Source organism: Prevotella phocaeensis (genome assembly GCF_900065875.1).
Taxonomy (GTDB): Bacteria; Bacteroidota; Bacteroidia; order Bacteroidales; family Bacteroidaceae; genus Prevotella; species Prevotella phocaeensis.
In genome coordinates this window covers 403,700-461,370 of sequence record NZ_LT160626.1, presented here as the reverse complement: position 1 = coordinate 461,370, position 57,671 = coordinate 403,700, and the positions used below count along the sequence as shown (strand labels likewise).

42 protein-coding genes (2 of these 42 running past the window's edge) are annotated in these 57,671 nt (G+C 45.1%); 21 read left to right on the top strand and 21 right to left on the bottom strand.

Translation table 11 applies throughout. The features are described from left to right. Together BN3912_RS10005 and BN3912_RS10000 are read right to left on the bottom strand one after the other, a co-directional pair. On the bottom strand, window positions 1-1,565 hold the 5' portion of the coding sequence (locus BN3912_RS10005) for a thiamine pyrophosphate-dependent enzyme (protein WP_023983390.1). 34 nt of this gene lie to the left of the window's left edge; the window shows 1,565 of its 1,599 coding nt (coding positions 1-1,565); the start codon lies at window positions 1,563-1,565; its stop codon lies off the left edge, out of view. Between the two features lie 17 nt (window positions 1,566-1,582). Continuing rightward, entirely contained in the window at window positions 1,583-3,787 is a 2,205-nt protein-coding gene (locus tag BN3912_RS10000) for a S9 family peptidase (protein WP_036858972.1), read from the bottom strand. A gap of 65 nt (window positions 3,788-3,852) precedes the next feature. Between BN3912_RS10000 and BN3912_RS09995 the strand changes: the two genes are divergently transcribed. After that, entirely contained in the window at window positions 3,853-4,785 is a 933-nt protein-coding gene (locus BN3912_RS09995) for a tRNA modification radical SAM protein MnmL/YtqA (RefSeq protein WP_023983392.1), read from the top strand. A 166-nt stretch (window positions 4,786-4,951) separates the two neighbouring features. Here the strand turns inward: BN3912_RS09995 and BN3912_RS09990 are convergent, their stop codons facing one another. From BN3912_RS09990 to mtaB, 3 genes are all read right to left on the bottom strand, one after another. Then, window positions 4,952-5,758, bottom strand: a complete 807-nt coding sequence (locus BN3912_RS09990) for a gliding motility protein GldB-related protein (protein WP_445468264.1) — start codon at window positions 5,756-5,758, stop codon at window positions 4,952-4,954. Between the two features lie 151 nt (window positions 5,759-5,909). Continuing rightward, window positions 5,910-6,926, bottom strand: coding sequence for a glycosyltransferase family 2 protein (locus BN3912_RS09985; RefSeq protein WP_023983394.1), 1,017 nt, complete (start codon window positions 6,924-6,926; stop codon window positions 5,910-5,912). Further along, window positions 6,923-8,281 carry a tRNA (N(6)-L-threonylcarbamoyladenosine(37)-C(2))-methylthiotransferase MtaB gene (mtaB, locus tag BN3912_RS09980; RefSeq protein WP_023983395.1) on the bottom strand — a complete coding sequence of 453 codons (1,359 nt, stop codon included), beginning with the start codon at window positions 8,279-8,281 and terminating at the stop codon, window positions 6,923-6,925. Before mtaB ends, BN3912_RS09985 begins: the two co-directional genes overlap by 4 nt. Window positions 8,282-8,634: 353 nt before the next feature. Here mtaB and BN3912_RS12340 point away from each other — a divergent pair, with 353 nt between their 5' ends. Both BN3912_RS12340 and BN3912_RS09975 read left to right on the top strand, forming a co-directional pair. Next, the gene (locus BN3912_RS12340) at window positions 8,635-8,799 is read left to right on the top strand and encodes a hypothetical protein (protein WP_023983396.1); all 165 of its coding nucleotides are present in this window, start codon (window positions 8,635-8,637) and stop codon (window positions 8,797-8,799) included. A gap of 170 nt (window positions 8,800-8,969) precedes the next feature. After that, window positions 8,970-9,263: a hypothetical protein gene (locus tag BN3912_RS09975; protein WP_064972313.1), complete on the top strand. Its 294-nt coding sequence runs from the start codon at window positions 8,970-8,972 to the stop codon at window positions 9,261-9,263. 234 nt (window positions 9,264-9,497) lie between these two features. Here BN3912_RS09975 and BN3912_RS09970 read toward each other — a convergent pair whose 3' ends face one another. Further along, on the bottom strand, window positions 9,498-11,660 hold the full coding sequence (locus BN3912_RS09970; RefSeq protein ID WP_016665182.1) for an elongation factor G: 2,163 nt from the start codon (window positions 11,658-11,660) through the stop codon (window positions 9,498-9,500). A 151-nt stretch (window positions 11,661-11,811) separates the two neighbouring features. Here BN3912_RS09970 and hemW point away from each other — a divergent pair, with 151 nt between their 5' ends. Then, the gene (gene hemW / locus BN3912_RS09965) at window positions 11,812-12,927 is read left to right on the top strand and encodes a radical SAM family heme chaperone HemW (protein ID WP_023983397.1); all 1,116 of its coding nucleotides are present in this window, start codon (window positions 11,812-11,814) and stop codon (window positions 12,925-12,927) included. Here the strand turns inward: hemW and BN3912_RS09960 are convergent. Together BN3912_RS09960 and BN3912_RS09955 are read right to left on the bottom strand one after the other, a co-directional pair. Beyond that, window positions 12,924-13,271 carry a hypothetical protein gene (locus tag BN3912_RS09960; RefSeq protein WP_023983398.1) on the bottom strand — a complete coding sequence of 116 codons (348 nt, stop codon included), beginning with the start codon at window positions 13,269-13,271 and terminating at the stop codon, window positions 12,924-12,926. The genes hemW and BN3912_RS09960 overlap by 4 nt on opposite strands. Then, a complete protein-coding gene (locus BN3912_RS09955) occupies window positions 13,261-14,469 on the bottom strand; it encodes a uracil-xanthine permease family protein (protein WP_023983399.1) in 1,209 nt (402 codons plus the stop codon). Before BN3912_RS09955 ends, BN3912_RS09960 begins: the two co-directional genes overlap by 11 nt. A 262-nt stretch (window positions 14,470-14,731) precedes the next feature. On the opposite strand from BN3912_RS09955, the gene BN3912_RS09950 reads away from it, so the two are divergent. Continuing rightward, entirely contained in the window at window positions 14,732-15,835 is a 1,104-nt protein-coding gene (locus tag BN3912_RS09950; protein ID WP_023983400.1) for a lactonase family protein, read from the top strand. 67 nt (window positions 15,836-15,902) lie between these two features. Here BN3912_RS09950 and BN3912_RS09945 read toward each other — a convergent pair whose 3' ends face one another. Continuing rightward, window positions 15,903-16,820, bottom strand: a complete 918-nt coding sequence (locus tag BN3912_RS09945) for a glucosaminidase domain-containing protein (protein WP_023983401.1) — start codon at window positions 16,818-16,820, stop codon at window positions 15,903-15,905. 89 nt (window positions 16,821-16,909) lie between these two features. On the opposite strand from BN3912_RS09945, the gene BN3912_RS09940 reads away from it, so the two are divergent. From BN3912_RS09940 to BN3912_RS09925, 4 genes are all read left to right on the top strand, one after another. Then, window positions 16,910-17,287 carry a 2-amino-4-hydroxy-6-hydroxymethyldihydropteridine diphosphokinase gene (locus BN3912_RS09940; RefSeq protein WP_004370157.1) on the top strand — a complete coding sequence of 126 codons (378 nt, stop codon included), beginning with the start codon at window positions 16,910-16,912 and terminating at the stop codon, window positions 17,285-17,287. After that, entirely contained in the window at window positions 17,284-18,558 is a 1,275-nt protein-coding gene (locus BN3912_RS09935; RefSeq protein ID WP_023983402.1) for a M64 family metallopeptidase, read from the top strand. Before BN3912_RS09940 ends, BN3912_RS09935 begins: the two co-directional genes overlap by 4 nt. Before the next feature lie 23 nt (window positions 18,559-18,581). After that, window positions 18,582-19,214, top strand: coding sequence for a tetratricopeptide repeat protein (locus tag BN3912_RS09930; RefSeq protein WP_023983403.1), 633 nt, complete (start codon window positions 18,582-18,584; stop codon window positions 19,212-19,214). Between the two features lie 141 nt (window positions 19,215-19,355). Next, window positions 19,356-21,881: an ATP-dependent Clp protease ATP-binding subunit gene (locus BN3912_RS09925; RefSeq protein ID WP_023983404.1), complete on the top strand. Its 2,526-nt coding sequence runs from the start codon at window positions 19,356-19,358 to the stop codon at window positions 21,879-21,881. Window positions 21,882-22,644: 763 nt separating this feature from the next. On the opposite strand, the gene BN3912_RS09920 is transcribed toward BN3912_RS09925, so the two are convergent. Together BN3912_RS09920 and galE are read right to left on the bottom strand one after the other, a co-directional pair. Further along, window positions 22,645-23,274, bottom strand: a complete 630-nt coding sequence (locus tag BN3912_RS09920) for a 30S ribosomal protein S16 (RefSeq protein ID WP_023983405.1) — start codon at window positions 23,272-23,274, stop codon at window positions 22,645-22,647. Window positions 23,275-23,438: 164 nt separating this feature from the next. Next, window positions 23,439-24,476, bottom strand: a complete 1,038-nt coding sequence (galE, locus tag BN3912_RS09915) for a UDP-glucose 4-epimerase GalE (RefSeq protein ID WP_023983406.1) — start codon at window positions 24,474-24,476, stop codon at window positions 23,439-23,441. A gap of 215 nt (window positions 24,477-24,691) precedes the next feature. Here galE and BN3912_RS09910 point away from each other — a divergent pair, with 215 nt between their 5' ends. After that, a complete protein-coding gene (locus tag BN3912_RS09910) occupies window positions 24,692-24,952 on the top strand; it encodes a SemiSWEET family transporter (RefSeq protein ID WP_016665184.1) in 261 nt (86 codons plus the stop codon). A gap of 177 nt (window positions 24,953-25,129) precedes the next feature. Beyond that, window positions 25,130-25,570, top strand: coding sequence for a hypothetical protein (locus BN3912_RS09905; RefSeq protein ID WP_016665186.1), 441 nt, complete (start codon window positions 25,130-25,132; stop codon window positions 25,568-25,570). Window positions 25,571-25,813: 243 nt separating this feature from the next. Here the strand turns inward: BN3912_RS09905 and nqrF are convergent, their stop codons facing one another. The 7 genes from nqrF to BN3912_RS09870 form a co-directional block, all read right to left on the bottom strand. Next, window positions 25,814-27,082 (bottom strand): NADH:ubiquinone reductase (Na(+)-transporting) subunit F, encoded by a 1,269-nt coding sequence (gene nqrF, locus BN3912_RS09900; protein WP_023983407.1) that lies wholly within the window; start codon window positions 27,080-27,082, stop codon window positions 25,814-25,816. Window positions 27,083-27,095: 13 nt separating this feature from the next. Further along, window positions 27,096-27,722 (bottom strand): NADH:ubiquinone reductase (Na(+)-transporting) subunit E, encoded by a 627-nt coding sequence (gene nqrE / locus BN3912_RS09895; RefSeq protein ID WP_016665187.1) that lies wholly within the window; start codon window positions 27,720-27,722, stop codon window positions 27,096-27,098. Between the two features lie 2 nt (window positions 27,723-27,724). Further along, window positions 27,725-28,348 (bottom strand): NADH:ubiquinone reductase (Na(+)-transporting) subunit D, encoded by a 624-nt coding sequence (locus BN3912_RS09890; protein WP_023983408.1) that lies wholly within the window; start codon window positions 28,346-28,348, stop codon window positions 27,725-27,727. A gap of 2 nt (window positions 28,349-28,350) precedes the next feature. Further along, window positions 28,351-29,076 (bottom strand): NADH:ubiquinone reductase (Na(+)-transporting) subunit C, encoded by a 726-nt coding sequence (gene nqrC, locus BN3912_RS09885; protein ID WP_064972312.1) that lies wholly within the window; start codon window positions 29,074-29,076, stop codon window positions 28,351-28,353. A gap of 5 nt (window positions 29,077-29,081) precedes the next feature. Continuing rightward, window positions 29,082-30,245, bottom strand: coding sequence for an NADH:ubiquinone reductase (Na(+)-transporting) subunit B (locus BN3912_RS09880; protein WP_064972311.1), 1,164 nt, complete (start codon window positions 30,243-30,245; stop codon window positions 29,082-29,084). 4 nt (window positions 30,246-30,249) lie between these two features. Continuing rightward, entirely contained in the window at window positions 30,250-31,605 is a 1,356-nt protein-coding gene (locus BN3912_RS09875) for a Na(+)-translocating NADH-quinone reductase subunit A (RefSeq protein WP_064972310.1), read from the bottom strand. Window positions 31,606-31,875: 270 nt separating this feature from the next. Continuing rightward, window positions 31,876-32,895: a DUF6261 family protein gene (locus tag BN3912_RS09870; protein WP_064972309.1), complete on the bottom strand. Its 1,020-nt coding sequence runs from the start codon at window positions 32,893-32,895 to the stop codon at window positions 31,876-31,878. Between the two features lie 386 nt (window positions 32,896-33,281). Here BN3912_RS09870 and BN3912_RS09865 point away from each other — a divergent pair, with 386 nt between their 5' ends. The 6 genes from BN3912_RS09865 (at window position 33,282) to BN3912_RS09840 (ending at window position 48,933) form a co-directional block, all read left to right on the top strand. Continuing rightward, window positions 33,282-37,685 (top strand): translocation/assembly module TamB domain-containing protein, encoded by a 4,404-nt coding sequence (locus tag BN3912_RS09865; RefSeq protein WP_064972330.1) that lies wholly within the window; start codon window positions 33,282-33,284, stop codon window positions 37,683-37,685. Window positions 37,686-37,982: 297 nt separating this feature from the next. Beyond that, window positions 37,983-40,703: a pyruvate, phosphate dikinase gene (gene ppdK, locus BN3912_RS09860; RefSeq protein WP_036859167.1), complete on the top strand. Its 2,721-nt coding sequence runs from the start codon at window positions 37,983-37,985 to the stop codon at window positions 40,701-40,703. 298 nt (window positions 40,704-41,001) lie between these two features. Next, entirely contained in the window at window positions 41,002-42,774 is a 1,773-nt protein-coding gene (gene rpsA, locus BN3912_RS09855) for a 30S ribosomal protein S1 (protein ID WP_023983413.1), read from the top strand. A gap of 473 nt (window positions 42,775-43,247) precedes the next feature. Next, window positions 43,248-45,218: a transcription termination factor Rho gene (gene rho / locus BN3912_RS09850; protein WP_023983414.1), complete on the top strand. Its 1,971-nt coding sequence runs from the start codon at window positions 43,248-43,250 to the stop codon at window positions 45,216-45,218. Between the two features lie 2 nt (window positions 45,219-45,220). Further along, entirely contained in the window at window positions 45,221-48,043 is a 2,823-nt protein-coding gene (gene uvrA / locus BN3912_RS09845) for an excinuclease ABC subunit UvrA (RefSeq protein ID WP_023983415.1), read from the top strand. After that, window positions 48,043-48,933: a glycosyltransferase family 2 protein gene (locus BN3912_RS09840; protein WP_064972308.1), complete on the top strand. Its 891-nt coding sequence runs from the start codon at window positions 48,043-48,045 to the stop codon at window positions 48,931-48,933. Before uvrA ends, BN3912_RS09840 begins: the two co-directional genes overlap by 1 nt. On the opposite strand, the gene BN3912_RS09835 is transcribed toward BN3912_RS09840, so the two are convergent. Further along, entirely contained in the window at window positions 48,918-49,721 is an 804-nt protein-coding gene (locus tag BN3912_RS09835) for an MBL fold metallo-hydrolase (RefSeq protein WP_023983417.1), read from the bottom strand. The genes BN3912_RS09840 and BN3912_RS09835 overlap by 16 nt on opposite strands. Window positions 49,722-49,876: 155 nt before the next feature. Between BN3912_RS09835 and BN3912_RS09830 the strand changes: the two genes are divergently transcribed. Next, window positions 49,877-50,326 (top strand): hypothetical protein, encoded by a 450-nt coding sequence (locus BN3912_RS09830; RefSeq protein ID WP_023983418.1) that lies wholly within the window; start codon window positions 49,877-49,879, stop codon window positions 50,324-50,326. On the opposite strand, the gene tamL is transcribed toward BN3912_RS09830, so the two are convergent. Continuing rightward, window positions 50,292-52,508, bottom strand: a complete 2,217-nt coding sequence (tamL, locus tag BN3912_RS09825) for a translocation and assembly module lipoprotein TamL (protein WP_051403418.1) — start codon at window positions 52,506-52,508, stop codon at window positions 50,292-50,294. The genes BN3912_RS09830 and tamL overlap by 35 nt on opposite strands. A 166-nt stretch (window positions 52,509-52,674) precedes the next feature. Here tamL and BN3912_RS09820 point away from each other — a divergent pair, with 166 nt between their 5' ends. The 3 genes from BN3912_RS09820 (at window position 52,675) to BN3912_RS09810 (ending at window position 56,540) form a co-directional block, all read left to right on the top strand. After that, window positions 52,675-54,390, top strand: coding sequence for a glutamine--tRNA ligase/YqeY domain fusion protein (locus BN3912_RS09820; protein ID WP_036859169.1), 1,716 nt, complete (start codon window positions 52,675-52,677; stop codon window positions 54,388-54,390). A 75-nt stretch (window positions 54,391-54,465) separates the two neighbouring features. Then, window positions 54,466-55,887, top strand: a complete 1,422-nt coding sequence (locus tag BN3912_RS09815) for a tetratricopeptide repeat protein (protein ID WP_023983421.1) — start codon at window positions 54,466-54,468, stop codon at window positions 55,885-55,887. Window positions 55,888-55,901: 14 nt separating this feature from the next. Further along, window positions 55,902-56,540: a DedA family protein gene (locus BN3912_RS09810; protein ID WP_023983422.1), complete on the top strand. Its 639-nt coding sequence runs from the start codon at window positions 55,902-55,904 to the stop codon at window positions 56,538-56,540. Window positions 56,541-56,615: 75 nt separating this feature from the next. Here the strand turns inward: BN3912_RS09810 and BN3912_RS09805 are convergent, their stop codons facing one another. Next, a protein-coding gene (locus tag BN3912_RS09805; RefSeq protein WP_023983423.1) for a GDP-L-fucose synthase family protein crosses the window boundary here: on the bottom strand, window positions 56,616-57,671 show its 3' portion. 114 nt of this gene lie beyond the right edge of the window; only the last 1,056 of its 1,170 coding nucleotides appear in the window; the start codon falls outside the window, past its right edge — the gene reads right to left on this strand; it ends in the stop codon at window positions 56,616-56,618.

Sequence of the window (57,671 nt, the reverse complement as noted above, 5' to 3'; positions counted from 1 at the left end):
AGCGTTTGCACGCATTCTCTCCTCGGAATGATAACGCTCACCCCTTTATATTCTATTTCCTCACGGAGCATCTGTTTGATCTCCGGCATATTCTTGGCGAGGGGAATCACCACTTTCAAATGGGCTTCTTCTATGCCCAAACCGCGACAGATCGCCTCGAATTTAGAGGTACCAGCACTGTCTTGCCCGCCCGTCATCGCTGTTGTCAGATTGTCGCTGATGATAACTGTGATGTTAGAGTTTTCGTTTATCGCATCAAGAAGGCCCGCTATACCGCTATGAGTGAAAGTAGAATCGCCGATAATGGCAATGGCCGGCCACTGTCCAGCCTCTGATGCACCCTTCGCCATGCCAATGCTGGCACCCATATCCACACAAGCATGGATCGCTTTATAGGGCGGAAGAAAGCCCAAGGTGTAACATCCGATGTCGCCAAATACCCTTGCGTTGTCGTATTCCGATAAGACTTCATTCAATACACCGTACACATCGCGGTGACCGCAACCCTTACAAAGAGCGGGAGGTCGCGATATAACGTCTTCGCACGGTGCATATCCTTGCGTTGTTTCAATTCCGAAAGCTTTCTTCACTATATCCGGAGTGAGCTCACCGGTACGGGGCAGATCGCCCGTAAACTTGCCCTTAATAACAGCATTGCCCGGCATAACGCCTCTAACCATATCCTCTATGAACGGCTGACCTTCTTCTATCACCAATACTTCATCGCATTCGGCAGTCAATCTGTTAACAAGTCTCTTGGGCAACGGGTATTGTGAGATCTTCAGAACAGGGAACGGACAGCCCTGCGGATAACATTCGTTCAGGTAATTGAATGCAATTCCGCTTGCTATCACGCCGCGGGAACGATCGGGAGCATCAATATAAGCGTTATAAGACGAGCCTGCCGAGTCTTCTTCAAGCGCAGCCTGTTGAGCCGTTACCATATCATTGCGCTTTCTGGCAAAGGCAGGAAGCAGCACCCAATCGCTCGCCTTGGCATCATAGTTCATATCGTTTTCAGGGCGAGATGTTTCCGCTATCTCTACAACGGCACGCGAATGCGCCAGACGGGTTGTCACTCTAACGAGCACAGGCAGATGTATTCTCTCGCTATAATCGAAAGCTGTCGCCATCATATCATATGCATTCTGCTGATTGAAAGGCTCAAAACAGGGAATCATTGCAAATTTAGCATAGAAACGACTGTCTTGTTCGTCCTGCGAAGAATGCATAGAAGGATCGTCGGCCACCAGAACGACAAGGCCGCCATTGGTACCTGTAATCGCCGAATTGACAAAAGGATCGGCACAGACATTCAGTCCGACATGCTTCATGCACACAAGTGCACGCTTTCCCATATACGACATGCCCAGCGCTTGCTCCATTGCAGTCTTCTCATTCGTAGCCCATTTGCTGTGAATACCACGTTCCTTGGCTACCGGTGAGCATTGTATATACTCGGTAATCTCCGTAGATGGAGTTCCCGGATAGGCATACACACCACTCAATCCGGCATCTATGGCCCCTTGAGCAATGGCTTCATCGCCTAATAAAAGTTTCTTCATAATGTATTTGCGATTGGTTATTTCAGTTCTTTGATAAAGAAGTTGGCGATCTGTCTCATCAAATGATTACGGGTATTGCCGCCGGATATGCCGTGATTTCGGTTGGTATAATAGTTTTCTTTGAAGTCTTTATCTGCCTGAACAAGCGCTTCGGCGTACTCAAAAGTATTCTGCGGCTGCACATTATCGTCGGCCGAACCGTGACAGATAAGCAATGCACCCTGCAACTTATCGGCACGTTCGATCGGATTAAGGGCATAACCGTCGGGATTTTCCTTAGGTGTACGCATGTAACGTTCGGTATATACCGTGTCGTAATACTTCCAATTCGTTGGAGGAGCCACGGCAACACCGGCCTTAAACACTGCACGCCCTTCGCTCATGCTCATCAAAGTGTTGAAACCTCCGAAACTCCAGCCCCAAATACCGATACGGTTTTTATCCACAAAAGACTGCTTACCCAGCCACAAAGCCGCCTCTACCTGATCCTTAGACTCGAGGTCTCCGAGCCGCAGATAGGTACACTTCTCGAATTCGGAGCCGCGCCCACCGGTGCCACGCCCATCTACACAGACCACTATAAAGCCCTGCTGTGCCAAATAATAGTCGAAAGCGCCGCCCTGCCCCATAGAGCCGACGCGCCAAGAGTTTACAACCTGCTGGCTCGCAGGCCCACTGTATTGGTACATAATGACGGGATATTTCTTCGCAGCATTGAAATCTGTCGGCTTTATCATCCATCCGTCGAGCTTCACTCCCTCTGAAGTAGTAAAGGTAAACGTTTCTTTTTTCGTCCATCCAAAGCCGGATATCTTGCTTTTCAGTTCGTTGTTGTCCAATTGGATGGAAAGTATTTTACCCTTATTATCACGTATCGTATATAAATAAGGTGTATTGTAATCGCTCCAAGTGTTGATCAGATAGCGATAATCGCCAGAAATCACGGCCGTATTCCATCCTTCTTGATCAGACAGACGGTCGGTCTTTCCGTTCTTATGAGCCACAAACACCTGACGGTCGTGCGCATTGATGGAAGCAGCCTGATAATACACATCTCCGTTTTCTTCATCATATCCGTAAACGGCAGTAATATCGAAAGTGCCGTTTCCTATCTGTCGCATCAGCTGGCCGTTCATGTTGTAGAGATAGATATTCATATATCCGCTGCGATCACTGGGCAATAAGAAACTGTTCTTGCCGATGATGATGCCTTCCACTGCCTCTTCTTTCACATATTTTGCATTCTTTTCCTGAACTAAGAGCTGCGCAACGGTGCTACGGGGGTTCACGCTGTAAAGATTAAGTTCGCTCTGATGGCGGTTCATCGTGTACACAATAATCTTCTCCGCATTGGCAGTGGGCTTGATGCGCGGCATGTATCCGTCTTCTGCCAGCGGCACTTGCAGCCGGTTGGCCTTATGGCTTTTAATATCATAACTCCATGCGGTAACCACAGAGTTGTCGGTTCCTGCTTTCGGATACTTGTAAGAATAAAGTCCCGGATACTCCGCAAACTCCTTTCTCGCGGGCTTTTCACCTTTGAAGAGCTGCAGGGAATAGGTTTTCACCTTACTCTCGTCGTAGCGAAGCCAGCAAATCATCGTGCCATCAGCATTGAAACACAACGCTTTGTTGAACCCGAATTCCTCTTCATTTACCCAGTCCGGCACGCCGTTAATCACCTCGTTCTTCCGTCCATCCTTGGTTACTTGGCTCTCGGCATTATCGTAGAGCAGCTTTACAAGATAGATATTGTTGTCTCGAACGAAAGCTATTTGGTTGCCATCCGGCGACCAAACAGGCACTTGTTGCGGACCTCCATCGGATAGGCGCTGCAACTTACGCGACGAGATGGTATAAATATAGAACACAGCCCGAAAAGAACGACGGTAAATCGGTTTGGTTTCCGTCTGTATAAGCATCTTCTTGCCATCGGGCGACATCGTATAACCATCGAAAGAAGTTATCTTCTCGCCCATCGTATTATCTACATCAAAGAGCACACCGGTCTGCTTGCCTGTCTTAAACGAATATTCCACAATCTGTTTCCCATCGCTACTGATGCGTGCATAGCGGTCTGTACCTTCGATAGGAGTTATTCCTGTAATGGTTTTCGCGGCAAATTCACCCTTTGCAATTGCCTTCAAATCCATTCTCTCTGCCGCTTGCAAGTCTGAATATACCATAAATAACGCTGCTAAAAATACAATTATCTTTCTCATCCGCATAAGATATTTCGTTATAACCTATTGCAAAGATAGACATTTTTACTTACTTTTGCAAGCAAATGAAACAATATTACAACGATTTTGGTACATGGCTCCGCCAACGTTTTCCCTATAAAGTGCAGAAGATTTCCATAGATGCCGGCTTCACATGCCCCAACCGCGATGGGTTAACAGGTCGAGGAGGCTGCACATATTGCGATAACAGAACCTTTAACCCTGCGTATTGTAACCGCAAAAAGTCTATAACCGAACAGCTCGAAGACGGCAAACGTTTCTTCTCGAAGAAATATCCGGCCATGAAATACCTTGCCTATTTCCAAGCCTATACCAACACCTATTCGCCGCTGGAGTCGCTCCGTCGCATGTACGAGGAGGCACTGAACACAGAAGGTGTGGTTGGCATCGTTATCGGAACGCGCCCCGACTGCATGCCGGAGGCCCTTCTCGACTATTTGGAAGAACTGAACAGACAGACTTTCCTGTTGGTGGAATACGGCATTGAGACCGCTAACGACCGCACACTATTACGCATCAACCGCGGACACGACTTCGCCTGTTCGCGCTCCGCCGTAGAACGAACCCATGCAAGGGGCATACTTACGGGCGCACACATCATACTCGGACTGCCCGGAGAAGACCGTGAAGAAAGTCTGCGCCAAGCACCTGTCATCTCCGCACTGCCCATCGACATCCTCAAGATACACCAAATGCAGATCATACACGGCACGCAACTGGCCGAAGAATATGCCAAGCATCCGTTCCACCTGTACACACCGCAAGAATATATAGAACTGATTGTCGGTTACATACAACTGTTACGTAAAGATTTGGTACTCGATAGATTTGTGAGTCAGGCACCATCCGATCTGCTCGTAGCCCCCAAATGGGGACTGAAGAACTATGAATTCGCCAACCTGCTGATGCAACACCTTCGGCATACCGAAGCATTCCAAGGACAATATGCCCGCCACTCTTCCGGCCTGTTGTTATAAAGAAAGGCTACTATCACTACCGCTATAGTTTCCCAAACAGTATATGTAACCCCATTAGATAATAGATATAAGCCCTTTAAAAGGCTGATATAAGTTTCTTAGAAGATAGACATTGCTTCCGTAAAAATTAAAAAAAGGTAAAAAAGCCTACCGGCCTAAGGCTGTTTTATCCGGTCTCTTGAATAAGTTGATAGTTGTCCGAAAGAAGCATTTCCTTTATGCTAACCTTCTTATTTTTCTTCATATACCCGTCTACCATGTCCACATACTTGGTGTTGAAGAAATGGGTATCCATGATTTTATTTACAACCCACATCACTTTACCCATATGCAGGTCTTTTTCCATCTGCGATCTATTGGAATAATTCTTCAATGGGAACAGACTTAGCAGATAAAAATTCAGACAATCGGGCACAATGAAATCGCGCGTCATCGTACTGCGTTGCTGCTGCGAATAGAACTTCTTATAAGGCAGATAGTCCTTTCCAAGATACTTATCCAATGAAATTCCAATCGATTTATCGCCGATAACCACGCTCTGATCCAACGCTCCGATTTGGGCATACACCGTGGGCAGTTCCAATTTAGGCAATATCTTCTCTAACCTTTCGAAAGCTTTATCCAAACTACGATTAATGTCCTCCATACTTGCATACTGCGTTTCGGCATCGGCAATGATGGTTTGAAGAAGCGTATCTTGATAGAATTTCAGAAATTTACTATTGATTTCGGGATCGTTTACCTCACCTAATTGCAGCACATCTTCTATCAATGTGCGCGTTTCCATGGGATAACCGGTGTTCATTTGTTGCAATGCAGAGAAGTCACCTGTAGTAAGATAGCGGCTTTCCAACCGGTCATAACGCTGAATTTCGATACGAAAATCCTGCTCATCATCGTTTGGTTTCAGCTTATATTCGCATGCCGAACAAAGCAACATCGCTATCATGAATATGAAATAAACCTTCCTCACCGTAACAATATTATCCGAATTATTGCGACAAAAGTACTAAAAAATATTTTAAAATCAAACATTTAAGCTAAAAATATTAAATTAACACGTTAAATAACCGCTTAAACTTTAAATTGTTAAAATTAAGAATACGCATATTGTATAGCACTTTCTATACTATTTTAGAATATTGCCTGATACCTTTTATATAATAAAGACGAAGGATAGAGAATCTTTCTCTTTCATCTGCAGTGTTGTCTTTCCGCATATTCTGAATACGTTTACGGTCTTCGTAAAAGTCGGGAAGCCATCGTCGAAAAGCCCTTCTTGCCTTGAAGATTGCCGTAAAATCTCTCCAATTACGGTTAATGATGAGCGTTTCAAAGGCCGCTACGTAATCGAGCACACGCCTCACACGCATGACATGTATAAAGTCTTTTTCGGGTAGATTTTTGTAAAGCATGGTCAAGTTGTTACGAAAATTAAGGAAAGTTTTCATGGGATTGCCTTTCGGAAGTGTGCCTCCTCCCACATGATACACATAACTTTCGGGAATACAATATAGTTTTCGCCCCATAATACGCAGGCGCCAACAGAGGTCGATCTCCTCATTGTGGGCGAAGAAACGCCCGTCAAGCCCGCCGGCAGCCCAATAATCTTTGCTTCTAACCATCATGCAAGCCCCCGAGGCCCACAATATTTCCTGTAAATAGTCATATTGTCCGTAGTCTTTTTCTACGGTTTCGAAAATACGCCCTCTACAAAAAGGATAACCATACCTATCTAAAAAGCCTCCGCAAGCACCGGCATATTCAAAGGAGTCCTTATCTTTTTCCGACAAAAGTTTAGGCTGACAAGCCGCTACTTCAGGGTGATTATCCATAAATTCGATAAGAGGAGTAAGCCAATGATGGGTAACTTCGATGTCTGAATTGAGAAGTAGATAGTATTCAGCATCTATCTGTTTCAACGATCGGTTATATCCATCGGCAAAACCCCAATTCTTTTCGAGCGATATAGTCTTGCACTCTCGGCAATGTTTCTCGATCCAGCGCAACGAATCATCGGTCGAAGCGTTGTCAGATACAAAGACTGTCGCCTCGTCACGCGAGTAATCGAGCACTTTGGGCAAGTATTTTTCAAGCATAGCCCGCCCATTCCAGTTCAATATAACAATTGCCAATTTCATAATATCGCCTTTAATGATGATTTATCATGGTTAAAATTACCGAGCTCGACGGTAATCAATTGGTTGTCGTATTCCTCACGTGCCAGCGATGCGGGCAGCTCCACACGGATATAGTTTTCGGTGAAACCGTGCATAGCCCTACCCACCGTGGCCTTTTCGAACAACACCTCGGCCGTCGTCCCTATATATTTGGCATAGAAAGCCTGCGTTTTTTCGTCGGAAAGCTGCAGCAAACGTTTGGAACGGAGTTTCTTTTCTTTTTCGGCAACTACATAAGGTATCGACAGTGCAACGGTACCCGGTCGTTCACTATAAGGGAAAACATGAAGCTGAGTTATATCCAGTGATCGAAGAAAATCGTAACAATCTTCGAAATACTCGGGGCGTTCACCGCGAGAACCCACCATCACATCCACGCCTATAAAGGCATCCGGCATCTTTTCTTTTATCAACTGTATTTTATGAGCGAACAGTGTACGATCGTAACGTCGGTGCATCAGCTTGAGTACATCATCGGAACCACTCTGCAAGGGAATATGAAAATGTGGCATAAAAGCACGCGAACGGGCACAATATTCTATCAGTTCGTCGTCTAAAAGATCGGGTTCCAAGCTGCTTATGCGGTATCTTTTAACGCCTTCGACCTTATCTAAAGCCTTCACTAAATCTATAAAACGCTCATTTGTAGTTACCCCGAAATCGCCGATGTTCACGCCGGTAAGCACAATTTCCTTACCGCCTTCGGCCACTGCCTGCCGGGCCTGTTCAACCAAGGAGGCAATAGTAGGATTACGAGAGAAGCCCCTCGCATAGGGTATTGTGCAATAAGTACAGAAGTAATTGCAACCATCTTGCACTTTTAAGAAATATCTTGTACGGTTTCCCCTCGAGCAAGAAGGAGCGAAAGTTTTTATGTCTTTCGTCTTTACCGAGTGAAAAGCGTGCAGATGTTCGTTGAAACCGCTGGCACTGCTGATAGTACTTTTCTCTAACCAAGCATCGTTCAACCGCTGTACCAAATTAGCTTTTTCATTGCTACCCAGTACCAAATCCACTCCTTCTATCTTGCTCACGGTCTCCGATTCCAGCTGTGCATAGCAACCGGTTACCACGACAAACGCTCCCGGATTATCCCTCACCATACGATGAATGGCCTGCCTGCATTTATGGTCTGCCACCTCTGTTACCGAACAAGTATTGATTAAACAGATATCTGCCCGCTCTCCATCGGCAGCATTCGTTACACCATATTCTTGTAACAGCTTGCCGAATGTCGACGTTTCCGAGAAGTTAAGCTTGCAACCAAGTGTATAATAGACGGCTTTTTTCCCCTGAAAAGCGCTCGAATCAATCATATTACCTTACCCAAATTATACATCAAACAGAGAAAAAACATCCTCCGGTCTACCTTATATATTATATACGTAATGCAAAGTTACGGTTTTTTCATCAAATTCTACTGCAAGGCAATCACTTTTTAGCCCCCAGACATCCCAAAAACATGGCAAATAACACGAAAATACTCCTGCCGAAAAACTTTAACATTCGTTACCAGTTTGCAAATTACTGATATACAATAGATTAGAAAGAAGTTACAAATACATCGAAAAAAAGTCACAAAAAAAATGACAACATATTAAAAAAATACTTACCTTTGCAACGTTTTAATAAACAAATGATTGTTTTACAGATTTAAAAAGCAAAGAAAATGAAGAAATTAGTTTTAATGTTCGTAGCTATCGTAGCTATCTCTTTTGCTTCTTCTTGTAAGAAGACAGCAGCTCCTGCTAACACAAACGACAGTGACACAGTAGCAGTTGATACTGTTGATACAGCAGCAGTTGACACAGCAGCAGCAGATTCTGCTATGTAATTATAGCTCGAACTGAAAAATGAGAGAAACGAACCGTTGGGCATAGCTCAACGGTTTTTTTGTGCTATTTCTCCATCTGCCACTAACAGAAATATCTATATGCATCGCTGTTTTATGTACAAGTGGGGGCAACAACTCCCCTATAAAATTTAAACATACAACATCTACACATGGCTTTAAAGAGAATTTACAGATGCAATAAATGTGGATATGAAGCCGAAATCTACGAAGGAAAGGGATTGTTCGGACAACATATCACGCCCATCTTATGTCCGGAGTGCAAAGCCATACGGAATATTGTGGTCGGAGGAGTGATAGGCGACGTGGCTCCATCGTTCAATTCGGAGACAGGAAGACTATGTCCACGATGCGGAAACGATAAAATTACACGATGGAACGGGCACACATGCCCCAAATGCGGAGGCATCATGACACCAACAGAAAGCAGAGACTTTTGGACTTAATCTATCACCTGCTCCGATTGGGCTCTCGGTTCAAATACATTGACTGATACGCCTGTCAAGAACACACTATACATCTATCCGGCACAGACGGTATATATATCGGACATAAACCGTGCATCTATAAGGCACAGAATGCCTTGTGATCAAAAAAAGGTTCATACCCTATGCGTATCGGCACGCGGGTATGAACCTTATATTATTATGTTCCGGTTCTTACAAGAGAGCACAAAACGATTAATCTTCTTCCTCTTTTAACTCGGTTTCATGTTCGGCTATGAGTTTTGTCTGCAGCTCGTTCGGTACCAACTCGTAGCTTGCAAACTTCGTAGTAAACGAAGCACGACCGCCGGTAAGGCTGCTTAACGAGATCGAATAGTTGGCCAACTCCTTTAAGGGTATCTTTGCAGCCAGCTTCTGATAGCCCGCTTCGCTGTCCATACCCATAATCAAGGCGCGGCGTCCCTGCAAGTCGCTCATCACATCGCCCATGTAATCGGATGGCACATATACCTCCAAATCGTAAATGGGCTCAAGTATTTTCGGGCCGGCAAGCTTGAATGCATCGGCAAAAGCATGGCGGGCAGCAAGCGTAAACGATAGTTCATTCGAATCTACAGGGTGCATCTTTCCATCGTAGACAACCACTCTGACGTCGCGGGCATAGCTTCCTGTGAGCGGTCCATGCTCCATACAGTCCATCACACCCTTAAGAATAGCAGGTATAAAGCGCAGGTCTATGGCGCCTCCGACAACGGAATTTATGAACACCAGCTTACCTCCCCATGCCAAATCTACCTCTTCTTTGCTCTTTATATTCATTTTGAATTCCTGTCCGTTGAACTTGTAAACGGTAGGATCTGGCATGCCTTCCGCATACGGTTCTACTATCAGATGCACTTCTCCGAACTGTCCGGCGCCGCCACTTTGCTTCTTATGCCGATAATCTGCACGTGCCTGTTTGGTGATGGTCTCACGATAAGGTATCTTAGGTTCTTCGAATTTCACCGCAAGTTTCTCGTTGTTTTCCAGACGCCATTTCAGTGTACGCAGATGAAACTCACCCTGTCCGTGCACTATCGTTTGCCTCAATTCTTTCGATTGCTCTACTATCCACGTGGGATCTTCCTGTCTCATCTTCAACAGAGCAGCCATGAGTTTCTCCATTTCGGCGCTATTCACGGCTTTGATGGCACGGCTATACTTAGAGTTTGGATATTTAATGAAATCAAAACGCTGCTCTACGTCCTTTCCATTCAATGTATTACCCGTTTTCACATCTTTCAATTTCACGGTACAGCCTATATCTCCGGCATTTAATTGGTCTACCGGCACGCGGTTGGCGCCCGCACAAGCGTAAATTTGCCCTATACGTTCCTTGCTTCCACGGTCGGAATTCGTCAGATCATCGCCCGATTTAACACTTCCGCTCATTACCTTAAAGTAAGACACCTCACCGATATGTGGCTCCATACCCGTCTTAAAGAAATAGATAGACTGCGGACCATTGCTGTTCGGAGCTACTTCCTCGCCACGCGAGTTGTGCACCTTTGGCATCTCACCCACAAAGGGTACCACGTTTCCGAGGAACTCCATCAGACGACGCACGCCCATGTCTTTGCCCGCACAAACACAGAATATGGGGAATATAGAACGTGTTATCAGCCCTTTACGGATGCCTTCGCGCATCTCATCTTCGGTAAGTGTCTCGCTTTCGAAGAACTTCTCCATCAAACTCTCATCGTTTTCAGCAGCGGTTTCAACAAGTTTTTTATGCAGTTCCATAGCCTTGTCCATCTCTTCGGCAGGTATATCTTCAACAGTAGGTGTACCACCTTCCGGCTTCCAAGTGAACTTCTTCATCAGCAAAACGTCGATAAGCGAATTGAAATCACTGCCTGTATTTATCGGATACTGTATCTGTACGCACTTCGGTCCATATATCTCTTTCATGTTGTTGATAATGGCATCGAAGTCACATTTATCGGAATCCAGCTGATTAATGAGGAATATAACCGGCTTCTTGAGCTTCTCTGTATAGCGAAAAACGTTCTGTGTGCCGACTTCAGGACCGTATTGACCATTGATAAGAATAACGGCTTCGTCGGTTACATTCAATGCCGTAATGGCTCCGCCTATAAAGTCGTCGGCCCCCGGGCAATCGATTATATTAAGTTTTTTATTGTTCCACTCTACATGAAAAACAGTTGGAAATACCGAGTAGCCGTATTCTTGCTCAACTGGGAAATAGTCACTGACCGTGTTTTTGGCCTCTATACTGCCGCGACGTTTAATGAGTCCGGCCTCAAAAAGCATACTTTCGGCAAGAGTAGTCTTGCCGCTACCCGCACTGCCAACCAAGGCAATGTTCTTAATTTCGTTAGTTTGATATACTCGCATAACGGTTATAGATTTAAAATGGTTAATACTTTCGTCTGTTAAACATTCGCCGTCTAAGTTATACATTTTTCCTATATTGCGCAAAAGAATTAAATGAATTGGTGGTATCTTTTAAAACATATTAGTAAATTTGTAACAAATTTGAACATTCATGTACGGACTTTACATACATATTCCGTTCTGCGAAAGCCGCTGCATATACTGCGGCTTCTACTCGACCACGCAATCTGAGTTTATCGACCGATACGTCAGAGCCGTTTGCAAAGAGATGGAATTGCGGAAAGATTATCTGCCCGACAGGCGTATCCGTACGATTTATTTCGGCGGGGGTACGCCTTCGTTGCTCTCGCATCGCCATCTAAGCACGATATTCCATAATATTAATAAGGTGTATGATACCGGTTGTCTGCAAGAGGTCACATTGGAATGCAATCCGGATGATGTAACTGCCGATTTTGCATCGGCACTCCGTTCACTTCCTGTCAACCGTGTGAGCTTGGGAGCACAAACATTTTCCGACGAAAGACTGCGCTTCTTGAACCGACGACACACCTCCCTTGAAATCGTTTCTGCCGTATCTGATTTAAGAAGAGCGGGCATCAACAACATTAGCATCGACCTTATGTTCGGCTTTCCGAGCCAAACGCTCCACGAATGGCGTACAGATATCGACCGCGCCTTAGCCTTGGAAGTGGAACATATATCGGCTTACAGTCTGATGTACGAGGAAGGCACTCGGTTATTCAAGATGCTTTCGCTGGGTAAAGTACAGGAAACGGATGAAGAGAAAAGCCGAAGTATGTACGAAATACTGATAGACAAACTCTGTTCCGCTGGCTATGAACATTACGAAATCAGCAACTTTGCCAAGCCCGGATACAGAAGCTGTCACAACAGCAGCTATTGGCAAGCCGTTCCATACATAGGCATCGGCGCGGCTGCACATTCCTATGACTGCCGGTCGAGGCAATGGAATATCGACAATATTGAACTATATATGCAGGGAATAGAGCACGGCGAAATACCGATGGAGAAAGAAATTCTATCGCCGGAGACCGTATATAACGACACCATTACCACGGCTCTCCGAACTTACGAAGGCATCGATCTGAACAAACAGCACCCGAATTTCAGAAATTATTTTATGAAAAATGCCCGCAAACACATAGCTTCGGGCTTGCTCGAAATTAATGACAATCGTGCAAGACTGACGCGCAAGGGGCTGTACGTAAGCGATATGGTCATGAGCGATCTGATGTTCGTTTAAAGCAGTTCGCCTGTCTTTTCGTACTTCTCCCTGCATCGTTTCTTTATATCTTCCTCTACTTCCGAAAGCGGACGGTTGCCGTTCAGCAGCGATTTTACCCACACGCAAATCACGAACGACACGATTGCCGCCACAGCACCCAGCATCCAGTTCAGCAATTCATTTCCGAAAAAAGAGAAATTTAGCACGACTATGGCAGCCACAGCGGGTATTCCGAAGAGTAACCAGTCGGTTCCAGACTTCATGCGGTAGCTTTCTTTGATACTCAGATACTCGGCATCGGCCTCTAAGATGCGCCTTCTATTCTCGCTCCACAGCCGTTCGAAATCGTTATCAGGCTTCATTTTCTTTCTCTTTTGGAAGGACTAAGTTCAATATCACCCCTACAATAGCAGAGAGTCCGATACCGCTGATGGCGAAACTCCCCCAAGACAATACCGCTCCACCGATGCCCATGGTGAGCGTAACGGATATGATAATGATGTTGCGCGTTCTGTTCATGTCGACATGATGCTGCACCAAATTCTGAATACCCACGCCGGCAATGGTTCCGAACAACAGGAGCATGATACCTCCGAGTACTGCCGACGGAATGCTCTGCAGCAATGAACTGAGCTTACCTATTACGGAAAACACGATTGCTGTGGCCGCCGATATGCGGACAACCTGCGGATGTGTGATCTTTGTGATAGACATTGCGCCGGTCACTTCGCTATATGTAGTAACGGGAGGCCCGCCCAACAAGGCTGCCGAAAGGCATGCCAACCCGTCGCCCAACAGGGTTCTGTGAAGCCCGGGATCCTTAACAAAGTCTTTTTGAGCCACAGCCCCGACCACATACACATCGCCGATATGCTCGATAACCGGCGCTATGGCCACGGGTATCATATACAAGAACGGCTCCCAAGAGAACGCCGGAAAGTGGAAAGAGGCTATAGAAGACGGAAGAGCAAACCAAGGTGCGGCCGCTACAGGGGCAAGATCGACCTTTCCCATACACAGGGCAACGGTGTAACCCACTATAATTCCACAGATTACAGGCACCAGTTTCAACAATCCTTTGGCAAGTGAAAGCACGAGAATGGCCGTTATCAACGATACGAAAGCAAGCAGCCAATCGGTCTTGGCCATATCGACAGCACTGCCAGACAGTGTAAGTCCGATCAATATAATTACCGGTCCGATGACTACAGGAGGAAATAATTTATCGAGAAACCTCCTGCCTTGCCACTTTACAAGGGCACTCATCACGAAGTAGACCAGCGACACGCCGGCCAAACCTGCCAAGGTTCCGGGCATTCCCCATTGTTTCGAAGCCGCGATGATGGGCGCAATAAACGCAAAACTCGAGCCTAAAAAAATAGGTACTTTACCTTTCGTCACGAAATGAAAGATAAAAGTACCTAAACCAGCCGTAAACAATGCCGTTGCCGGATCGAGCCCCACAAGCAACGGAACAAGCACTGTACTCCCGAAAGCTACAAAGAGAAATTGCACTCCCACAATCCCCTTTCTCATTCCTGTTAATCCTATTGTGTCCATAATACGTGCACAAAATTACAAAAAATCGTTGTAAAAAGGCACCTGCCAAGAATAAATTTATAAAACACACTGCCGGTTAAGCAATAAACAACAGCCCGTTTTTACCTGCCGTACCTACGACAAACATATTATCACCGGCACCCATCGCAGCACCGGACAACAATCATAATTTGCAAAAGTATGCAATCTATTCATTGTCGGATTTCAAAGAAAAACATATCTTTGTACCCAAATTAAACCGTATAACTAAATTTTAAACAATATGAAAGCAAGACTAATCATCGCACTTTCTGCACTTTTCTTGCCGTTAATGGGCATAAGAGCGCAAGAAAACCTAAAGTTAATCGTCGGAACTTATACCGATGGAGCGAGCAAGGGCATCTATTCATTCGATTTCAACCAACATTCAGGAACGGTAAAAGCCTTACATTCGCTGGATATAGAGAACCCTTCTTACCTTACGCTTTCGAAAGACGGTAATCATATATACGCCGTATCGGAAAAAAACGATACCACAGCAACCGTCAGCACTGTAAAATTCGACAAACATACCGGAGCCATGCAACTGATAAATACCCAAAGAACGTATGGCGAAGATCCCTGCTACATAGCCACAAACGGCAAAATAGTTCTCACGGCCAATTATTCCGGCGGCTCTATGAGCATATTTCCTTTGAATGCAGAGGGCATTCTGCAGCCGATGTCCCGACAGATAAAAGGAGGTATCGGCGGCCCCGACGCCGATCGTCAGGCAATTCCCCACATCCATTGCACAAGGTTTGCTCCCGATGGAAAGCACATATACGCCACAGACTTTAGTGCCGACAGGCTGTTACAGATTGAAATTAAAAAAGACAAAAGCACGTTAGGAAGGGCAAAGATACTTGTTAAAGTGCCCCGAGACTCGGGCCCTCGCCATATTGAATATAGTTCCGACGGTAGATTTCTGTACATCATGAGCGAGCTATCGGGCAATGTTACGGTATTCGATCTGCAGAACAAAAACAAGAAAATGCTCCAAGAAATACAATCGGATGAAGTGAATGCTCGCGGCGGAGCTGATATACATATTTCGCCCGACGGCCGTTTTCTGTACTCGAGCAACCGACTGAAGAACGACGGCATCGCCATATTCAAAGTAAATACAGAAACGGGAATGCTTACAAAAGTAGGATATCAGCTTACCGGAATGCACCCGCGTAACTTCAACATTACGCCCAATGGCAAGTTTCTGCTATGTGCCTGCAGAGATAGCAATATCATACAGGTATTCGAAATCAACCGTTCAACGGGCTTGCTTACCGATACTCATCACGATATTCACGTAGACAAACCTGTGTGTATTGCGTTCTGTTCCGGCCATTGATACCCGATAACAAAAACAGGAGGCCTGTCTAATAAAATCAGAAGGCCTCCCTATCGTCGATACACCATTAATATACTCTTAATACATCGCCCACCTTTATCTGATAAGTCGGCAAAAGGTGGTTCATCTTATATAAACTCTTGGTACGGATACCATACTGTTGGGCTATCGAATACATACTTTCGCCAGCTTTAACCCTATGAGGACGCCGCTTAAAAGCCTTGTCTGCCCGCTTTTGTTTCTTCTTTAAATAAACAATTTCTCCCTCTGTAAGCGCATCATGCTTATCGCGTTCGTTATATTTTGCTATCTTTCGGTACGAAATTCCCACCTCTTCAGCAATCGTACGGAATGTATCTCCCTTGCGTGCCCTTAAATAATAGTTGCGGTTATATATGTATATAGGATGCAATGTTCCGCCTTTTTGCGCAGGAACATCCGTTGCCGAGTGGCGCGCCATGAACCGGTCAAAGGTGCTGGCCCTATCGTATTGGTATAATTTATATAACTCTATAATCCCGATCAGCTTATCTGCATATACCGGATTAGTGGCATATCCGCAGGCTTTGAGGCCCCTTGCCCATGCCTTATAGTCCGTACGTTGCAGTCTAAAAAGGCTGCTGTATCTTGTGTTGTTACTAAGAAATCTGCTGTGATCATCAAAACTTTGCAACGCATTATCGTATGCGCGAAAGCATTCGCCATTATCATCATCGTCTTCGATAATCGTACGTCCCGTCCATCCATGGCATTTTATTCCGAAATGATTGTTCCCTAAACGTGCCAAACGGCTCTGTCCTGCCCTGCTTTCAAATAGCCCCTGTGCCAGCGTAATGCTTGCCGGAATATTGAATTTTAGCATTTGTTCTATGGCAAGGTCTTTATATTGATTGATATAAGTCTGATATGTGGCATTCCATTTCATTTGGGCCGACATCCCCAATGAAAACAAATAAATCGTCAAGAATATAAAAGTCTTTCTCATATCTTGTCTTTTGCGTGCAAAGATACATAAAATCATAAAAAAATAAAATATATGAATTAGGTTTAATAAATATTAGTATATTTGCAAAAATGGCTGTATCTACCATATTAATATTGGCATTAGGCTCCAATCATGACCAACAACGCCATATCGAAGAAGCAATAACAAACTTAAGCAGACAGTTCAAAAACATAAGGTTTACCTCACGAGTGTGGACGGAACCCATCGGAATAGAGTCTGATAAGTTTCTTAATTGTTTGGCCTACGTCAATACTTCACATACAATCAATCAGATAAGGAGAACTCTCAGGCAGGTAGAAATCAAGTGCAAAGATACCAAAACTTTGCGCAAGAAAAATACGGTCAATCTTGACATAGACATTCTGTTACACGGCAAGACAGTCTTCCACGAGGAAGATTGGCACCGTGATTACATCATTAAACTTTTAAAGGAAATCGAACAATGAAAAGGTTTATTCTCTCTTTGTTTTATCTCTACCTCTGCACTATGGCAGCCAATGCACAAACGTTCGGCACCTATTTTAAAGACAGCACATTACGTATCGACTATATTTTCGCAGGTAACAGTGCATCGCAGAATATATATGTCGACAAACTTAATATGCTTCCCCGCTGGTACGGCAAACGACAAAGACTGGCAGAGATACCTGTCGAAGGCAACGGACAGATTACCGTAAGGAGTCATAAAACAGGGAAAGTAATCTTCCGTAATTCGTTTTCCACTCTTTTTCAGGAATGGTTGTCGTACGATGAAGCCAAGACAGCGCGGAAATCGTTCCAGAATTCTTTCCTTATACCAATGCCCAACGACACTGTGGACATAACGGTAGACTTAAAAGACAACCGCAGAAACATTACTGCAACATTGACACATCTGGTCGTACCGTCAGACATATTGATCAGACACATAGGGTTCAGCCATGTTACGCCATACGTTACACTGCAAAAAGCAAAGGATACAACCCGTTGCATTCACATTGCATACGTGGCGGAAGGATACCGTGAAGACGAGATGCACACCTTTCTGAACGATGCAAAGATTGCCATGGAAGCACTGTTCGAGCACGAACCGTTCAAGACACTTCGTGACAAATTCAACATTATTGCAGTGAAATCGCCGTCGATAGACAGCGGTACAAGCGAACCGTCACGCGGGATATGGAAGAATACAGCACTGCATTCGCACTTCGACACGTTCTATAGCGACCGCTATCTTACCACACTTAGCATCAACGATCTGCACGACATCATGGCAGGAACGCCCTACGAACACTTGATAGTTCTTGTAAATACCGATAAATATGGCGGCGGGGGAATACTCAATTCCTATAATCTGTCTATGACACACCACCCTGCTTACAGGTCTGTAGTGGTACATGAATTCGGACATAGCTTTGCGGGATTAGGCGACGAGTATGCCTATGAGCAGGAACAAATACCCATGTATCCTCACGATATCGAACCGTGGGAACCCAATCTTACTACCCTGCACAACTTCCATAACAAATGGGAAAAGATGATCGACAAGGGTACTCCCATCCCTACGCCGCCTACCAAAAACTTGCAAAAAATAGGTGTGTTCGAGGGAGCAGGCTATTCTTTAAAAGGCGTATATAGGGGGCAACAAGACTGCCGCATGCGTACAAACGAGTATCCCGAGTTCTGTGCAGTCTGTAAAGATGCCATCAAGCGCCTCATTAAATTCTATACGGAATAAACGGTTCCATAAAATTGTCTTACATGTTCAGAAACCTTTTATATATACTTCTCATATCTGTGCTGCCCGCTTATGCTTGGCAACCAGAAAAACAGCACAACGATAGCGAGCAATTGGGTAAGGCTATCGAATATTTTCAGAGTGAAAAGTATCACGAGGCAATGATCATATTCCGGCAATTAGATAAGACATACCGGCTTAATCCGCGTTTCAAAGCATACCTCGGCGTATGTTTCTACTACGAATGGGACTATGAGAAAGCTGCTACACATCTTGATGAAAGCATTCCGCAGCTCGGTTCGTTTGCCCCGCACGAACGTTCTTTCTATTATTATGCCGATGCCGAAAGCCATTTCAACCTAAAACAATATGCCGAAGCCATACCTCTTTACGAGATGATGCTTACCGTATGTTATCCTAATGAAAGAGCTGAAGCCTTGTTTAAATTAGGACTTTGCTACGCTTTTACGGACAAATGGAACAATTCTTACGACTATCTTACAAGCTCGCTTGCCTATTATGAAACGTTCGACAACAGCAGACAAAAAGCACGTATCAGCCAGATAAAAAACATGCTCGGCGGCTGTATGCAGCATCTCGATATAGAAAACGACACGATAAACGGTACGAATATCTTCAATATACATACCAGATAATACGATTTGGCATAATGTTTGTAATTGATAGATTATATACCTAACGTGCGATTCCCGTAAGAAATGAGAGGAGTGTTTATAAATTCAGGAAGGATAGCACCAATAGTAACAACATTTAGAACAAGAAAGGTAAAAAGAAATATGACAAGTCAATTTTCGCCAAAAGTATCAGAAATACTTGCTTTCAGTCGCGAAGAAGCCACTCGTTTAGCAAGCAGATCGGTAGGACCCGAGCACTTGCTCTTGGGTATACTGCGTGAGAAAAACAATCCTATACACGATATTTTCGATAGAATGAAGGTCAATATTTCTGCTGTAAAGACAGAACTCGAAGAACGTGTGCGCGAAGATGAGTTAGGACAACCCATCAATACAACCGATCTCGTGCTCAACGAAAAGGCAAGCAACATACTGAAGCTCGCCATACTCGAAGCACGTATACAGCATACACAGACAGTAGACGTGCAACACCTCTTATTGGCTATACTGCACGACCAAGTTAGCAACGGTGCCAAAGAGGTACTCGAATTCAACAATGTAAGCTATGAAGACCTGTTTGCCTACTTGCAGAAAGCCGCTTCTCCTAAAGACGGCATCGGACTTCCTGACGAAGATGAGGAAGAAGCTGATATGTCTTCTTCGAACGAACAGACAGCCAAAAGCTCTGTAACCACTGCTCAAAGCCGCAAGTCAGACGGAAAGACTCCCGTTCTCGATAACTTCTCGACCGACCTTACCAAAGCTGCAAGCGAAGGAAAGTTAGATCCTGTGGTGGGAAGAGAGAAAGAAATACAGCGCGTAACGGAGATATTGTCGAGACGTAAGAAGAATAATCCGATCTTAATCGGTGAACCCGGCGTAGGTAAAAGTGCCATCGTCGAGGGATTGGCGCAACTCATTGCCAAGCGAAAAACATCGCCCATGCTGTTTAACAAGCGCGTGGTAAGTTTAGATATGGCCGGTATTGTTGCGGGAACCAAATACAGAGGGCAGTTTGAAGAGCGCATCAAAGCACTGTTGAAAGAATTGGAACAAAATCCGGACATCATTGTTTTCATCGACGAAATACACACCTTGATCGGTGCAGGTAGCACTCCGGGAAGCATGGATGCCGCAAATATGATGAAACCAGCCCTTGCCCGTGGGGTTATACAGTGCATCGGAGCCACCACATTGGACGAATATCGCAACTCGATAGAGAAGGATGGAGCACTCGAACGCAGGTTCCAAAAGGTGTTGGTAGAACCCACAACCGTGGCAGAAACCATACAGATTTTACAGAACATCAAAGACCGTTACGAAGACCACCATCATGTAAAATATACAGACAATGCGATTACGGCGTGTGTCAAACTGACAGAACGGTATGTCACAGACCGTTTTTTCCCTGATAAAGCCATAGATGCCCTTGATGAAGTGGGCTCACGCGTGCACTTGCAGCATGCCGAAGTTCCGCCGGCAATAGTAGAGAAAGAGAAAGAAATAGACTTCATCAAACAGAAGAAGCAGGATGCAGTCAAAAATCAGAACTTTGAACTCGCCGCAAGTTATAGGGATCGTCAGACGGAGTTGGAAGGTGAACTGGATGAACTGAACCGTAAGTGGACTGCCGGAGATACCGAAAACCGCGAGACTATTACCGAAAGCGAGGTGGCAGATGTAGTTTCTATGATGACGGGAGTGCCGGTACAGCGTATGGCAGAGAACGAAGGAGTACGTCTGAAAGGCATGGCCGACAGTCTGAAACAGTCTGTCATTGCACAGGATACAGCCATCGATAAAATGGTAAAAGCCATACAGCGAAACCGTGTAGGATTGAAAGATCCGAACCATCCGATCGGAGCGTTCATGTTCTTAGGGCCTACAGGCGTAGGTAAAACCTATTTGGCAAAGAAACTCGCGCAGTTCATGTTCGGCTCAGACGATGCGCTTATCCGTGTCGATATGAGCGAATATACCGAGAGTTTCAACGTATCGCGCCTCGTAGGAGCGCCTCCCGGATATGTGGGATATGAGGAAGGCGGACAGTTGACCGAGAAAGTACGGAGGCATCCTTACTCTATCGTGTTACTCGATGAGATAGAGAAAGCCCACGGCAACGTATTCAATTTGCTCTTGCAGGTACTCGATGAAGGGCGTCTTACCGATGGTAACGGCAGATTGGTGGACTTCCGAAACACGGTTATCATCATGACCTCGAATGCCGGAACACGTCAGCTGAAAGAGTTTGGCCGCGGCATCGGCTTCAACGCGAGCGGTAACTTAGGACTGAGCACAAACGAGAAAGATAAGGAATATGCACGTTCTATCATTCAGAAAAGTCTGAGCAAGCAGTTTGCACCGGAGTTTCTGAACCGTTTGGACGAGATTATCACTTTCGATCAACTCGACTTGGAAGCCATCAAGAAGATAATAGACATCGAGTTATCCGGTCTATATAAGCGGATAGAAGATATCGGATATCACATCAGCATTACCGATAAAGCGAAAGAGTTTGTAGCAACAAAGGGATATGATGTGCAATTTGGCGCTCGTCCATTGAAACGTGCCATCCAAAACTATATAGAAGACGGGGTGTGCGAACGTATCCTATCGGGCGAGCTTCATGCAGGCGATACCATTTCTATCGGAAAAAATCCCAACAAAGAGGAACTTACATTCAAATAACTTCGCAGAAACGCCAGAGGCACGCACCCTCTATATCTGATATAGAAGTACTGCTTAATGGCGACAAAGAATATACTTAATTGCGTTAGAGCAACGGAATGTTAGAACCATTCCTACACGATAGCTCCTTGAAGCATTGCCATCGGCATAACTTCAAGGGGCTATTGTTTTAAAAGAAACATATTCCTTGCGAATACGAACAATAATTTAAAGAAGAATACAATACAAACCGAAGTCGAACATAGACCGATAAATTTAAAAACAAACCTTTACTCTGAAAGCATTAGAAATCTCATATTTTAAGGGTTTCCAACGCATTTTAGGGGCATACTTGATATTGTGCGGGCACACATTTATTTTTATTAAAAAAAATAAGAAAAAAGTTTGGCGGTTAAAAAAAATACCCTATCTTTGCATACGTTATCCTGAAAACAATCTTTTTACCTTAAAAGAACTAATACCTATTGAAGATTTGAAGCGGTTGCCTGTGAAGGCCATCGCTTTTTATTTTATTGTAAAATTTCTCTTATCCTCATCTTTAGTCTTGACTGTTTCTTGTTACCAATCTTTCATCGGTCATCCATACATTTATTCACAGTATACATAAGGAGAGGCTGTTACATATCTTTACTGATCTACAAAACCTGATTAAAATGCACACAAGAACGGCGTAGCACCGCATTAGGTAATAAAAACAGATAAAAAGAAAAGGGTACAGACCTTATAGAGATCGGTACCCTTTATCATATTCAAGCAAAAAATCTTATGCTTCTGCAGGAGCTGCTTCTTCTGTAGCAGGTGTAGATTCCTCTGCAACGGGAGCAGTTTCTTCTGCAACGGGAGCAGTTTCTTCTGCAACAGGAACTTCTGTTTCTGCATTTTCAGCCTCCTCTGTTGCTTCTGCTGCCTCGGCTTCTGCCTTTGAGGCAGCCTCTGCGGCTTTCTTATCTGCAACTTTCTTCGCTACAGCCTCATTGATTTTCTTCTCAGCTTCCAGTTCTTTAGCTATTGCTTCTTTCTTAGCCTTAGCCTCGTTATCACGAACAGCTTGCACACCTTTTAACTTTGTCTCTTTCCAAGCATCGAACTTAGTCTGCGCGGCAGCCTCATCAAAAGCGCCTTTCTTCACACCTCCGCGGAGATGTTTCATTAAATAAACACCCTCACCCTTAAGGATATTACGCACGGTATCTGTAGGTTGCGCGCCTACTTCTACCCAATAAAGGGCACGATCGAAATTCAAATCTACAGAAGCAGGGTTGGTATTAGGGTTATAAGTACCAATCTTTTCAGTAAATTTACCATCACGTGGTGCTCTTGAGTCAGCGATTACGATGCTATAAAAGGCATAGCCTTTACGACCGCCACGCTGCAATCTGATTTTTGTTGCCATTTCTTAAAACTTTTAATTAGGTTTGAATTTTATGCCATTAACTCGTAACAGCGGCTGCAAAGGTACAGTTTTTAATTCATACCTAATATGTATACGACATATATTCAGTTGATAGTTAATAATTATTAACAGAAAATGTAGGGTGCAGCATATGCCATTTTACTTTACATCACGCCGTCTTCGCGGAGTTTCTGCTGCCATTTCCATGCCGAAGCCAACACTTCTTCTAATGGCGTATCGGCTTTCCACCCCAATACTTTGTTGGCCTTGTCTACATTGCCCCATACCTTTTCAATGTCACCTTCGCGCCGCGGACCGTACTTCCAGTTTAGTTTTACCCCCGTTACTTTCTCGAAAGTCTCGACGATTTCGAGCGTAGATTCGCCCTTTCCGGTGCCGATGTTGAAGTATTCCAGCGGCTCCGTTTCCTGATCGAGTACGCGTGTCATGGCTGCAACATGTGCCTTTGCAAGGTCTACTACATAAATATAATCGCGAATACATGTACCGTCGGGTGTGTTGTAATCATTGCCGAAGATAGTCAACTGCTTGCGAATACCCATTGCAGTTTGCGTAACATAAGGTATCAGGTTATTGGGTGTACCGTTGGGCAACTCGCCTATAAGAGCCGAAGGATGGGCACCTATAGGGTTGAAATAGCGTAGGATAATGCTCTTGACGGGTGCTCCGCTGTGAATATAATCGCGGATAATCTCCTCATTGATCTGCTTGGTATTGCCGTAAGGCGATAGTGCGGTCTGGATAGGTGCACTCTCCGTTACGGGCAGATGTTCCTTGGATGGCTGACCGTAGACCGTACAAGAAGAAGAGAAGATAATGCCTTTCACATGATGCAGCGGCATCAGTTCCAGCAAATTGAGCAGCGATGTAATGTTGTTGCGGTAGTAAAGCAGCGGTTTCTCTACACTCTCGCCCACGGCTTTGCTTGCTGCAAAGTGTATAATCCCCCTAATATCGGGATATTTCTCAAACAAGTTCTTCGTCGCATTGTAATCTTCTAAATCGATATTCTCAAATGCCGGACGCACTCCGGTTATCTTTTCGATACCATCGAGCACCTCTATTTTAGAGTTGGAAAGATTATCTGCAATCACAACTTTATAGCCCGCCTGCTGCAGTTCCACAGTTGTATGAGAACCGATAAATCCGGTTCCGCCCGTAACAAGAATTGTTTGTTTCATTTTCGTTTATGTTTTAAATTATCGTTTTATTGTGCCGAAAGCAACCAGACATAAAGATTGCCGCCGGCTAACAAGTGCAAATTTAATGATAATGTTTGTAAAAAACATGCTCTTACGACGGATTTTCTCACAAAAAACACGAGAGATGAATATGTTTTTGCATTTTTCCGTTATCTTTGCAAGCTGTAACCAAAACCAAAAACAATATCGATTTTATGGACAGAAGTAAGTTTTTTGAAAAATTAGGATGGCTGGGTATGGCAACATCCGTTATGATGTATATATTTTATTTCCCCCAAATATCACTAAATCTCCAAGGACATAAGGGACCGTTCATACAGCCTTTGATGGCCGGCATCAACTGTACATTGTGGGTATGCTACGGATTATTCAAGGAAAAACGCGACTTGCCACTTGCTCTTGCCAATGCCCCGGGCGTACTGTTCGGTTTCTTCGCTGCATTTACAGCCTTATAGAAAAAATCCAAGAAAAGGCGATAAGACATGCTGAAACTACAACAAATGAGTCTCGGCATTGCTTACCATCCCCCATATACCCTCGTAAACAATTGGTTATTCATACCATTTTCCAAAAATTAATTGTATGTTACAACGATTTTTCGTAAGTTTGCAGCATAAATAAAAGGAACGACAATGAAAGCTACAGAGCAAACTATCCAACAATTAGAGAGGACTATAAAGAAAATAGCCCAAAAGTTTCCTTGCGATGAAGATACATCGACGCTGACAGACATTCACTTGCTTGTATCGCAAGATAGTGGAGAATTGCTGGTTTACGACGATGATGACAACGAAATTACCCGCTGTGTCGTAGAGCAATGGATAGACAACAAAGAGGAACTCTTCTATGAAAACGTGACCTCTACACTACGCTCGGTTCTGAAAAACATGCACGACGTAATAGATAACTTGGGCATTATGAAGCCTTATAGCTTCGTTCTTGAAAACGATGATAAGGAACATGTGGCCGAATTGTATCTTGCCGACGATGATACAATTATCGTCGGACAAGAACTGATGGAAGATTTAGACAGTGATCTTGACTCTTTTCTCGATAATTTGCTGAAAGAATAGCGCTGCAAAATTCTGCAGCAAAGACAAAAATATCAAATAAATGCGCCCCACAAAGCGCACTCCTATTCCCGTTACAGAGCACATCTATCGGTGATATAACATAGAAACATCCACAACAGATGGCATGGATAAACAATTATAACAGCCGTTTCGTTCCAAACAAATATAAATTTCGTTCCAAACAAATATAAAATAAGAGGCGGACTTATGTCGGTCTCTTATTTTATGACATGTATATTTATTCTATCCGAAATTGTCGAACATAATTGATTCCGAGTCCACGCCGATGCTGTAGAGCATATCTTGCACGGCTTTGCTCATGGGCCCCGGCCCACACATGTAGTATTCTATATCCTCCGGTGCATCGTGATCTTTCAAGTAAGTGTTATACATTACCTGATGCACAAAGCCTGCCGTGTAGGGCACTCCGGCCTCATCAGCCTTAGGATCGGGACGGTCGAGCGCCAGATGGAAATGGAAATTGGGATATTCTTTCTCAAGGGCATGAAAGTCATCGAGGAAAAATGCCTCGCTCAAACTACGTGCTCCGTAAAAATAATGCATTTTACGGTCGCGGGTATGAAGCGTCTTAAGCATGTGCATAATTTGTGAACGTAGCGGCGCCATGCCGGCTCCACCGCCTACCCATATCATCTCTTTCTTTGAGTCGAAGATGGGATGAAAGTCGCCATACGGCCCACTCATCACAACTTTATCACCCGGTTTACGAGAGAAGATATAGCTGGAAGCAATGCCGGTAGGAACATCTTGGAAGCCTACCTGCGGACGCGGTTTGAACGGAGTAGTAGCAATACGTACGGTAAGCGTAATGCGATCGCCTTCTGCAGGATAGTTGGCCATGGAATAGGCCCTGACAGTTTCTTCCGGATTATGCGCCTTCAACGAAAATATATTGAATTTCTGCCAAGTAGGGAGATACTCTTCGCCGATGTCATTCTTGTCGAAATCCTTGTCATAATCAATACAATCGTATGCGGGAATCTTTATCTGCGCATAGCTTCCGGGAATGAAATCCATGTGCTCTCCCGGGGGAAGAGCAACGATAAACTCTTTGATAAAGCTCGACACATTTTTATTCGAAATAACGGTACACTCCCACTCTTTCACTCCAAGAACACTCTCAGGAAGCTTAATTTCAAGATTGCCTTTAACCTTGCACTGGCACCCAAGCCGCCAATGATCCTTAATCTGTTTGCGTGAGAAGTGCGGACGTTCCGAATCTAATATCTCTCCTCCGCCCTGCAGCACCTGCACTTTACACTGTCCGCACGAGGCCTTACCGCCACAAGCCGATGAGAGAAAGATGCCGTTTTCCGTCAAGGTAGACATTAAAGAACTGCCCTGACCGACGGTAAGTTTCTTATCGCCATTAATTATAATATCGACATTGCCGCTCGGAGAAAGGTATCTTTTTGCGACAAGCAGAAGGATTACCAAAAGAAGAATTGTAATGAGAAAAACTCCTATACTCGCTATAATAAATTGTCCCATACGGAAAAATCCCTTAAATTTTAATACCTGAAAAACACATCATGGCCATTGCCATCAATCCTACAATAATAAAAGTGATACCTAATCCCTGAAGTGGTTTGGGTACATCGCTGTATTGTAACTTCTCTCTGATGGCTCCCATCGATACGATTGCCAATGTCCAGCCAAGTCCGCTACCGAAAGCATAGGCTATGGCATCCCATACGTTGCCGATATACTGCGTATTACCCGGATCGAGATTGATACGTTGCTGCATAAACAGCGACGCTCCCATGATGGCACAATTCACGGCTATTAAAGGCAAGAAGATACCCAGCGCAGAATAGAGCGAAGGACTGTATTTCTCTACAACCATTTCTACTAACTGCGTAATGCCTGCTATGACGGCTATGAAGAGGATAAAGCTCAAATAGGAAAGGTCTACACCCTCGACAAGGCAGTCGGGCCCCAATACTTTAGTCTGCAACAAATAGTCTACCGGCAAGGTTACCACAAGCACAAAGGTTACTGCCAATCCTAATCCGAGAGACGTTTTTACGTTTTTCGAGACTGCCAGAAAAGAACACATTCCCAAGAAGAATGCAAATATCATATTGTCGATAAAGATCGACCTGAAGAATAAACTTATAATATGTTCCATCATCATTTCTCCTTATAAAAATATGCTCTGTGGATCCATATCACGCATCCCAATAATATCAGTGCCATTGCCGGCATGGTCATCATACCGTTGTTCATGTAACCCATGTCGTAGAAACTCTTCGGAATAATTTGGAAACCGAGCAAAGAACCGAACCCGAAGAATTCGCGAAGCGCCCCTACGATAACCAAAATCATCGCATAACCGAGACCGTTGCCGATGCCATCCAAGAAACTCGGCCACGGTTTGTTCATCATGGCAAAGGCTTCAAGGCGTCCCATCAGAATACAGTTGGTTATTATCAGGCCTACGTAAACGGACAATTGCACGCTGACATCATAAGCAACAGCTTTCAATACCTGACTTACAATTGTTACCAACGCCGCAACAACGACTAATTGAACAATAATACGAATTCTGACCGGAATGGTTTTACGCATCGATGATATGATGACATTCGAGAATGCAGTAATGATAGTTACAGCCAGCCCCATTACAATAGCAGGCTTCAAATGGGCTGTCACCGCCAAAGCGGAACAAATTCCAAGAACCTGCACCATGATAGGATTATCCAAATTAAGAGGATTGGTAAACGCCTCTCTATTTTGTTTTGATAATAAAGCCATGATTATTTATCTTTTAAGAATTTAGTATACTGCCCGATACAATCGTGTAGCATTTCCGTTACTCCGTTCGAAGTAAGGGTTGCACCGGTAATGGCATCGACCTGTGTCTTGGGATCGGAAACTTTCTTATTCACGGAAAGAGCTATCGATGAAGACTTATCGTTGAGAAACAACTTCTTTCCTTGGAATTTCTCCTGCCACTTCTGATTGTCTTTAATCTCTGCGCCCAATCCGGCTGTTTCGCTTTCATGATTGAAATAAGCGCCGAACACGGTCGACTTATCATCGTCGATAGCTATATATCCGCTGATAGCTCCCCATAACCCCATACCATAGACAGGTATGACATATTTCGTTTTACCATCCACTTTACAGATGTAAAGAGCAAGTTTACCGGCCTTAAAATCGGCACTGTTCAGTTTAAAGCCGGCGTTCTCTCCTCCCTGCGAACCCGCGCTAAGCACTTTGTCCTGCGCATCAATCACTTCATCTGCAACAACCACTTCTTTATATTTTGCAGCAGCAGCTTCATCACTTAAATTACGGATATTGAGAGAATATAATATTTGTTTTTTCTTATCCAACGCCACGTTGGCATCTTGAGCGGGTTTCAATGCCTGAAAAACAAAAGCAAGCAAAAAAGCAACAACGATGACAACAAATGCAGAATATATGATTGTATAAGAATTTGAATTGGTATTCAATCCTTTTTTCTTTCCTTCGGCCATTTCGTTTACTTTTTAGGGGTTAAACGTTTCATTCTTTCATTGATATTACTTTGAACAACACAATAATCGATAAGCGGTGCAAACATGTTTGCAAATATGATGGCAAGCATCATACCTTCGGGGAAACCGGGATTCATTACGCGAATGACAATCGCCATTAAGCCAATAATAAAACCATAAATATATTTTCCGGTCTCGGTACGGGCAGAGGTTACCGGATCTGTTGCCATAAACACGGCACCGAAGCAAAAGCCACCGAGAATAATATGCTCATACCACGGAATGGGTGTCATGCCCAATAAAGAGAATAACAAGGCGGTTACGATGCCTCCCACAAAGACACTGCTCATCGTTTTCCAACTTGCGATACCCGTCCAAAGCAATATTGCTGCCCCGATTGCTATCGCCACAACGCTTGTCTCGCCGATAGAACCGGGAATAAAGCCCACGATCATATCGCTGATAGAATAAGGCACATTCACGCCCTGCCCGATCTCTCCCAAAGGGGTTGCCATGGTAAATGCGTCGGGAAGAGCGTTTCCCAAGCCGAAAACACGATCCGTTTCAACCCAGATGGCATCGCCCGTCATCTTGGCAGGATAAGAAAAGAACAGGAAAGCCCGTGCCGCAATAGCGACATTAAATATATTCATTCCCGTACCGCCAAATATTTCTTTACAGAAAATAACGGCGAAAGCAATTGCCAAAGCAAGCATCCATAACGGGCAAGTTACCGGAACAATCAGAGGAATTAGTATTCCGGAAACGAGGTATCCCTCTTGAATTTCTTCTCCTTTCCATTGCGCCCAAGCGAATTCGATGCCCAAGCCGACAATATAACTCAGCACAATTTTAGGAAGAACAGCCAAAAAGCCGTAAGCGAAGACATCGAAGAAACTTGCCGCGGCCAATGTGCCTGCCGCTTTATAATTCTGAAATCCGACGTTGTACATACCGAACAGCATTGCCGGCAACAGGGCAATTACTACAATACTCATGATACGCTTCGAGTCGATGGAATCATGAATATTCGTTCCGCTTTTCGCCGTCGAGTTCGGAACATACAGAAAAGACTCAAAACCTTCATACACGCTGCGAAAAGCATGCAGCTTGCCTTCCTTTCCGAAAGAAGGCTTAATTCTGTCAAGATATTTCCTTAATGCGCTCATTTCTCTATGCGTTTTCTTTTCGTAACATATTCAATCCTTCTCTCACAATGCGCTGCAGTTCAAGTTTCGAAGAATCTACGAATTCTGCCAATGCGAAATCTTCCGGAGCCACTTCGTAGATGCCGAGCTGTTCCATTTTATCAATATCTTGGGCAATAATCGCTTTTATGAGGAATTCGCCGTAGATATCCATCGGCAACACCGAATCGTATTCTCCGCTCATGATCATATGCCTCTCGCCGCCTTTTATACGGGCGTCCAGATCGTATTTCTTGGTTTTCTTTTGCAGCCAAGAGAAATAACTGCGAGACATAGAGAACTGATTGGTGCGGGGAAGTATCCAGCCCAAGAATTCATCTGCATCATCGCCCTCCGGCAAGGCAGTAATTTCAGACGTATGCGCCCCCAGAAATCCGTTCAGCGTATCACGCTTACCCGTCAAAGGATTGCCATTGATGATTCTCACATGCTTTTCGGCGTGCAGTCTGTCTTTAAGAATGGCCGACAAAGGGGTTCCGACGAGTGTTTCTATATAAATCGGCTCAACGATTTTGCTTCCACCGACGGCAACAGTTCTTCTAAGATCCACTCGGCCTTCATTGAGCAGTCTGCCGAAAAATATCACGGCCGTGGGTTCAACCGTCCACACGACTTCGCCTTTATTAACCGGCGAGAGATGGTTTATCTGCACACCCACATTGCCCGCCGGGCATGGCCCGTCGAAGATATTAATTTCGACATTTCTTGCAGAAGTGAGCGCCTCTGCGCGCTGCCGAGCCCCAATCCCCAAATACGTTTTGGCAATCTTTGAGAGAGCGGTCAGCCCCGTTTGGAAATCGTGTTCATTGCCCTTCAGCTCGAACTCGAAATCGCCGGCGAGCGGTTTATCGCGCAGCGCTGAAACAAAGATAGCCTTGGGAGCCGTCTGCGGATTGGTAGAAACGGCATACGGCAGCTGGTCGATATAGCCGAACAAGCCGGCTTCCAGCAAAGCGTTCTTCACATCTTCGCCGCTCATCGAGCCGACCTCTTTCTTCTTCCCGAAATCCGCATACCGTTGCTGCGTATCTGCCTTCACCTTAACGTGCAAGACCTTACGCCTGTCGCCCCTGACGATGGCGCTCACACTGCCGCTCACGGGAGAAGCAAACCCTATTTCCGGATATCTTTTATCCACGAACAGCGCATCTCCGGCTCTCACGACATCTCCTTCCCGCACCACCACTTTCGGAACCATTCCCGTAAAGTCATCGGGCACGAGCGCATATTCTTCGCTCGCCCCCAGACTTACTTTTTCTTCGGCGGCCTTACCTTTCAGATTAATGTCTAAGCCCTTGCGCAACTTAAAAACATTCGCCATATTTAAAACACATAAAATGAAAAATCTCTTGTCGAAACAGCCTTTATAACGCTTTTTACGAAACTTGATGCAAATTTAATAAAATTTAGAGGATAAAAAAAGAAAAGTTGCCCTTTTGTTGTCACGAGCAGCAAAAATTAGGAATCAGGATTGCCGCCTACCGATTTGCCGCCGATCGGGCGCCAGTTTTCAACGCAACGAGGAACTGTTTTCGTGCAGAAAGCAATCCCTCGTTAAAATCCTGACGGAAAACTCCACAGGGGCGGGCGTTTAGCCGACCATCACTTCGATTAAATGGTCGCCCTCGACGCGCCCCCACAGGGCTTTACCCGAATCTTTCACGGCGAACTCATACAGCTGGTTGCCGATGATTTTTTTCGTTTTGCCCGTAAAGGAGAGGCTGCCCGCGGGCAGTTTGAGCAGCTGCTCGAACTGCGGCACCAGCGGCGCGATGTTTTTTTCGTACTCGGCGCGCGTCTTGTCGGTGTCTTTCTTGTCGCCGCCGCCTTTCCCATCTTTTCCGGGTGGGGTGCGCGGATTTTTCTTCTTCTGCGCGCGGCTTTCGTTATGGCTGACCTTGAAATCGGCAGAAATCTGGTTCATGCCGTCGACGAGTTTCTTGATCATCGCCCTGTCGTCGTCTGTTTTGGCAAAGAGATAGCTGCCCTGAATGTACTGGCAGACGGTTTCGAAAGCAGCATCGGTCTGCGGGCGCACTTCTTTCGCATTGGTCAGCTTCGAAGAGAGTTCATCGGCGCGCCGCCCCGTGCGCAGTTTTTCGTATTCTTCGTTCACCGTGTGCAGTTGGGCCACCACGGCAGCGAGTCCGAGCGCGTTCAGTTCGTCGGCATGCTTGGCCACGTCTACTTCCAAGCCGGCGATGTGGGCGCTTTCCACCTCGTAGGCATCATTCTGAATGCCCACATAAGGTTTCAGGGTGGCATCGAGCACCTCGGCGGCCTCGCGCACTGCCTGCAGGGGCGAAAGCTTCTGCGCGCGAACCACGCCGAAGATGTTCGACAGCAGCGCGTCGCGCTCCTCGTCTTTCTTTTTCATCCGCTCGGTAAACACCGAGACCGTCGTCTCCTTGTTGATTTCCACTTCGAGCGCGATGTTTTTGCTCCATTCGCCCATAAGGTCGGGCGAAAGATTTAATTTTGACAAGTTCGACGCCTTCACCAGTTCGAACTGTTTGCGATGAAACTGCACGTGCAGCGCATTACTGAAGCTTGCGCCGTTGCCGCCTGTGAATTTAACCGTTTTCGGGAGTGCATTGTTGTTTGTTGGCATATTTTTTGATTTTAAGTTTAGATTTACAAAGATAATCAATAAACTTTGAATAACGCGCGCCGGGGCGCCACTTTCTTTCTCGCAAAATCGTTTTTGGGCCCGAGCAAGCCCCTCGACTGCGCGCAAAATCGTTTTTGGGCCCGAGCGAGCCCCTCGACCGCGCGCAAAATCGTTTTCAGCCCCGAGCAAGCCCCTCGATTGTGCAAAAAAATGTTTTTCAGTCTAAGCGAGCGCTAAAACAAGACGGCGGAAACGGCCCCAGCGCCCGCAAATACGTTAATAAACCTAATTTCCTACGGGCCTTACTGATATTTTTTGTACTTTTGCCACGGATAATCATCAACGTCTTCATCAAGCTGAAAAAACTCAAAAACATACTCAATGCAATGCTGTGGGCCGCCGTCGGCCTCTACGCCCTGCTGACCATCCTGCTCCACATCCCCGCCGTGCAAACTTTCGTGGGCCGCCAAGCGAGCGAAGCATTGTCTCGGAAACTCGGCACGAAAGTGGCCCTCGGGCGCGTAGATCTGGGGTTTCTGAACAGAATCATCATCGACGATGTCTGCATCCTCGACCAGCAAAACAGGCAGATGCTGAAGGCGGCGCGCGTATCCGTGAAGCTCGACTATCTGCTCCTCAGCCGAGGCAGAATATCCATATCCTCGGCGCAGCTCTTCGGCATGCGAGCCGATTTTTACAAGCAAACGGCCTCGGCAAAACCGAATTTCCAGTTCGCTCTGGACTCGCTGCGATCGAAAGATACAAACGCCTCGGCACCGATCGACCTGCAAATCGGATCGCTGATCATCCGACACGGTTTTCTGGCCTACAACAGGCTCGACATCGCCCGCCGCCGCGCACACTTCTCGCTGAACCACATCAACGCGAAAGATATCAGCGCGCACATCATACTCAACACGCTGAAGACCGACACGATTAATCTCAACGTCAAGAAACTCTCGCTCAAAGACGCCAGCGGGCTCGACCTCAGATCCCTGTCGTTCAAACTCGCGGGAAATAACAAAAAAGCCGTTCTTAGAGACTTCCACGCCGCGCTGCCCCACTCACAACTGACCTTGGGCGAAACCACAGCCACATACTCCATGAAAAATCAAAAACTGCAGATGCCCACACTGCAATTCAGCGGCACGCTGGAACCCTCGAAAATATTCTTTCCCGACGTAGCCTGCCTGTTGCCCGATGCCGAAACGCTCAACACCCCGATCTACATCGCCGCTTCCTTCTCGGGCACAAGCACATCGCTGCGCATCCGCTCCCTGAACCTGCGGGCCGCAGACGGCAGCGCAAAACTCACGGCCGACGGCTCCGTGAGCAACTGGGATGCCAGCCCCAAGTGGTTCGTCAATATCCGGATGCTGAGCGTCTCGGCATACACCATAAACAAACTCGCCGACGCAAATAAGCGAATCGAACCGCTGACGCGCCTCGGAAACATCGTTTTCATCGGAAACGCCGGCGGATACGGGAAAGACATCGCCACAAAAGGCATCATCCACACAAATGCCGGCAATGCGAACATCGCATTCGGCAAACACGAAAACCATTTCTCGGGGCGGCTGGAAACGCAAGGCATAAACCTGCAAAAAATTCTGAACGACGACAAATTCGGCACGTTGGCAACCCACATCGACGTAAGCGGAACGCTCCCACGCCCCAATCAGAAAGAAACCAAGATAAGCGCTCAAGGAGTCGTTTCGCAATTCACTTACAACGGCTACGATTATCGCAACATAAACATCGACGCCAACTCGACGCTGCAAAACAAACTGCATCCCACCAGTTTCAACGGCCGCTTCTCCATGGACGATCCCAACGGAAAAATAGAACTCAAAGGCAACATATCCAAAACTTCCCAATCGTCGTTCAGCCTCAGCGTGCGGCATCTCGACCTCAATGCGCTGAAACTATCGAATAACTACAAGAACAAAACATTCGACTTCGACGTAGATGCCAACCTCAGAGGCAACAATATCAATAACATGCTCGGCAGTCTGAAAATCTCAAACTTCAATATGACTTCCCCCGAAACCACCTATCACCTGAATTCCTTGGCCATCGCGTCGGGCATGAAAGAAAAAGAACATTTCATATCAATCGACAGCGACTTCGGAAAAGCATATCTGCAAGGCAAATTCAACCTCTCGACACTGGTCCAGAACCTTGAAAACACAATCATAAGCAAACTCCCCGGAATACAACACCTCTCGCCGATAAAATATGCAAAAGCACCCGATGTAAAGTTTAAACTCTCTGTAGAAATCTATAATTCGGAATGGGCAGAAAAATTATTGGGCATCCCTGTCGCCCTTAATCAACCGCTCGCTTTGGAAGGAGACATGGATAGCAAAAGACAACACACCGACATCATTTTCAACGCCCCAGACTTCACTTACAACTCCAAAAGATACACAAAAGGATTTTTCCACATCACAACACCCAACGACACGCTGAAAGCTACCGCGCAAATCAGGCAATTCCACGACAAAGTGCATGCCTCAGACTGGAACATACAAAGCGCCGCCATCAACGACAATCTCATAACTTTCCTATCGTTCAACAACCGCAATCGCAGCAAACATTTGATGGGACAACTCAACACCGAAACAAAATTCTTCAAAAACTCGCACAACGCCGCCGCACACATCGTTGTGCATCCGTCGGAAATACTTGTGGGCGACACCACGTGGCGCGTGCAACCCTCAGACATCATCTACAGCAAGCACCGTCTCACGATAGATCACTTCGCCGTAAGCCACAACAATCAGCACATTATCGTTGACGGAACGGCCTCTAAATCTGTATCAGACTCGGTTACCGTCGATCTGAAAGACGTCGACGTGAACTATATACTCAACTTCGTTAACTTCCACTCCGTAGAATTCAGTGGCCTCGCAACCGGTGAGGCATATCTTTATGCTCCTTTCAGCGAACCGAGCGCCAAGGCCCATCTGATGGTAAACGACTTCAAGTTTGAGAACGGACGAATGGGAACGCTATACGCCAACGCCGATTGGACGCTCAAAGAAAACCAAATCAATATAAATGCACAAGCCGTCGATGCTCCCGACAAAACGACAATCATCAAAGGTTATGTGTCGCCGGCCAAGAACCACATAGACTTAGGTATCGATGCTCACCATACACGTCTCGAATTCGTACAGGATTTCTGTAAAAGTTTTATGCGCGATGTAGATGCCACAGGCGACGGCAAAATACGGGTTTCGGGCGACTTGAGCAACATTAACCTTACCGGAGAAGTTGCCGCTACCGGCTCTCTTGGCATTAAAAGTCTGAACACACAGTACACTATGCGGGGCACTACGATACGCTTCGAGCCAGATGACATTATTTTCCGTAACGACACCGTGTACGACCGAGATGGCAATATCGGCATACTGAACGGACATGTATATCACCGGCATCTCACCGATATAAGCTGCGATCTCAATATTGCCGGCCAAAATTTACTTGCTTACGATACTCATTATTTCGGCGACGATACTTTTTATGGAACAGCATTCGTTACAGGCAATTGCCATATCAAAGCCAAAAGCGGAGAACTCATCATCGATGTAAATGCAACGCCACAAAAAGGTTCACAACTCGTATATAACGTAGCTTCGCCAAATACTATCAATAAACAAGGGTTTATTCATTGGTTTGCCAAAACCGACAGCGTAACCGACATCACAATGAACCCACAACAAAACGCGCTGACTGATAAAAACACAGACGATACACCCGACATACCGAGCGATCTCCACATAAATTTTCATATCGACTGCAATCAAAACACCACATTCAAACTGCTGATGGACAGTCAGACCGGAGATTATATAGCCCTCAACGGCGATGGTATTTTACAAGCCACTTATTATAATAAAGGGGCTTTCAACATCTTCGGAAACTACGTGGTAGACCATGGTATCTACAAACTTACCATCCAAAATGTGATCAAGAAAGATTTCCAATTCGAAAAAGGCGGAACAATTGCCTTTGGCGGAAATCCGTATGACGCCGCACTGAACCTCAAAGCGGAATATACGGTCAACGGAGTGAGCCTATCCGACTTGAAGATCGGACGGAGTTTTACGAACAATACAATCCGCGTAAATTGCCTGATGAATATCAGCGGCACGCCGGAGCAGCCCAAGATAGACTTCTCTCTTGACATGCCGACCGTGAACAATGATGTAAAACAAATGGTATACAATCTGATCAACAGCGAAGAAGAAATGAATCAACAAGTTCTCTATCTGCTGGCCATCGGACGGTTCTACTCCCAAGGACAGAATAATTCGTTTGCCGAAAACAACTCGCAACAAAGTCAAACAAGTCTCGCCATGCAAAGTATTCTGAGCGGTACAGTAAGCCAACAAATCAACAACGTGCTAAGCAGCGTTATCAACAATACGAATTGGAACTTCGGTGCAAACATCTCAACCGGCACAGAAGGCTGGAACAACGCCGAATACGAAGGCATGCTGAACGGCCGGTTGCTCAATAACCGCCTGCTCATAAACGGACAATTCGGCTACCGTGACAACGCAAATGCCACTACCGGCTTCATTGGCGACTTTGATGTAAGATACTTACTCTTCCCAAGCGGCAACGTTGCCATAAAGGTTTATAATCAGACCAACGACCGGTATTTTACTCGAAACAGCATGAACACCCAAGGCATCGGTATTATTCTCAAAAAAGATTTCAACGGTTTGCGCGATCTGTTCGGAAAGAGCAGAAAGAAAAAAGCCGCAAAAAACAAATAGGCATACAATGTCGTATTTTTCATAGAATACATAAAAACCTCTATCATTCCTTACATCTAACAACACCAAACAGTACTCCTACCGGACATACAAATACAGTCTGTCTCCAATAAAATAAAAATTAAAATATCACATTTTCTGCTCATTTTACATAAACAGATTACTTGTGTTAACGCAAACGGGTAAAAATGCAATGTCTACTTTGCAATTTTTACCCCAAATGTTTTGTAGGTTAATGAAAATCCACTAATTTTGCAAAAGATATAGATGAAACAAACAATTGATACCAAATTTACAATGAGTGAAAAAAGAGTTTATACCTTTGGCAACGGTAAAGCCGAAGGTAAGGCGGATATGAGAAATCTGCTCGGAGGAAAAGGGGCTAATCTTGCTGAAATGAACCTCATCGGCGTTCCCGTTCCCCCGGGGTTTACGATTACAACGAATGTATGTAACGAATACTTTGAAAAAGGAAAAGAAGAGGTTGTTGCCTTACTGAAAGATGAAGTAGAGAATGCAGTAAAGCATATAGAAACTCTGATGAATTCAAAGTTCGGCGATGTAGAAAATCCGTTACTCGTATCTGTACGTTCCGGAGCACGTGCATCTATGCCGGGTATGATGGACACAATCCTCAATCTCGGGCTCAATGATGAAGTGGTAGAAGGCCTTGCACGTAAAACAGGCAATGAACGTTTCGCTTACGACAGCTACCGCCGTTTCGTACAGATGTACGGTGACGTTGTTCTTGGAATGAAACCTCTTAACAAAGAAGATATCGATCCGTTCGAAGCTATTATTATTAAAGTAAAGGAACAACGTGGTATCAAGCTCGACAATGAGATGAGCGTAGAGGAACTAAAACAACTTGTTGTATTGTTCAAGAATGCTATTAAGCAACAAACAGGTAAAGACTTCCCCGTAGATCCCATGGAACAACTATGGGGAGCAATATGTGCCGTATTCGATAGTTGGATGAACGAGCGTGCCATCCTATATCGTAAAATGGAAGGTATCCCCACGGAATGGGGAACTGCAGTCAGCGTTATGGCTATGGTGTTCGGTAATATGGGAGATACATCTGCAACAGGTGTGTGCTTCTCTCGTGATGCTGCAACAGGCGAAAACCGCTTCAACGGAGAATACCTTGTAAATGCACAGGGCGAAGATGTAGTGGCAGGTATCCGTACCCCCCAGCAGATAACCAAAGAGGGATCGTTGCGTTGGGCGGCACAGCAAGGTATCGAGGAAGAAGTACGTGCCACCAATTATCCTTCGATGGAAGAAGCTATGCCCGAAATATATGCACAATTAGACGCTATTCAGGATAAACTCGAAAAGCATTATCATGATATGCAGGACATGGAATTTACCGTTCAGGAGGGTAAGTTATGGTTCCTCCAGACACGTAACGGTAAACGTACAGGCACAGCTATGGTAAAGATTGCCATGGATTTGCTCCGCGAAGGCGAGATTGATGAGAAAACAGCTCTCTTGAGATGCGAACCGAATAAACTTGACGAGTTGCTTCATCCCGTATTCGACAAGTTGGCTTTAAGTCGTGCAAAGGTGCTTACACGCGGTCTTCCGGCCTCTCCGGGCGCAGCATGCGGACAAATTGTCTTTTTTGCAGACGACGCGGAAAAATGGCATGATGATGGTCGACAAGTGGTAATGGTACGCATCGAAACCAGTCCGGAGGACTTGGCAGGAATGTCTGCTGCAGAAGGAATTCTTACAGCACGTGGCGGTATGACTTCTCATGCGGCTGTTGTAGCACGCGGTATGGGCAAATGTTGCGTTTCTGGTGCCGGTGCAATTAACATAGATTACAAAAAACGCACTGTTGAGATCGATGGCATCACGCTACACGAAGGCGATTATATTTCTTTAAACGGTTCCACCGGCGAAGTTTATTTGGGAGAAGTGCAGACTAAAGCCGCCGAAGTAACAGGAGATTTTGCCGATCTAATGAAGCTATGCGATAAATATACCAAATTAGTAGTACGCACCAACGCCGATACTCCACACGATGCAAAAGTTGCACGTAACTTCGGCGCCGTAGGTATCGGTCTTTGTCGTACGGAGCACATGTTCTTCGAAAACGAAAAGATTAAAGCTATGCGTGAAATGATCCTTGCAGATACTACTGAAGGACGTGAGGTGGCACTCGAAAAGTTATTACCTTATCAGAAACAAGACTTCTATGGTATACTGAAAGCCATGGACGGGCACCCTGTCAATGTCCGTCTGCTTGATCCCCCTTTGCATGAGTTCGTTCCTCATGATCTTAAAGGACAAGAGGACATGGCCCAAGAGATGGGTGTCAGTGTACAGGAAATTCAGAACCGTGTAAACTCACTCAGTGAGCACAATCCCATGCTTGGACATCGCGGATGCCGCCTTGGCAACACCTATCCGGAGATTACCGCAATGCAGACACGCGCTATCTTAAGTGCGGCTATACAACTAAAGAAAGAAGGGTTCGATCCGCATCCGGAGATTATGGTTCCTTTGATCGGTATTGTCAACGAGTTCGACGAACAAGAGAAAGTTATCCGTTCAACAGCCGATCGCCTATTCGAAGAAGAAGGTGTAAAAATACCCTATCGGGTAGGAACAATGATCGAAATACCACGTGCAGCCCTTACTGCAGATTATATAGCCAAAAAGGCAGAGTATTTCAGTTTCGGAACTAACGATCTAACCCAAATGACTTTCGGTTACAGTCGCGACGATATCGCAAGTTTCCTCCCAGTTTATCTTGAAAAGAAGATACTGAGTGTCGATCCTTTCCAAGTGCTTGATCAGAAAGGAGTCGGTCAACTTATCGAAATGGCCGTTAAGAAAGGCCGTTCTACACGTCCCGGATTAACATGCGGCATCTGCGGCGAACATGGCGGGGAACCTTCATCTGTGAAGTTCTGTCATCGTGTAGGTTTGAATTATGTGAGCTGCTCACCTTTCCGAGTACCTATTGCAAGACTCGCTGCGGCGCAGGCAGCAATTGAAGAATAATGAGACATTGCAAACATAAATAGATTGGGCGGTAAGTCTGTATATATGCAGAATTTGCCGCCCAACTTCTTTTTAATACATTATTATAATATAAACGAAAACGACATAATTCGTATATAAGCCCATCCGAAATACATCGTGAACTACGGAAGTTGACAGCGTTAAAAATATATAAATGAGAAGCAAAATAAATATATATGCTATTTGTCAAACATATAAAAATAGTAATTTTGCACCCGATTTATATTATTCACATAAAGTCTAACTTTATTAAAATTTAAAAACTTAATTATTTTTTATGTCAAATCTAAAGAACGTTGAGCCATTACAGGACTTCAATTGGGAAGAATTTGAGAATGGATCAAACACAAACGTCAGCAAAGAAGACCTCCAAAAGGCTTATGACGAAACCCTTAATAAGGTAAACGAGCACCAAGTTGTTGACGGAACTGTAATCTCTATAGACAAGAAAGAGGTTATTGTAAACATCGGTTACAAGAGCGACGGTGTTATTCCTGCCTCAGAATTCCGTTACAATCCGGATTTAAAGGTTGGCGACGTAGTGGAAGTTTACGTTGAAAACCAAGAAGACAAGAAAGGACAGCTCGTACTTTCTCACAAGAAAGCCCGTTTGAGCAAGAGCTGGGAGCGCGTTAACGCAGCCCTTGACAACGAAGAAGTTATCCAAGGATACATCAAGTGCCGTACTAAAGGTGGCATGATTGTTGATGTATTCGGCATCGAGGCATTCCTCCCGGGCAGCCAAATCGACGTTCATCCTATACGCGACTACGACGTATTCGTTGGCAAGACCATGGAGTTCAAGGTTGTAAAAATCAATCAAGAGTTCCGTAATGTAGTTGTTTCTCACAAGGCTCTTATAGAAGCAGAGTTAGAAGCACAGAAGAAAGAGATCATTTCCAAGCTCGAAAAAGGTCAGGTTCTCGAAGGTACAGTCAAGAATATTACCTCTTACGGCGTATTTGTAGACCTTGGCGGTGTAGACGGACTGATCCATATTACAGACCTTTCTTGGGGACGTGTAAGCGATCCGCATGAGGTTGTGGCACTTGATCAGAAGATTAATGTTGTTATACTCGACTTTGATGAAGAGAAAAAACGTATTGCTCTCGGTCTGAAGCAGCTCACTCCACATCCTTGGGATGCACTTGATCCTAACCTCAAAGTGGGCGACCATGTGAAAGGTAAAGTAGTTGTAATGGCCGATTACGGTGCATTCGTTGAAATAGCTCCGGGCGTAGAAGGCCTGATTCACGTATCAGAAATGTCATGGAGTCAGCATCTTCGTTCTGCACAAGAGTTCATGCACGTGGGCGATGAAGTGGAGGCAGTTATCCTTACCCTCGATCGTGAGGAACGTAAGATGAGTCTCGGAATTAAACAACTCAAAGAAGATCCATGGGAAACCATCGAGGAGAAATACCCTGTCGGTTCCAAACATACGGCGAAAGTACGTAACTTTACAAACTTTGGTATCTTTGTTGAACTTGAAGAAGGCGTAGATGGACTTATCCACATCAGCGATCTTTCTTGGACTAAGAAGGTTAAACATCCTTCAGAATTTACCACACAAGGTGCAGAAATCGAAGTTGTCGTTCTTGAAATCGACAAGGAAAATCGCCGCTTGAGTCTTGGTCACAAGCAGTTAGAAGATAACCCTTGGGATACTTACGAAACTCTTTATACTCCGGGTTCGGAGCATATAGGCAAGATAACCGAAATGATGGACAAGGGTGCCGTTATCACATTGAACGAAGGTGGCGAAGGTTTTGCAACCCCCAAGCACCTCGTTAAGGAAGACGGTACACAGGCACAACTCGGCGAAGAATTACCATTTAAGGTAATAGAGTTCGTAAAAGATACCAAGCGTATCATCCTTTCTCATAGTCGTACATTCGAAGATGTGAAAGAAGATGCGAAACCTGCTCGTAAACACTCTGTAAAGAAACAGGCCGATGCCCCGCAGATAAATAACGTAACTGCAGGTACATCACTCGGTGATATCGATGCCTTGGCTAAGTTGAAAGCAGAAATGGAAAAAGGAGAATAATCTTACACTCCTTTTATAAATAAATTAAACCGGTCTTTATCGCATGATAAAGACCGGTTTTTCTTTATATCTTTCGGCACTGAAACTATTATTACGCTATGTTGCAAACGATAAATAACATTGATTACTTATCGTAATATACCTCCCTATCCTACCACCGATCCACCTCGTTCCTAAATTTATACTCCCGCCAAAACGCCCACATAACACCTATAAATCATACACCTAAAAACTTTATAAGTATTACCTGTTCCACACAAAAAGGCCCTCTATCATCCAAACGTTTATTATTTCTTTTCAATAAAAGCCGATATACCCGCGATACAATATTAAGGAAAGTTAATTATCCACATTTTCAGCCTGTTCATTAGTATAGAAAAAGATAAATTACTACCTTTGCATCAGATTTTAATACGACACACGTTTCCATTCAGGAAACGCTTATCATTTTCAAAATACTTTCATATTTTTATATGTATAATAAAGACGAATTATCATCTAAAAGCATCTCCGAGCTCGAAAATATTGCCAAAGAACTGGGAGCTGAGTACAACTCTGCAGCTACAAGTGAAGAACTTATCTACAGCATCCTTGACAAACAGGCCGAATTGGAGGGCAGCAAAAATCCTCTCGAATCGAAACGGAAACGCACTCGTATCATAAAACACGACAGCGACAGGGTATATACTGTAAATGGAAAAGATGGAGAAAACTTCGATGTAAAGAAGAATAAACCCACCGGAATAGAGCAACAGCCTTTATTTAAAGAAGAAACAATGCAGGATACGAATAATATCAATGCAAATAATACGACGCTAACTCCTGAAGAAGAACTGGCAACCATACCGAAACATCGCGGCAGAAAGACCAAACGCGAGTTGGAACTTTTGTCACAGATCGAGGCAGGAAAACAAGACGAAAACAGGATTGCAGACAAGACAGAAATACAGGAAAACGCCACTGAAAACGCAAAAGAAGAGCCTCAACAGGAATTTATTCCCGAAGCAGAATTTGCATCGGGCGAACAAGAAAGCAATGAAGACAAAGACAATAACATGTCTGATCTGCTTGCGCAGTTACAAGCCAAAGTTATTGCTCATAACGAAAGTGAAGAAGAAAAGCGCGAAGCTGCCGCTGAAGGTATATGGGACGGCGATCCTGCCGATGGTACCGACTTCAAGATTTTAGTAGACCTGCCTATCGAAGATCAAGGTGCAGTACCCACATTCGATATGTTCGACAATCCTACAACACCTGTGTCGCAACCGCAACAGGCTTACCAACCTACAATATCAGGCGATAACGGCAACACACTATACGATTTTACCGACATTATCAGCGCCAACGGTGTGCTCGAAATTATGCCTGACGGCTACGGCTTTCTACGTTCCAGCGATTATAATTACTTGTCATCGCCCGACGATGTGTACGTGGCAAGCTCGCATATCAAACGCTTTGGTCTAAAAACAGGCGATGTCATCCAGTGCCATGTGCGCCCTCCACACGATGGAGAGAAATACTTTCCGCTGACAAGCATAGATAAAATCAACGGACGCAATCCCTCTCAAGTACGCGACCGTATACCGTTCGAGCATCTTACTCCGCTCTTTCCCGAAGAAAAGTTTACACTCTGTGGCGATCGGGAGACCACTAATCTCTCCACACGTGTGGTAGATCTTTTCTCTCCTATTGGCAAAGGACAGCGCGCACTCATAGTGGCACAACCGAAAACCGGTAAAACCATCTTGATGAAAGACATAGCCAATGCCATCGCGGCCAACCATCCAGAAGCGTATCTGATGATGCTTCTCATCGACGAACGCCCTGAAGAGGTTACCGACATGGCACGCACAGTGAACGCAGAAGTCATTGCATCGACATTCGACGAGCCTGCCGAGCGCCACGTAAAGATTGCCGGAATAGTATTGGAGAAAGCTAAACGCATGGTAGAATGCGGACACGACGTTGTTATCTTTTTAGATTCGATTACTCGTTTGGCCAGAGCATACAACACTGTTTCCCCTGCAAGCGGCAAAGTGCTTACAGGTGGTGTCGACGCCAATGCCCTCCAAAAGCCCAAGAGGTTCTTCGGAGCAGCCCGAAACATAGAAGGCGGCGGTTCTCTTACCATCATTGCCACGGCTTTAATCGATACAGGATCGAAGATGGACGAGGTTATTTTCGAAGAATTCAAGGGCACCGGAAACATGGAATTGCAGCTTGACCGCTCATTAAGCAACAAGCGTATCTTCCCTGCAGTAAACCTTGTTGCCTCAAGCACACGCCGCGACGATCTGTTACAAGACAAGACCACGCTCGACCGCATGTGGATCCTGCGTAAATATATTGCCGACATGAATCCGATAGAAGCGATGAACTCCATTCACGACCGCATGGTTCGTACGCACAACAACGAAGAATTCCTGTTGTCAATGAATTCTTAAATATGGATAAATACATAGAAATTAAAGGCGCACGTGTAAACAATTTGAAGAATGTGAGCCTGAAAATTCCAAGAAACAAGTTCATTGTAATCGCCGGAGTTTCTGGTTCCGGCAAATCTTCACTGGCCTTCGACACCTTATATGCCGAAGGTCAGCGCCGTTATGTAGAGTCTCTATCGGCATACGCACGGCAGTTTCTCGGCCGTATGAGCAAGCCCGAGTGCGATTTCATTAAAGGTCTACCGCCCGCAATTGCCATTGAACAGAAAGTTATTGCCCGAAATCCCCGCAGTACAGTGGGTACCTCCACCGAGATATACGAATATATAAGGCTGCTATTCGCCCGTATAGGGCACACGTTCTCACCTATTAGCGGACAAGAAGTAAAGAAACATTCTACCGAGGATATAGTGAAATGCGTGCAACAATATTCAAAAGGCACGAAATTTGTGATATTGGCACCGCTTCACATAGTAGAAGGACGAACGCTCGAACGCCAATTGGAAATGGAAATCCAACAAGGTTATACCAGAATATGGCATAACGGAGACTTCGAGCGGATAGAAGAATTCTTGGAAAACAAGGAAAACTGTACAAATACCGATCCCAAAGAGCTCTCATTATTGATAGACAGACTGGCGGTAGACGACTCGAAAGACACACTCTCACGCCTGATAGACTCTGCCGAAACGGCTTTCTATGAGGGAAACGGCATATGCAGACTACTATTCTTACCATCGCATATCAGCTACGAGTTCTCTACCCGTTTCGAAGCCGACGGCATAACGTTCGAGGAACCCAACGACAATATGTTCTCTTTCAACTCGCCCTTGGGCGCATGCCCCACATGCGAAGGCTTCGGAAATGTAATAGGTATCGACGAAAGATTGGTTATTCCCAACTCTACACTAAGCGTCTACGATGGTTGTGTGCAGTGTTGGCACGGCGATAAAATGGGAATTTGGAAAGACGAGTTCTGCAGACGAGCGGCCAAAGACGCCTTCCCGATCTTCGAACCTTATATGAATCTCACCCGTAAACAGAAAGATATGCTGTGGCATGGGCTCCCCTCAGAGAGCAAGCAACCGCTGAAAGACCGCGTATGCATAGACTCTTTCTTCCAAATGGTGAAGGAGAACCAGTACAAGATACAGTATCGGGTGATGATGAGTCGGTATCGTGGCAAGACTATATGTCCGGATTGCCACGGTACAAGGCTGAAGGAACAGGCTTCGTGGGTAAAGATAAACGGCAGAAGCATATCGGAACTCGTCGATATGTCTATCGTAAATCTGAAAAAGTGGTTTGATCATCTGCAGTTGGATGAACATGAACGCGAAATAGCCAAACGACTTCTTACCGAAATCGATAACAGATTGCAGTTCTTGTTGGACGTCGGATTAGGATACCTTACGCTTAATCGCCAATCGAGTACGCTTAGCGGCGGCGAAAGTCAGCGCATCAACCTCACTACTTCACTCGGAAGTTCGCTCGTAGGTTCACTGTATATCCTCGATGAACCGAGCATCGGGCTGCATAGTCGCGATACCGATCGGCTGATCCACGTGCTGAAAGAACTGCAATCACTGGGAAACACAGTCATTGTAGTAGAGCACGACGAGGAGATTATGCGTGCTGCAGACTACATAATCGACGTAGGTCCCGATGCCGGACGGTTGGGTGGAGAGATTGTTTTCGAGGGGCCAAGTGAGGTGTTGCAACAGAGTAACACCGCTTTGCTGAAAAAATATCCTCGTTCGTACACAATCAAATATCTCACAGGTGCCGAAAGTATCGATGTTCCGTCGAGCCGCCGAAAATGGAATATGGCAATAGAACTCAAGGGAGCCCGCATGAATAATCTGCATGGCATCAACGTTAAATTCCCGTTGAACGTACTCAATGTGGTAACAGGTGTAAGCGGTTCGGGCAAGTCTTCGCTAATCAAGGGCATTCTTTATCCCGCCATAAAGCGACATTTGGATGAGGTAGCCGACGTACCGGGGGAATATATCTCGCTTGAAGGCGATTGGGAAACCATCAAGCACATAGAATTTGTAGACCAAAATCCTATCGGAAGGAGCACACGATCTAATCCTGCCACATACGTAAAGGCCTATGACGCCATACGCCAGCTATTTTCAGAGCAGCCACTTGCCAAACAAATGGGCTTATCTCCACAGTATTTCTCATTCAATACCGAGGGGGGGCGCTGCGAGGAATGCAAAGGAGCGGGAGTAATCACCGTGGAAATGCAATTTATGGCCGACCTTGTGCTTGAATGCGAGACATGCCATGGCGAGCGATTTAAACGAGATGTGCTGGATGTACAGTACAGAGGCAAGAATATCAACGATGTTCTGAATATGACGGTATCCGAAGCTATTGCTTTCTTCGATGCCGACAAACAGAGCCAAATAGTCGGTAAACTGAAACCACTCGAGGATGTCGGGCTTGGTTACATTAAGTTAGGACAAAATTCTTCCACCCTTTCGGGCGGAGAAAACCAGCGTGTCAAATTGGCTTATTTCATCGGACAGGAACATCAGGAGCCCACTCTGTTCATTTTCGACGAACCTACTACCGGCCTTCATTTCCATGATATCAAACGTCTTTTGGGCGCATTCGACGCTTTGATAGACCGCGGACACACGATTATCGTTATCGAGCATAACCTCGATGTGATAAAATGTGCCGACTACATCAACGACTTAGGACCGGACGGAGGCGACAATGGCGGAAATCTCGTATGCGCCGGAACGCCCGAAGATATAGCAGCATGTAAGGAAAGCCTGACAGGCAAATATCTGAAAGATAAACTCTGATGAAGACAGAACTGTCGATCCTCATCCCTACGTATAACGACTGTTGTCTCGAATTAGTGAGACAATTGGCGGAACAGGCACAAAATATCGAAGACCTACATGCCTATGAAATCATCGTAGCCGACGACGGATCGACGGAAAAAGAGACTGTTGAGGCCAACAGACCGATCAACAATATCGAGCATTGCCGATATATAGAAAGATTAGAAAATAAAGGTAGGGCGATTATACGTAACTTCTTGGCACAACAGGCATGCCATGTATGGCTGTTATACATAGACTCTGATATGACCGTTATCCGCAAAGATTTTTTGAAGACCTATTTGACATGCACAGAAACACAGGTTATCTACGGCGGATATAAGGTGCTCGGCAGCCATCAAGGCAACCTGCGTTTTATGTACGAGAAACGGGCGGAACGGAAACATTCTGCAGCGATGAGGACCAAAAAGCCCCATCTGGACTTTCATACATCCAACTTTCTTGTCTCGAAAACAGTAATGGCGACAACTCCATTGGATACGCGTTTTCGGCATTATGGGTATGAAGACGTGTTATTCGGCAAGATTCTACATGAGAAAAATATCCGAATAGCACACATAGACAACCCGCTCGGCTTCGACAGATTTGAAAACAACGACAGTTTTTTGGCCAAAACAGAAGAAGGATTACGCACCCTTTACCAATTCAGGAACGAACTGAACGATTATTCCCGCATACTGCAAACTGTCTGCCAACTAAGAAAATTCGGCTTAACAAATATGGTAGAGACCATCTTCCGTTGGCGAAAAGACAAATGGAAGGCCATACTTTGCAGCAACAAGCCTTCCGTCTTACTGCTCAATTTTTATAAAATAGGTTATTTTCTTTCCCTCTATTCCAAGTCGTAAAGCAAGCTCGGAGTCTTTCGTTTCAACACATCAAGCAAGAAATCCTTGCCCGCTATGATACCATGACTGCGCAACATATTCTCCACAGTCTTACGGGCTAACTCCGGATGGTTGTTCTCCCCGCTTAGATGACACAGCCACACATGGCGCAAATGTTCCGTAACATTCTCCGTCAGAGCCGTTGCACAGTCGCTGTTGCTCAAATGTCCGGTCGGGCCGGATATACGTGTTTGCAGATGTTGAGGGTATGGGCCGGAAGCCAACATCTCCTCATCATGATTGGCTTCTATTACCAAATAGTTGGCTTCACCGATGCTCTGTTTCATCTCTTCCGTCAGATGTCCTGCATCTGTGATAAGACAAAAGGTAATACCTCCATGCTCTATCTTATATCCCACATTGTCACTACTGTCGTGAGGCACCTCGAAAGGAGTCACAATAAATTCTCCTACCTGTATCGCAACATCTTTTTCGATGATTTCAACACACTCGGGAGCAATCTTATTGCGTACACAATAATTCTGTTCGATACCCACATGAACTTTATGAGTGGCATAAACCGGCAAGTTATAATCGCGACTGATACTACCGACAGACTTCACATGATCGGCATGGTCGTGAGTAATAAGTATATGATGAATGGCAGACAGCGATAATCCATATTCGCGAAAATGCTTCTTGAGTATGCGTATTCCCACACCGGAATCTATCATCAAGCCGTCATTTTCCGTGAACAGGCAATAGCAGTTTCCACTACTACCGCTGCCGAAAGAAATGAATTTCAACATTATTTGTAATATTTATTTACAAAGACAGTGCAAGTCGAACGCAATCAAGCTTGCATGAAATTGCTGTAGCATAGCTTATTTAATGCAAAAGTACGCAAAAGCAACGATATTACCAAAGTTTTTATTTACCTTTGTCCTTATTTAATTGTTTTCTTATGATATTTCATTTCGGCAAATCTGCAGTGCTTCTGTCGTTGCTCCTCATTGCATGTAACGGCATACATACAAACGATGAAGAGCGGTTGAAAGATAATGTGGACTCCTTTGCCACCGCATATTTCAATTGGCAATATAAGGCGGCGCTGCCTTTTTGTACACAAGAGTCGGAGCAATGGCTCAGGTATGCCGCCTCGAATGTGCACCAAGAAGACGTAGACATCTTACGTTCACAAGATGAGGGTGCCTCGCATGAGATCAACAAAATCGTATATAATAAAGATGATTCTACAGCCTATGCCCGTATTACTGTAAGAAATTTCTTGCAAATGGATACGATCGGCACCGCCGGACATATAGTGAAAGAGGCGCAAATACGCATTCCACTGGTGTTACGCAATAAGAAATGGCTCGTTAAAATGGAAGCCCCACTGCAAAATGAAAGGTAAAATCGCGGCTGAAATCGGGATGGAAGACGGCATAATGTTCCTTCTTGGTCTCATAGGCAGGATTGATAGCCTTCATACCCATATCGAAACGCAGAACGAAATAGTCGAAATTCAATCGTAGACCTATGCCATAAGCCACGGCAATCTGCTTATAAAAGTCCTTAAAACTAAACTGTCCGCCCGGTTGTTCTTCGTAATTGCGCAACGTCCATATATTTCCGGCATCGATAAACAGCGCTCCATTGAACTTCCAAAATAGATATGAACGGTATTCTGCATTCAAATCAAGCTTCATATCGCCCGTTTGATTGATGAAATCTATACGCCCATCCGTCCCTTTGAACTTGCCCGGACCAAGATGCCTCACACTCCATCCCCTCACAGAATTGGCACCTCCCGCAAAATAACGTTTCTCAAAAGGCAATACTTTGCTATTTCCATAGGGATAAGCTATACCGAAGTCGGCATGTAGAGCCAGTGAATTGTGCTCATCGAACTTAATCAAACGAGTATAGTCTATATCGGCTTTTACGTATTGTGCATAGGCTATGTTAAACAGATTGTACTGCCCGTTGGTATTTTTCTTAAATCCGAAAGTATGAGAGATACCGTTTAATAGATTTCCGGCCATCTCGAAGTTGGTTCGAAGTGCATGTATACCGTTATTATAAGACAGCCCGAAACCCATCTTCATGATAAACAAATCTTCGTAGTTATAGCGCAATATGGCATTTCTTGTACTGACATTATCCAAATAATCGTGCTTGAAAGTTTCCGAAATCCATGGCATGTACACGTAGTTCAAATCTAACAAATCGAATCGATATGACAAATGATGGTGGGGTTCGCTCCATCTATAGCGCCAAGCCGTAGAAAATATTCGTCGATGGAACTCCGGTCGGTTCTGTAAGTCGTAACTTACAGAAAGCTCGGATGTGGCACCGCTCTGTCTTCTGAACGATCTCGAAAGGAACGGGGCTACAAATCGAGGAAAAGCAAGTTTAGACTGTATGCTGTATTCCTGATAGTCCTGATCCTTATAACCGTCGAGCCCTTTGATCGCTTCATAGGCACCACGCAGTTCAATACTTAGCACTTCGCTTCCTCGAAATAAGTTCCGATTCTCATAGATCAACGATGCAGCAGCGCCAAAGTCCCCTGCAGTGTTGGTACCTTCAGGTTGGAATGCAATTGTATTGGGTTTATTGGTACTTATCTGAATATCACAATCGAGCAAGGTGGTGTCAGGAACTTCGGTAAACTTGATACTCGTGTATTTTATAGCCTGCATACGCGAGAAGTTATTGTACGTCTTCTGCAAATTGGCGCTGCTGTAAACTTCGCCAGACCTTATGCGTGTGTTGTCATCAAGTATCCTCTCGCGAATATGCGTCGGCTCTCCATTCTCACCATGAAAGTTCACATTCCGGATAAAATAGTGCGGATGAGGTACTTCGGGCGCCTTACTATTGGCATGATATCTCAATAGTTCGAGCGTAATATCTATGTCTGTGCTGTTTAGAGCCGAGTCGGCGCGGTACTGTATAAAATCTTTATGAAAACGATAATAGCCATTATTGTTAAGAATATCCGTTATACGTTTTCGCTCAGCGTCCAAATTATCCACGGTAAACCGACTTCCGGCACGCAAACCACGGTTCTCCACCTTATCCATTTGCAACAATTTGGCGATATTCTCATCCTGAATATCGTATTTAATAGAATGGATTCGATACGGTTCACCCGGCATTAAATGATAGATTGCCTTAATCTTCTTACCTTTAATCTTGGTTTCCAACCTCGCATCGCCATGCATATATCCCATATTGTGCAAGGAATTACGCAGGTCGTTACATGAAAGTCGCGCCTGTACAGTATCGAAAATAACCGGCTTTTCGCCTATATTACGCAACGTTCTATTAATCCATTTCGTCGTATCACGCCCAGAAAGAGCATAGGTTCCCAAAGGAACTTTAAAGATAGAAAACCATTTAGAATTGGCTTTTTGGCGTATGTATGGCATCAAGGCATCACCATTAAAGCCTTTCTGATCGCTTTTTATCTCCACACTTTCAAGCAGATATTCCCGCTCGCCTACAAACTTAGTAGCCGAACACCCCGCAAGAATGAGCACATAAACGATGCCTATAAGCATCTTAGAGCATACTCTCAACCTCTCCATTTGTGCAAATGTATGAAAAAATCCCCACACATTACTCCATCGATATTATTTATTTGGTTTTGTTAAATAATTATATTGTTTTTTCTTCTGTCTCAATATTAATATTTATCTTTGCGGAAGATAGGCGGGTAGAAGGACCATGCCAAACTCATATCATCGAAATATTATGACAGTAACAGTAGAAAATAATAGCGACGAAAAGAAGAGTCTTAACTTCGTAGAACAACTTGTAGAAGAAGATATTGCCGAAGGTAAAAATGGCAAACGCATACAAACGCGCTTTCCACCGGAACCAAATGGTTACCTACATATAGGCCATGCCAAGGCTATTTGTATGGACTTCGGCATCGCGGAGAAATATAAAGGGGTGTGTAACCTACGGTTTGACGACACTAACCCCTCCAAAGAGAACAACGAATATGTGGAAAATATCTTGAATGATATATCATGGCTTGGCTTTAAATGGGGAAATATTTACTACGCTTCGGACTATTTTGAGAAATTATGGCAGTTTGCAGTGTGGATGATTAGGCAGGGTAACGCCTACGTAGACGAGCAAACAGCCGAACAGATAGCCGAACAAAAAGGCACACCCACTACGCCCGGCACACCTTCACCCTATCGCAATCGCCCCGTGGAAGAGAGTCTGGCGCTGTTCAACAAGATGAACACAGCCGACGCAGTGGAGGGAAGTATGGTATTAAGAGCCAAACTCGATATGGCTAACCCCAACATGCATTTCCGCGATCCTATCATGTATCGCATCATACATACACCACATCATCGAACCGGAACTAAGTGGAATTGTTATCCGATGTATGACTTTGCACATGGACAGAGTGACTATTTCGAAGGTGTAACCCACTCCATCTGCACATTGGAGTTCGTTCCACACCGCCCACTTTACGATAAATTCATCGATTTCCTTAAAGATATGGACGGCACAGCCGGCAATTTAAACGACAATCGTCCGCGACAAATAGAATTCAACCGGCTTAATCTCACTTATACAGTTATGAGCAAGCGCAAGTTACACACACTTGTAGACGAGCAATTGGTAAGTGGTTGGGACGATCCGCGGATGCCTACGCTTTGCGGAATGCGCCGCCGAGGCTATTCCCCCGAAAGCATACGGCGCTTCATCGACTCGATTGGCTACACTAAGTTCGATGCCTTGAACGACGTGGCATTACTTGAAGCGGCGGTACGCGACGATCTGAACAAGATAGCTTGCCGAGTTTCCGCCGTTCTGAACCCCGTGAAACTGATCATTACCAACTATCCGGACGGCTTAACTGAAGAAATGGAAGCCGTAAACAATCCGGAGAACGAGGCCGACGGCACCCATCACATTACATTTTCCAAACATCTGTGGATAGAACGTGATGACTTTATGGAAGACGCACCTAAGAAATTCTTCCGCATGACGCCCGAAAAAGAGGTACGCTTAAAAAATGCGTACATCGTGAAATGCACAAGTTGTACCAAAGATGCGGCAGGAAATATCATCGAGATACAGGCCGAATATGATCCGAACAGTAAAAGCGGTATGGACGGAGCTAACCGCAAGGTGAAAGGAACGCTGCATTGGGTATCGGCAAACCATTGCAAAAGGGCAGAGATACGTGAGTACGACCGGTTGTTCTCTGTAGAAAATCCGTCGGCAGACGAACGCGATTTCCACGATTTACTGAACCCCAACTCGCTTCATGTGAACCATGAATGCTACGTAGAGAATTATGCTGCCGATAAAAAAGCGGGCGAATATCTGCAATTCCAACGCATAGGATACTTCATGGCCGATTTGGATTCCACGGCCGAACACCCTGTTTTCAATAAAACCGTGGGACTTAAAGACACGTGGGCCAAACAAAATAAGTAAAGGAAAAACAGGAAATGATAGAAATTGAGGCAATAACTGTTCACTTTCTATCATTTGTCCTCCATCCCACTAAACATGGCATATAAAGACAATTATTTCGACACACCGGAATTCAAAGACAAATTCAAAAGATACGAAGAGGCTGTGCAACAGGGCAATTCGGTATATATGGAGCCCGAAGACTTGGTCGATATTGCCGAATTTTATCACAGCCGAAACAACTACGATAAGTCTTTAAACGCCGTAAACTATGCCATCAACATGTTTGAAGGTGCCACTTCGCCGCTCGTCTTCAGAGCCCGACTGGCCTTATTTCACGAAGACGATCCTGATAAAGCCGACAGTTTTGCCGAACAAATCGATGACAAAACCGACTTAGATTATTTCTATATCAAGGCTGAAATTATGCTTGCCAAGGATCAAACAAAACAGGCAGACACGTATCTTGAGGCATGTATGGAAAATATAGACGAGGAAGAGCGCGAGGATTTTATCACTGATGCGGCTACACTCTTTGCCGATTACGACATTTTCGATAAGGCTCAGAAGTGGCTCTCCATGGCTACAAACCAAACATCCGCCTATTATAAGGAACTCAAAGGGCGAATTGCCTTAGGCAAAGGCAACTACGAAGAGAGCGAGAATATATTCAATGAACTGATAGATGGCGATCCTTATTCCGGTCCTTATTGGAACAACTTGGCTTCTACGCAATTTCTACGCAACCATATCAACGAATCTATCACAAGCAGCGAGTTTTCTATCGCCATTAATCCCAACGACGAAGAGGCCATACTCAATAAGGCGAACGGACTGTTCAGCCTCGGTAATTACGAAGAAGCGTTGGAATATTACCGGCATTTCTCTCTGCTGTGCCCGGAAGAAGAAACGGGCGAAATATTTCAAGGTATCGCCCTCGTAAATCTGAACCGTTTGGAAGAAGCGATAGAACATCTGAAAAAGGCCGAAGAACTTAGTTCGGAACAGTCGCCCAATCTAAAAGAAATATACAGAGAACTGGTGTTCACACTCTCTCATTTAGGGAAATTAGACGAAGCTCTGCACTATACAAACAAGATAGAAGCACTGGATAAAGACGACAAAGTGGGCATTATGACACTCAGGGGCCACCTCTATTTAGAAAACGAGCACACTAAAGAAGCCGAAGAGTGCTTTAAATACGCCATGCTCAATACCAAGACACCGAGCAGTACCGTATTTAAAATAGCCGTATCGGCATACGATTGCGGTTACATACCGCTGGCCTATAAGATGCTGCACGCTCTGATAGATGAAATAACCGGCCCCGACAACAAGGTGGGATACTCCTATTTGGCACTTTGCTGCAGGTACTTAGGAAAGACAGAGGAATTTCTTGCCTCCGTAAAGCAGGCGTGCAAACGCAATCCGGAGGAAGCAAGAGCCGTGCTCGGCGAGCTGTTTCCGCAAGATATAGAGCCCAAAGACTACTACAACTTCTTAATTAATAACGAATAACAAATAAAATTTTCATGAATTGGCTATCTACTTTATTAGGTAACTTGAACTATGGTACGATCTTTTTTCTGATGCTTCTCGAGAGCACGGTGATACCTGTACCGTCGGAATTTGTAGTATCTCCTGCTGCTTATCATGCCGCAGCAGGCAACTTGAATATATTTCTTGTCATCCTTTTCGCTACGCTCGGGGCCGACTGCGGTGCCACAATCAACTACTTGGCGGGCTATTATCTCGGCCGGCCTATTATCTATAGGTTCGCAAACAGCAAGTGGGGACGCCTTTGCATGCTCAATCAAGAGAAAGTAGAGAAAAGCGAAAGGTACTTCGATAACCACGGAATGGTGGCTACGATTACCGGAAGACTGCTGCCGGGCATACGACATTTGATTTCCATACCGGCCGGTCTGGCCAAGATGAACTACTGGAAATTTCTGCTATACACCACCCTTGGCGCCGGCGTATGGAACTGTATCCTCGCCATATTAGGCTGGTATCTGCACTCCATCGTACCCGAAGAACAGCTAAACGACAAGATTACCGAATACGGAGAATACATTAAGGTGGCAATTATGGTGCTGGTTGCCGTGGCATTGGTATATTTCATGATAAGGATGCTTATCAAACGCAGGCGGAACATCAAGCAGTCGTAGACACGAAAAAACCGCCGTATCGCAGGCAAATCCCACATATACGACGGCTATATTTATGTTCTGTCGGAAACAGACCTACCTTATACTGTCTTTATACCATAAGAATAACTTGTTCACTCCCTCCTCTATTTCCACACGATGCTTCCATCCGAGGCTGTGAAGTTTACTTACATCGATCAGTTTACGTGGTGTTCCGTCGGGTTTCGAGGCATCGAAAACAACTTCGCCTCCAAAGTCTACGGTCTTTACAACGAGCTCAGAAAGTGCACGAATGGTGAGTTCCTTACCCGTACCCACGTTGATATGGCAGTTTCTTATCTCGCCCAACGACGGGATGGCACCGCCCCTACCCTTGCTGTTATCGCGGTCTACCGCTCCATCAACGGCTGTTCCGTAGAACACGGAGCTGTATTTGTCGATGCCAATCACGTCTTTAAAGTCTACATTCAGCAGCACATGCACGCTCGCATCGGCCATATCTTCGCTCCAAAGAAACTCGCGTAACGGCGTTCCCGTGCCCCAAAGCGTCACTTTGTTGTTCTCTATGCCGTACTTGGCCAGCACATCCAGTATCTCTTTTTGGCTGTTTGCACCTGTTACACCCTCTACCGGCCGTTTGTTCATATCCGCTTTAACAGCATTCCAATCGCCGTCATGAATGAGTTTTGCAAGGTAAATCTTGCGCATCATCGCAGGCATAACGTGCGAGTTCTCTAAATGGAAGTTGTCGTTAGGGCCATAGAGATTGGTCGGCATCACAGCTATATAATTCGTACCATACTGAAGATTGTAGCTTTCACACATCTTCAAGCCCGCGATTTTCGCAATGGCATACTCCTCGTTAGTATATTCCAGCGGCGACGTAAGCAGTGCATCCTCCTTCATGGGCTGCGGTGCGTTCTTAGGATAAATACAGGTTGAACCCAGAAAAAGCAACTTCTTCACACGATGAGAAAAGGCATTGCCGATGACATTGCATTGCATTTTCATGTTTTGCATAATGAAGTCGGCACGATAAAGCGAGTTTGCCATGATGCCACCCACAAAGGCTGCCGCCAACACAACGGCGTCGGGACGCTCTTCATCGAAGAATTTGGTAACGGCAACTTGGTCGGTAAGATCAAGTTCGCG

What these genes read in the sequence shown, in the direction of transcription:
- BN3912_RS10000 (WP_036858972.1), bottom strand. Translation starts at nt 3,787, where the DNA reads ATGAGAAAGATAATTGTATTTTTAGCAGCGTTATTTATGGTATATTCA.
- BN3912_RS09995 (WP_023983392.1), top strand. Translation starts at nt 3,853, where the DNA reads ATGAAACAATATTACAACGATTTTGGTACATGGCTCCGCCAACGTTTT.
- BN3912_RS09985 (WP_023983394.1), bottom strand. Translation starts at nt 6,926, where the DNA reads ATGAAATTGGCAATTGTTATATTGAACTGGAATGGGCGGGCTATGCTT.
- mtaB (WP_023983395.1), bottom strand. Translation starts at nt 8,281, where the DNA reads ATGATTGATTCGAGCGCTTTTCAGGGGAAAAAAGCCGTCTATTATACA.
- BN3912_RS12340 (WP_023983396.1), top strand. Translation starts at nt 8,635, where the DNA reads ATGAAGAAATTAGTTTTAATGTTCGTAGCTATCGTAGCTATCTCTTTT.
- BN3912_RS09975 (WP_064972313.1), top strand. Translation starts at nt 8,970, where the DNA reads ATGGCTTTAAAGAGAATTTACAGATGCAATAAATGTGGATATGAAGCC.
- BN3912_RS09970 (WP_016665182.1), bottom strand. Translation starts at nt 11,660, where the DNA reads ATGCGAGTATATCAAACTAACGAAATTAAGAACATTGCCTTGGTTGGC.
- hemW (WP_023983397.1), top strand. Translation starts at nt 11,812, where the DNA reads ATGTACGGACTTTACATACATATTCCGTTCTGCGAAAGCCGCTGCATA.
- BN3912_RS09960 (WP_023983398.1), bottom strand. Translation starts at nt 13,271, where the DNA reads ATGAAGCCTGATAACGATTTCGAACGGCTGTGGAGCGAGAATAGAAGG.
- BN3912_RS09955 (WP_023983399.1), bottom strand. Translation starts at nt 14,469, where the DNA reads ATGGACACAATAGGATTAACAGGAATGAGAAAGGGGATTGTGGGAGTG.
- BN3912_RS09950 (WP_023983400.1), top strand. Translation starts at nt 14,732, where the DNA reads ATGAAAGCAAGACTAATCATCGCACTTTCTGCACTTTTCTTGCCGTTA.
- BN3912_RS09945 (WP_023983401.1), bottom strand. Translation starts at nt 16,820, where the DNA reads ATGAGAAAGACTTTTATATTCTTGACGATTTATTTGTTTTCATTGGGG.
- BN3912_RS09940 (WP_004370157.1), top strand. Translation starts at nt 16,910, where the DNA reads ATGGCTGTATCTACCATATTAATATTGGCATTAGGCTCCAATCATGAC.
- BN3912_RS09935 (WP_023983402.1), top strand. Translation starts at nt 17,284, where the DNA reads ATGAAAAGGTTTATTCTCTCTTTGTTTTATCTCTACCTCTGCACTATG.
- BN3912_RS09930 (WP_023983403.1), top strand. Translation starts at nt 18,582, where the DNA reads ATGTTCAGAAACCTTTTATATATACTTCTCATATCTGTGCTGCCCGCT.
- BN3912_RS09925 (WP_023983404.1), top strand. Translation starts at nt 19,356, where the DNA reads ATGACAAGTCAATTTTCGCCAAAAGTATCAGAAATACTTGCTTTCAGT.
- BN3912_RS09920 (WP_023983405.1), bottom strand. Translation starts at nt 23,274, where the DNA reads ATGGCAACAAAAATCAGATTGCAGCGTGGCGGTCGTAAAGGCTATGCC.
- galE (WP_023983406.1), bottom strand. Translation starts at nt 24,476, where the DNA reads ATGAAACAAACAATTCTTGTTACGGGCGGAACCGGATTTATCGGTTCT.
- BN3912_RS09910 (WP_016665184.1), top strand. Translation starts at nt 24,692, where the DNA reads ATGGACAGAAGTAAGTTTTTTGAAAAATTAGGATGGCTGGGTATGGCA.
- BN3912_RS09905 (WP_016665186.1), top strand. Translation starts at nt 25,130, where the DNA reads ATGAAAGCTACAGAGCAAACTATCCAACAATTAGAGAGGACTATAAAG.
- nqrF (WP_023983407.1), bottom strand. Translation starts at nt 27,082, where the DNA reads ATGGGACAATTTATTATAGCGAGTATAGGAGTTTTTCTCATTACAATT.
- nqrE (WP_016665187.1), bottom strand. Translation starts at nt 27,722, where the DNA reads ATGGAACATATTATAAGTTTATTCTTCAGGTCGATCTTTATCGACAAT.
- BN3912_RS09890 (WP_023983408.1), bottom strand. Translation starts at nt 28,348, where the DNA reads ATGGCTTTATTATCAAAACAAAATAGAGAGGCGTTTACCAATCCTCTT.
- nqrC (WP_064972312.1), bottom strand. Translation starts at nt 29,076, where the DNA reads ATGGCCGAAGGAAAGAAAAAAGGATTGAATACCAATTCAAATTCTTAT.
- BN3912_RS09880 (WP_064972311.1), bottom strand. Translation starts at nt 30,245, where the DNA reads ATGAGCGCATTAAGGAAATATCTTGACAGAATTAAGCCTTCTTTCGGA.
- BN3912_RS09875 (WP_064972310.1), bottom strand. Translation starts at nt 31,605, where the DNA reads ATGGCGAATGTTTTTAAGTTGCGCAAGGGCTTAGACATTAATCTGAAA.
- BN3912_RS09870 (WP_064972309.1), bottom strand. Translation starts at nt 32,895, where the DNA reads ATGCCAACAAACAACAATGCACTCCCGAAAACGGTTAAATTCACAGGC.
- BN3912_RS09865 (WP_064972330.1), top strand. Translation starts at nt 33,282, where the DNA reads ATGCTGTGGGCCGCCGTCGGCCTCTACGCCCTGCTGACCATCCTGCTC.
- ppdK (WP_036859167.1), top strand. Translation starts at nt 37,983, where the DNA reads ATGAGTGAAAAAAGAGTTTATACCTTTGGCAACGGTAAAGCCGAAGGT.
- rpsA (WP_023983413.1), top strand. Translation starts at nt 41,002, where the DNA reads ATGTCAAATCTAAAGAACGTTGAGCCATTACAGGACTTCAATTGGGAA.
- rho (WP_023983414.1), top strand. Translation starts at nt 43,248, where the DNA reads ATGTATAATAAAGACGAATTATCATCTAAAAGCATCTCCGAGCTCGAA.
- uvrA (WP_023983415.1), top strand. Translation starts at nt 45,221, where the DNA reads ATGGATAAATACATAGAAATTAAAGGCGCACGTGTAAACAATTTGAAG.
- BN3912_RS09840 (WP_064972308.1), top strand. Translation starts at nt 48,043, where the DNA reads ATGAAGACAGAACTGTCGATCCTCATCCCTACGTATAACGACTGTTGT.
- BN3912_RS09835 (WP_023983417.1), bottom strand. Translation starts at nt 49,721, where the DNA reads ATGTTGAAATTCATTTCTTTCGGCAGCGGTAGTAGTGGAAACTGCTAT.
- BN3912_RS09830 (WP_023983418.1), top strand. Translation starts at nt 49,877, where the DNA reads ATGATATTTCATTTCGGCAAATCTGCAGTGCTTCTGTCGTTGCTCCTC.
- tamL (WP_051403418.1), bottom strand. Translation starts at nt 52,508, where the DNA reads ATGGAGAGGTTGAGAGTATGCTCTAAGATGCTTATAGGCATCGTTTAT.
- BN3912_RS09820 (WP_036859169.1), top strand. Translation starts at nt 52,675, where the DNA reads ATGACAGTAACAGTAGAAAATAATAGCGACGAAAAGAAGAGTCTTAAC.
- BN3912_RS09815 (WP_023983421.1), top strand. Translation starts at nt 54,466, where the DNA reads ATGGCATATAAAGACAATTATTTCGACACACCGGAATTCAAAGACAAA.
- BN3912_RS09810 (WP_023983422.1), top strand. Translation starts at nt 55,902, where the DNA reads ATGAATTGGCTATCTACTTTATTAGGTAACTTGAACTATGGTACGATC.